Origin of the sequence: Streptomyces sp. AC558_RSS880, from assembly GCF_019049255.1 — a bacterium.
GTDB lineage: Bacteria > Actinomycetota > Actinomycetes > Streptomycetales > Streptomycetaceae > Streptomyces.
The window spans coordinates 54,982-110,464 of sequence record NZ_JAGMUJ010000007.1 but is presented as its reverse complement, the minus strand read 5'-3'; the positions used below and the strand labels follow the sequence as shown (position 1 = coordinate 110,464).

49 protein-coding genes, 3 tRNA genes and 1 pseudogene (1 of these 53 cut by a window edge) are annotated in these 55,483 nt (G+C 71.9%); 29 read left to right on the top strand and 24 right to left on the bottom strand.

Annotated elements, in window-relative coordinates; translation table 11 throughout:
* Nucleotides 1-40 precede the first annotated feature (40 nt).
* Entirely contained in the window at nt 41-1,096 is a 1,056-nt protein-coding gene (locus KUM38_RS02790) for a LacI family DNA-binding transcriptional regulator (RefSeq protein WP_217127645.1), read from the bottom strand.
* Nucleotides 1,097-1,439: 343 nt separating this feature from the next.
* On the opposite strand from KUM38_RS02790, the gene KUM38_RS02785 reads away from it, so the two are divergent.
* The 4 genes from KUM38_RS02785 (at nt 1,440) to KUM38_RS02770 (ending at nt 6,288) form a co-directional block, all read left to right on the top strand.
* Entirely contained in the window at nt 1,440-2,798 is a 1,359-nt protein-coding gene (locus tag KUM38_RS02785) for an ABC transporter substrate-binding protein (RefSeq protein ID WP_217127644.1), read from the top strand.
* 5 nt (nt 2,799-2,803) lie between these two features.
* Entirely contained in the window at nt 2,804-3,817 is a 1,014-nt protein-coding gene (locus KUM38_RS02780) for a carbohydrate ABC transporter permease (RefSeq protein WP_217127879.1), read from the top strand.
* 12 nt (nt 3,818-3,829) lie between these two features.
* Nucleotides 3,830-4,735 (top strand): carbohydrate ABC transporter permease, encoded by a 906-nt coding sequence (locus KUM38_RS02775; RefSeq protein ID WP_217127643.1) that lies wholly within the window; start codon nt 3,830-3,832, stop codon nt 4,733-4,735.
* A gap of 113 nt (nt 4,736-4,848) precedes the next feature.
* Nucleotides 4,849-6,288 (top strand): GH1 family beta-glucosidase, encoded by a 1,440-nt coding sequence (locus tag KUM38_RS02770; RefSeq protein WP_217127642.1) that lies wholly within the window; start codon nt 4,849-4,851, stop codon nt 6,286-6,288.
* Nucleotides 6,289-6,396: 108 nt separating this feature from the next.
* Here KUM38_RS02770 and KUM38_RS02765 read toward each other — a convergent pair whose 3' ends face one another.
* The 3 genes from KUM38_RS02765 to KUM38_RS02755 form a co-directional block, all read right to left on the bottom strand.
* Nucleotides 6,397-7,809, bottom strand: a complete 1,413-nt coding sequence (locus tag KUM38_RS02765; protein WP_217127641.1) for a cellulose binding domain-containing protein — start codon at nt 7,807-7,809, stop codon at nt 6,397-6,399.
* Between the two features lie 106 nt (nt 7,810-7,915).
* Nucleotides 7,916-9,328, bottom strand: a complete 1,413-nt coding sequence (locus KUM38_RS02760) for a HAMP domain-containing sensor histidine kinase (RefSeq protein WP_217127640.1) — start codon at nt 9,326-9,328, stop codon at nt 7,916-7,918.
* Nucleotides 9,325-10,053, bottom strand: coding sequence for a response regulator transcription factor (locus tag KUM38_RS02755; protein WP_217127639.1), 729 nt, complete (start codon nt 10,051-10,053; stop codon nt 9,325-9,327). The genes KUM38_RS02760 and KUM38_RS02755 overlap by 4 nt, the downstream gene beginning before the upstream one ends.
* 110 nt (nt 10,054-10,163) lie before the next feature.
* On the opposite strand from KUM38_RS02755, the gene KUM38_RS02750 reads away from it, so the two are divergent.
* Nucleotides 10,164-10,730: a hypothetical protein gene (locus KUM38_RS02750; protein WP_217127638.1), complete on the top strand. Its 567-nt coding sequence runs from the start codon at nt 10,164-10,166 to the stop codon at nt 10,728-10,730.
* Nucleotides 10,731-11,092: 362 nt separating this feature from the next.
* On the opposite strand, the gene KUM38_RS02745 is transcribed toward KUM38_RS02750, so the two are convergent.
* The 4 genes from KUM38_RS02745 to KUM38_RS02730 all read right to left on the bottom strand — a co-directional run bounded on the left by KUM38_RS02745 (nt 11,093) and on the right by KUM38_RS02730 (nt 14,523).
* Nucleotides 11,093-11,767 carry a response regulator transcription factor gene (locus KUM38_RS02745; RefSeq protein ID WP_217127637.1) on the bottom strand — a complete coding sequence of 225 codons (675 nt, stop codon included), beginning with the start codon at nt 11,765-11,767 and terminating at the stop codon, nt 11,093-11,095.
* On the bottom strand, nt 11,764-13,026 hold the full coding sequence (locus KUM38_RS02740; protein WP_217127636.1) for a sensor histidine kinase: 1,263 nt from the start codon (nt 13,024-13,026) through the stop codon (nt 11,764-11,766). The genes KUM38_RS02745 and KUM38_RS02740 overlap by 4 nt, the downstream gene beginning before the upstream one ends.
* A 99-nt stretch (nt 13,027-13,125) precedes the next feature.
* Nucleotides 13,126-13,995: a spermidine synthase gene (locus KUM38_RS02735; protein ID WP_217127635.1), complete on the bottom strand. Its 870-nt coding sequence runs from the start codon at nt 13,993-13,995 to the stop codon at nt 13,126-13,128.
* A 141-nt stretch (nt 13,996-14,136) separates the two neighbouring features.
* Nucleotides 14,137-14,523, bottom strand: a complete 387-nt coding sequence (locus KUM38_RS02730) for a hypothetical protein (protein ID WP_217127634.1) — start codon at nt 14,521-14,523, stop codon at nt 14,137-14,139.
* Between the two features lie 256 nt (nt 14,524-14,779).
* Here KUM38_RS02730 and KUM38_RS02725 point away from each other — a divergent pair, with 256 nt between their 5' ends.
* Entirely contained in the window at nt 14,780-16,228 is a 1,449-nt protein-coding gene (locus KUM38_RS02725) for a hypothetical protein (protein WP_217127633.1), read from the top strand.
* 209 nt (nt 16,229-16,437) lie between these two features.
* Here the strand turns inward: KUM38_RS02725 and KUM38_RS02720 are convergent, their stop codons facing one another.
* The gene (locus KUM38_RS02720) at nt 16,438-17,037 is read right to left on the bottom strand and encodes a histidine phosphatase family protein (protein WP_217127632.1); all 600 of its coding nucleotides are present in this window, start codon (nt 17,035-17,037) and stop codon (nt 16,438-16,440) included.
* 186 nt (nt 17,038-17,223) lie between these two features.
* Between KUM38_RS02720 and KUM38_RS02715 the strand changes: the two genes are divergently transcribed.
* The 4 genes from KUM38_RS02715 to KUM38_RS02700 are packed head-to-tail and all read left to right on the top strand — an operon-like array spanning nt 17,224 to nt 22,229.
* Nucleotides 17,224-18,183 carry a phosphatase PAP2 family protein gene (locus tag KUM38_RS02715; protein ID WP_217127631.1) on the top strand — a complete coding sequence of 320 codons (960 nt, stop codon included), beginning with the start codon at nt 17,224-17,226 and terminating at the stop codon, nt 18,181-18,183.
* Nucleotides 18,134-19,273 (top strand): hypothetical protein, encoded by a 1,140-nt coding sequence (locus tag KUM38_RS02710; protein WP_217127630.1) that lies wholly within the window; start codon nt 18,134-18,136, stop codon nt 19,271-19,273. Before KUM38_RS02715 ends, KUM38_RS02710 begins: the two co-directional genes overlap by 50 nt.
* A complete protein-coding gene (locus tag KUM38_RS02705; RefSeq protein ID WP_217127629.1) occupies nt 19,264-20,865 on the top strand; it encodes a hypothetical protein in 1,602 nt (533 codons plus the stop codon). Before KUM38_RS02710 ends, KUM38_RS02705 begins: the two co-directional genes overlap by 10 nt.
* Complete coding sequence (locus KUM38_RS02700) at nt 20,862-22,229, top strand: AAA domain-containing protein (protein WP_217127628.1); 1,368 nt, start codon at nt 20,862-20,864, stop codon at nt 22,227-22,229. Before KUM38_RS02705 ends, KUM38_RS02700 begins: the two co-directional genes overlap by 4 nt.
* Nucleotides 22,230-22,321: 92 nt before the next feature.
* Here the strand turns inward: KUM38_RS02700 and KUM38_RS02695 are convergent, their stop codons facing one another.
* Both KUM38_RS02695 and KUM38_RS02690 read right to left on the bottom strand, forming a co-directional pair.
* The gene (locus tag KUM38_RS02695; RefSeq protein WP_217127627.1) at nt 22,322-23,338 is read right to left on the bottom strand and encodes a hypothetical protein; all 1,017 of its coding nucleotides are present in this window, start codon (nt 23,336-23,338) and stop codon (nt 22,322-22,324) included.
* Nucleotides 23,339-23,350: 12 nt separating this feature from the next.
* Nucleotides 23,351-23,851 carry a hypothetical protein gene (locus KUM38_RS02690; RefSeq protein ID WP_254396565.1) on the bottom strand — a complete coding sequence of 167 codons (501 nt, stop codon included), beginning with the start codon at nt 23,849-23,851 and terminating at the stop codon, nt 23,351-23,353.
* A gap of 712 nt (nt 23,852-24,563) precedes the next feature.
* Here KUM38_RS02690 and KUM38_RS02685 point away from each other — a divergent pair.
* The 4 genes from KUM38_RS02685 (at nt 24,564) to KUM38_RS02670 (ending at nt 26,280) form a co-directional block, all read left to right on the top strand.
* On the top strand, nt 24,564-24,893 hold the full coding sequence (locus KUM38_RS02685; RefSeq protein WP_217127625.1) for a hypothetical protein: 330 nt from the start codon (nt 24,564-24,566) through the stop codon (nt 24,891-24,893).
* Between the two features lie 203 nt (nt 24,894-25,096).
* Nucleotides 25,097-25,462, top strand: coding sequence for a hypothetical protein (locus KUM38_RS02680; protein ID WP_217127624.1), 366 nt, complete (start codon nt 25,097-25,099; stop codon nt 25,460-25,462).
* Nucleotides 25,463-25,568: 106 nt separating this feature from the next.
* Nucleotides 25,569-26,216 carry a bifunctional DNA primase/polymerase gene (locus KUM38_RS02675; RefSeq protein WP_217127623.1) on the top strand — a complete coding sequence of 216 codons (648 nt, stop codon included), beginning with the start codon at nt 25,569-25,571 and terminating at the stop codon, nt 26,214-26,216.
* Nucleotides 26,207-26,280: transfer RNA gene (locus tag KUM38_RS02670), tRNA-Lys, on the top strand. The genes KUM38_RS02675 and KUM38_RS02670 overlap by 10 nt, the downstream gene beginning before the upstream one ends.
* A 57-nt stretch (nt 26,281-26,337) precedes the next feature.
* On the opposite strand, the gene KUM38_RS02665 is transcribed toward KUM38_RS02670, so the two are convergent.
* Entirely contained in the window at nt 26,338-27,555 is a 1,218-nt protein-coding gene (locus KUM38_RS02665; RefSeq protein ID WP_254396564.1) for a M6 family metalloprotease domain-containing protein, read from the bottom strand.
* A 431-nt stretch (nt 27,556-27,986) separates the two neighbouring features.
* On the opposite strand from KUM38_RS02665, the gene KUM38_RS02660 reads away from it, so the two are divergent.
* Entirely contained in the window at nt 27,987-29,852 is a 1,866-nt protein-coding gene (locus tag KUM38_RS02660) for a bifunctional diguanylate cyclase/phosphodiesterase (protein ID WP_217127621.1), read from the top strand.
* Here KUM38_RS02660 and KUM38_RS02655 read toward each other — a convergent pair.
* The 4 genes from KUM38_RS02655 to KUM38_RS02640 form a co-directional block, all read right to left on the bottom strand.
* Nucleotides 29,828-30,928, bottom strand: coding sequence for an LLM class flavin-dependent oxidoreductase (locus KUM38_RS02655; protein ID WP_217127620.1), 1,101 nt, complete (start codon nt 30,926-30,928; stop codon nt 29,828-29,830). The two genes, KUM38_RS02660 and KUM38_RS02655, sit on opposite strands and share 25 nt — an antisense overlap.
* A gap of 359 nt (nt 30,929-31,287) precedes the next feature.
* Nucleotides 31,288-32,091 carry a hypothetical protein gene (locus tag KUM38_RS02650; protein WP_217127619.1) on the bottom strand — a complete coding sequence of 268 codons (804 nt, stop codon included), beginning with the start codon at nt 32,089-32,091 and terminating at the stop codon, nt 31,288-31,290.
* A 100-nt stretch (nt 32,092-32,191) separates the two neighbouring features.
* On the bottom strand, nt 32,192-32,923 hold the full coding sequence (locus KUM38_RS02645) for an aspartate/glutamate racemase family protein (protein WP_217127618.1): 732 nt from the start codon (nt 32,921-32,923) through the stop codon (nt 32,192-32,194).
* Nucleotides 32,920-33,762 (bottom strand): aspartate/glutamate racemase family protein, encoded by an 843-nt coding sequence (locus tag KUM38_RS02640; RefSeq protein WP_217127878.1) that lies wholly within the window; start codon nt 33,760-33,762, stop codon nt 32,920-32,922. Before KUM38_RS02640 ends, KUM38_RS02645 begins: the two co-directional genes overlap by 4 nt.
* A 202-nt stretch (nt 33,763-33,964) precedes the next feature.
* Between KUM38_RS02640 and KUM38_RS02635 the strand changes: the two genes are divergently transcribed.
* Both KUM38_RS02635 and KUM38_RS02630 read left to right on the top strand, forming a co-directional pair.
* Complete coding sequence (locus KUM38_RS02635; RefSeq protein ID WP_217127617.1) at nt 33,965-34,912, top strand: D-2-hydroxyacid dehydrogenase; 948 nt, start codon at nt 33,965-33,967, stop codon at nt 34,910-34,912.
* Between the two features lie 17 nt (nt 34,913-34,929).
* Nucleotides 34,930-36,336: an amidase gene (locus KUM38_RS02630; protein ID WP_217127616.1), complete on the top strand. Its 1,407-nt coding sequence runs from the start codon at nt 34,930-34,932 to the stop codon at nt 36,334-36,336.
* On the opposite strand, the gene KUM38_RS02625 is transcribed toward KUM38_RS02630, so the two are convergent.
* Nucleotides 36,317-36,811, bottom strand: coding sequence for a DUF3830 family protein (locus tag KUM38_RS02625; protein ID WP_217127615.1), 495 nt, complete (start codon nt 36,809-36,811; stop codon nt 36,317-36,319). The genes KUM38_RS02630 and KUM38_RS02625 overlap by 20 nt on opposite strands.
* Before the next feature lie 97 nt (nt 36,812-36,908).
* Between KUM38_RS02625 and ehuB the strand changes: the two genes are divergently transcribed.
* From ehuB to KUM38_RS02595, 6 genes are all read left to right on the top strand, one after another.
* Nucleotides 36,909-37,823, top strand: coding sequence for an ectoine/hydroxyectoine ABC transporter substrate-binding protein EhuB (gene ehuB / locus KUM38_RS02620; RefSeq protein WP_217127614.1), 915 nt, complete (start codon nt 36,909-36,911; stop codon nt 37,821-37,823).
* On the top strand, nt 37,820-38,533 hold the full coding sequence (gene ehuC, locus KUM38_RS02615) for an ectoine/hydroxyectoine ABC transporter permease subunit EhuC (RefSeq protein ID WP_217127613.1): 714 nt from the start codon (nt 37,820-37,822) through the stop codon (nt 38,531-38,533). The genes ehuB and ehuC overlap by 4 nt, the downstream gene beginning before the upstream one ends.
* Nucleotides 38,533-39,183 carry an ectoine/hydroxyectoine ABC transporter permease subunit EhuD gene (gene ehuD, locus KUM38_RS02610; RefSeq protein ID WP_217127612.1) on the top strand — a complete coding sequence of 217 codons (651 nt, stop codon included), beginning with the start codon at nt 38,533-38,535 and terminating at the stop codon, nt 39,181-39,183. The genes ehuC and ehuD overlap by 1 nt, the downstream gene beginning before the upstream one ends.
* Nucleotides 39,173-39,973 carry an ectoine/hydroxyectoine ABC transporter ATP-binding protein EhuA gene (ehuA, locus tag KUM38_RS02605; protein WP_217127611.1) on the top strand — a complete coding sequence of 267 codons (801 nt, stop codon included), beginning with the start codon at nt 39,173-39,175 and terminating at the stop codon, nt 39,971-39,973. The genes ehuD and ehuA overlap by 11 nt, the downstream gene beginning before the upstream one ends.
* A gap of 195 nt (nt 39,974-40,168) precedes the next feature.
* Nucleotides 40,169-40,927: an IclR family transcriptional regulator gene (locus KUM38_RS02600; protein WP_217127610.1), complete on the top strand. Its 759-nt coding sequence runs from the start codon at nt 40,169-40,171 to the stop codon at nt 40,925-40,927.
* An 86-nt stretch (nt 40,928-41,013) separates the two neighbouring features.
* Nucleotides 41,014-41,087: transfer RNA gene (locus KUM38_RS02595), tRNA-Lys, on the top strand.
* Nucleotides 41,088-41,141: 54 nt separating this feature from the next.
* On the opposite strand, the gene KUM38_RS02590 is transcribed toward KUM38_RS02595, so the two are convergent.
* The 3 genes from KUM38_RS02590 to KUM38_RS02580 form a co-directional block, all read right to left on the bottom strand.
* Entirely contained in the window at nt 41,142-41,747 is a 606-nt protein-coding gene (locus tag KUM38_RS02590; RefSeq protein WP_217127609.1) for a lytic polysaccharide monooxygenase, read from the bottom strand.
* A gap of 125 nt (nt 41,748-41,872) precedes the next feature.
* Nucleotides 41,873-43,084: an SPFH domain-containing protein gene (locus tag KUM38_RS02585; protein WP_217127608.1), complete on the bottom strand. Its 1,212-nt coding sequence runs from the start codon at nt 43,082-43,084 to the stop codon at nt 41,873-41,875.
* An 87-nt stretch (nt 43,085-43,171) separates the two neighbouring features.
* The gene (locus KUM38_RS02580; protein WP_217127607.1) at nt 43,172-44,518 is read right to left on the bottom strand and encodes a peptidoglycan-binding protein; all 1,347 of its coding nucleotides are present in this window, start codon (nt 44,516-44,518) and stop codon (nt 43,172-43,174) included.
* Between the two features lie 207 nt (nt 44,519-44,725).
* On the opposite strand from KUM38_RS02580, the gene KUM38_RS02575 reads away from it, so the two are divergent.
* From KUM38_RS02575 to KUM38_RS02565, 3 genes are all read left to right on the top strand, one after another.
* Nucleotides 44,726-44,799: transfer RNA gene (locus tag KUM38_RS02575), tRNA-Lys, on the top strand.
* 465 nt (nt 44,800-45,264) lie between these two features.
* Complete coding sequence (locus KUM38_RS02570; RefSeq protein WP_217127606.1) at nt 45,265-47,268, top strand: glycosyltransferase family 2 protein; 2,004 nt, start codon at nt 45,265-45,267, stop codon at nt 47,266-47,268.
* Nucleotides 47,265-49,205: a kelch motif-containing protein gene (locus KUM38_RS02565; RefSeq protein ID WP_217127605.1), complete on the top strand. Its 1,941-nt coding sequence runs from the start codon at nt 47,265-47,267 to the stop codon at nt 49,203-49,205. Before KUM38_RS02570 ends, KUM38_RS02565 begins: the two co-directional genes overlap by 4 nt.
* Nucleotides 49,206-49,280: 75 nt before the next feature.
* Here KUM38_RS02565 and KUM38_RS02560 read toward each other — a convergent pair whose 3' ends face one another.
* From KUM38_RS02560 to KUM38_RS02550, 3 genes are all read right to left on the bottom strand, one after another.
* Nucleotides 49,281-50,312: a glycoside hydrolase family 6 protein gene (locus KUM38_RS02560; RefSeq protein ID WP_217127604.1), complete on the bottom strand. Its 1,032-nt coding sequence runs from the start codon at nt 50,310-50,312 to the stop codon at nt 49,281-49,283.
* Nucleotides 50,313-50,630: 318 nt separating this feature from the next.
* Complete coding sequence (locus KUM38_RS02555; RefSeq protein ID WP_217127603.1) at nt 50,631-51,260, bottom strand: sortase domain-bontaining protein; 630 nt, start codon at nt 51,258-51,260, stop codon at nt 50,631-50,633.
* 90 nt (nt 51,261-51,350) lie between these two features.
* Nucleotides 51,351-52,130 carry an HAD-IIA family hydrolase gene (locus tag KUM38_RS02550; protein WP_217127602.1) on the bottom strand — a complete coding sequence of 260 codons (780 nt, stop codon included), beginning with the start codon at nt 52,128-52,130 and terminating at the stop codon, nt 51,351-51,353.
* Between the two features lie 355 nt (nt 52,131-52,485).
* On the opposite strand from KUM38_RS02550, the gene KUM38_RS02545 reads away from it, so the two are divergent.
* On the top strand, nt 52,486-53,961 hold the full coding sequence (locus tag KUM38_RS02545; RefSeq protein ID WP_308408889.1) for a PQQ-dependent sugar dehydrogenase: 1,476 nt from the start codon (nt 52,486-52,488) through the stop codon (nt 53,959-53,961).
* Nucleotides 53,962-53,979: 18 nt separating this feature from the next.
* Nucleotides 53,980-54,180: pseudogene (locus KUM38_RS02540) on the top strand (lipase); the annotation flags it as partial.
* Nucleotides 54,181-54,242: 62 nt separating this feature from the next.
* On the opposite strand, the gene KUM38_RS02535 reads toward KUM38_RS02540, so the two are convergent.
* On the bottom strand, nt 54,243-55,316 hold the full coding sequence (locus tag KUM38_RS02535) for an ROK family transcriptional regulator (RefSeq protein ID WP_217127876.1): 1,074 nt from the start codon (nt 55,314-55,316) through the stop codon (nt 54,243-54,245).
* 119 nt (nt 55,317-55,435) lie between these two features.
* Here KUM38_RS02535 and KUM38_RS02530 point away from each other — a divergent pair, with 119 nt between their 5' ends.
* On the top strand, nt 55,436-55,483 hold the 5' end (the start) of the coding sequence (locus tag KUM38_RS02530) for a Gfo/Idh/MocA family oxidoreductase (protein ID WP_217127600.1). 1,020 nt of this gene lie beyond the right edge of the window; 48 of the gene's 1,068 nt are visible here — the first part of the coding sequence; its start codon is at nt 55,436-55,438; its stop codon lies beyond the right edge, outside the window.

Here is a 55,483-nt window from a genome sequence, read left to right as displayed (position 1 = left end):
GTCCTGAAGGACCCGGCCGCCGGAACGGAGCACCGCGGCGTCACGACGAGGCGCGGGCCACCAGCTCCGTCGCCAGCACCATCTGGCGCCGCTCCAGCTCCCGGGACGCCGACGGGCGGCGGTCGGCGACCTCGGCGAGGAGGAGGTCGATCATCGCGCGGCCCATCTCCTCTATCGGCTGGCGCACACTGGTCAGCGGCGGGTCCATGTGGCGGGCGATGGCGGAGTCGTCGTAGCCGACCAGGGCCACGTCGTCGGGGATGCGGCGGCCCGCGTCGCGCAGGGCGTGCCGGGCGCCGGCCGCGGTGACGTCCGAGGCGGCGAAGACGGCGTCCAGGTCGGGGCGGCGCTCCAGCAGGGCCGCCATCGCGTGCCGGCCGCCGTCCTCGGAGAAGTCGCCCGGCTCGATCAGCAGCTCGTCCACCTCGTGGCCCGCGTCGCGCAGGGCGTCGCGGTAGCCGTCGATGCGCCGCTGGGCGCCGTACACGTCGAGGCGGCCGGTGATGTGGGCTATGGTGCGCCGGCCCCCGCCGATGAGGTGTTCGACGGCCTGGCGGGCGCCGCCGTAGTTGTCCGAGTCCACGGAGGCGAGCGTCTCGGCGGCCGAGCGGGGGCCGCTGATCACGGCCGGGATCTCCAGCCGGGACAGCATGTCGGGCAGCGGGTCGTCGGCGTGCACCGAGACCAGCAGCACCCCGTCCACCCGGTGGGCGGCGAGGTACTCGGCGAGCCGCTGCCGTTCCCGGTCGCTGCCCGCGAAGATCAGCAGCAGCTGCATCTGGGTGTCGGAGAGCGCCGCGCCGACGCCCCGGAGCATGTCGGAGAAGTACGGTTCGGCGAAGAACCGGGTCTCCGGCTCGGGCACGACGAGGGCGATGGCGTCCGTGCGGTTGGCGGCCAGGGCACGGGCGGCCGTGTTCGGGACGTAACCGAGCTCGGCGACCGCGGCTTCCACGGCGGCGCGTGTGGCGTCGCTCACCCGGGGCGAACCGTTGATCACCCGGGAGACCGTGCCGCGGCCGACACCGGCGCGCGCGGCCACCTCTTCGAGGGTGGGCCGGCCGCCGCTCCGGCCCCGCGCTCCGTGGCTTGCCATCGGCTCCGCCTTCCGTCGTATGTCACGCTGGCCTGGAATGTAACAGCCCCGTCAGTGACGGTGGCCACCGCCGGGAGTGCCTCCGGCGGACTCCGGGCTTCCAAGGGCGGGCGTCCGGCGCCAAGTTAACAGGCAGATAACTGAAGGCACTTTGCCGCGTCTGTTCCCTTGACACCCCCGCTCCGACCCGCGACTCTTCAACACATCACTTGTGGGAGCGCTCCCACAGTACCTGACACATACACAACCCGCACGTTCCCCGCCCGAGCCGCAACGAGCAAGATACGGGCCCAACAATGCCGTTGGCCGGGGGGTCGGCACGTCAGGGCAACAGGAGGACGCAATGCGAGCACGTACCCTCCCCCTCTCTCGGCAGCGGTCGGGCGGGGGGAAGCCCATCGCCCGTAAGGCGCTGGCCGTCGCAGCGGCGGTGGCGCTGAGCACCGGGCTGCTGGCCGGCTGTGCCGACGACGGTAGCGACGGCGGTTCCGGATCCTCGTCCGACAGCGAGGGCAAGACCAAGATCACGCTGGGTCTGTTCGGCACCATGGGCTTCCAGGAGGCCGGCCTCTACGCCGAATACGAGAAGCTGAACCCGGACATCAAGATCGAGCAGAACGTCATCGAGCGGAACGAGAACTACTACCCTCCGCTGCTGAACCACCTCACCACCAACAGTGGTCTGATGGACATCCAGGCCATCGAGATCGCCAACATCGCCGAGATCGTCGGCACCCAGGCGGACAAGTTCACGGACATGTCCAAGGCCGAGGGCGTGGACAAGAACAACTGGCTCAGCTGGAAGTGGCAGCAGGCCACCACCAAGGACGGCCAGACCGTCGCTCTCGGCACCGACATCGGCCCGATGGCGATCTGTTACCGCAAGGACCTCTTCGAGAAGGCCGGTCTGCCGACCGACCGCGAGGAGGTCGGCAAGCTGTGGGCCGGCGACTGGAACAAGTTCGTCGAGACCGGTGAGAAGTACAAGAAGAAGGCCGGCAAGGACACCTTCTTCATGGACTCCCCCGGCGGTCTGCTCAACGCCGTCCTCAGCAGTGAGAAGGAGAAGTTCTACGACGCCTCCGGCGAGGTCATCTACAAGACCAACCCGGCCGTCAAGAAGGCCTTCGACCTGACCGCCGAGGCCGCCGAGAAGGGCCTGGTCCAGGCGCAGACGCAGTTCCAGCCGGCCTGGGACACGACCATCGCCAACAGCAAGTTCGCCACCGTCGCCTGCCCGCCGTGGATGCTCGGCACCATCAAGGGCAAGTCGCAGCCGGACGCCGCCGGCAAGTGGGACGTGGCCGTGGCGCCCAAGTCCGGCAACTGGGGCGGCTCCTTCCTCGGCGTGCCGAAGAGCGGCAAGAACGTCGAGGAGGCGCAGAAGCTGGTGGCCTGGCTGACCGCGCCCGAGCAGCAGACGAAGCTGTTCAAGGTGCAGGGCAGCTTCCCGAGCACCCCGGGCGCGTACGACAGCCCCGAGGTGACCGGCGCCAAGAACGAGATGACCGGTGACTCCCCGATCGGCGAGATCTTCTCCGCGGCCGCCAAGCAGATCCCGGACCAGGTCATCGGCCCGAAGGACCAGATCATCCAGCAGGGCCTGACGGACAACGGCGTCATCCTGGTGACCAAGGGCAAGTCCGCCAAGGAGGCCTGGGAAACGGCCACCAAGACCATCGACAACAGCCTGGACAAGTGACCGAAATGGCCACCCGCCACGACACCGCCGCGCTCCCCGTCAAGGGGGGCGCGGCCCCGGGCCGTCCGCCCGGGAACTCCGCACCCACGGACAAGGACCAGCGACGCCGGGCCAAGCTGTCCCGGCGCTGGCAGCGCGACATGCGCTGGAGCCCGTACGCGTTCGTCTCGCCGTTCTTCCTGCTCTTCATCGCCTTCGGCCTGTTCCCGCTGATCTACACCGGCTGGGCCTCGCTGCACCAGGTGGAGCTGACCGCCCCGACCGACATGAGCTGGGTCGGGCTGAAGAACTACACCCGGATCTTCGACGACGAGTTCTTCTGGAACGCCGCGCAGAACACCCTGACCATCGGCATCATCGCGACCGTTCCGCAGCTGCTGATCGCGATGGGCATCGCCCACATCCTCAACTACAAGCTGCGGGCCTCGACCTTCTACCGGGTCGCGATGCTCGCGCCGTACGCCACCTCGATCGCCTCCGCCTCCCTGGTGTTCGTGCTGCTCTTCGGTTACGACTACGGCATGATCAACTGGGCGCTCGACTTCGTCGGGATCGACCCGATCGACTGGCAGGGCGACAAGTGGCCCTCGCAGTTCGCCGTCTCGGCGATCATCATCTGGCGCTGGACCGGCTACAACGCGCTGATCTACCTCGCCGCGATGCAGGCCATCCCGCAGGACCTGTACGAGTCGGCGGCGCTGGACGGCGCCAGCCGCTGGAAGCAGTTCATCCACGTGACGCTGCCCTCGCTGCGTCCGACGATCCTGTTCACGGTGGTGGTCTCCACCATCGGTGCCAGCCAGGTCTTCGGCGAGCCGCTGCTGTTCGACGCCAACAAGGGCGCGTCCGGCGGCGCGGAGCACCAGTTCCAGACGCTCGGCCTGTACCTGTACGAGCAGGGCTGGGTGAACCAGCACCTGGGCCGTGCCTCGGCGATCGCCTGGACGATGTTCGCGATCCTGATCGTCATCGGCATCATCAACCAGCTCATCTCGCGCCGGCTGCGCGCCAGCAGTTAAGGAGTTGTGGCCGTGACGACGACGGTGACGCCCCCCGAGACCACACCCGCCAAGGAGCCCAAGCGCCCGCGTCTGCCGAAGTCGGCGCGGGCCGGCGGGACACTGCACGGCGGTCCGATCGCGTACGCGATCCTGATCGTGTTCACGATCGTGTCGCTGTTCCCACTGGTGTGGACCGCGATCGCCGCCTCCCGGGACAACCAGCGGCTGGCGCAGAACCCGCCGCCGTTCTGGTTCGGTTCCAACCTGTTCAAGAACCTGGAGATCGCCTGGAAGGACGCCAACCTCGGTGAAGCCTTCCTCAACACCACGATCGTGGCGGGCATCTCGGCGGCGACCATCGTCGTGCTGTCGACGATCGCCGGGTTCGCCTTCGCCAAGCTGCGCTTCAAGGGCCGCAACGCGCTGATGCTGATCGTGATCGGCACGATGATGGTGCCGCCGCAGCTCAGCATCATCCCGCTGTACATGATGGTCGCCAAGCTGGACTGGTCCGACCAGCTGCAGGCGGTCATCTTCCCGTCTCTGGTGAGCGCGTTCGGCGTGTTCTTCATGCGGCAGTACCTGCTCCAGGCGCTGCCGGACGAGGTCATCGAGGCCGCCAGGGTGGACGGCGCGAGCAGCTGGCGCGTGGTGTGGCACGTGGTGTTCCCGGCCGCGCGGCCGGCGATGGCCGTGCTCGGCATGCTCATGTTCGTGCAGACCTGGAACGACTTCCTGTGGCCGTTCCTGGTGCTGACCCAGACCGGCAGCCCGACCGTGCAGGTGGCGGTCGCGGGCCTCGGCCGCGGGTACACCCCGGACCAGTCCCTGATCATGGCGGGTGCGCTGCTGGGTACGCTGCCCCTGCTGCTGGTCTTCACGATCTTCGGCAAGCAGATCGTGGGCGGCATCATGCAGGGCGCCGTCAAGGGCTGACGCCCGCTTCACCTTCGTACCCCTGGGGGCCGGGTCACCGCCGCCTCGGCCCCTCTCCTCCCCCCTCTTTCCGTACTCGTCGGTCTTCCACGACCTCCTATGGGAGCGCTTCCATGTCTGACTCCGCAACGCCGGCGACCCCGGTGACCTTCCCCCCCGCCTTCCTCTGGGGCGCCGCGACCTCCGCGTACCAGATCGAGGGGGCGGTGCGGGAGGACGGGCGTACGCCTTCCATCTGGGACACCTTCAGCCACACGCCGGGCAAGACGGCCGGCGGCGAGACCGGTGACGTCGCCAACGACCACTACCACCGCTACCGCGACGACGTGGCGATGATGGCGGACCTGAACCTGAACGCCTACCGCTTCTCCGTCTCCTGGTCGCGGGTGCAGCCCACCGGCCGCGGCCCCGCCGTGCAGCGCGGCCTGGACTTCTACCGCCGGCTGGTCGACGAGCTGCTGGCGAAGGGCATCAAGCCCGCCGTCACCCTCTACCACTGGGATCTGCCGCAGGAGCTGGAGGACGCGGGCGGCTGGCCGGAGCGCGACACGGCCTACCGGTTCGCGGAGTACGCCCAGATCATGGGCGAGGCGCTCGGCGACCGGGTGGAGAACTGGATCACGCTCAACGAGCCGTGGTGCAGCGCCTTCCTGGGCTACGCCTCCGGCGTGCACGCCCCCGGCCGCACCGACCCGGCGGCCTCGCTGCGGGCCGCCCACCACCTCAACCTGGCGCACGGCCTGGGCGCCAAGGCGCTGCGTTCGGTGATGCCGGCCCGCAACACCGTCGCGCTCAGCCTCAACACCTCGGTGGTCCGGCCGCTCTCGCCGGGCGACCCGGCGGACGTGGCGGCGGCGCGCAAGATCGACGACCTGTCCGGCGGCATCTTCCACGGCCCGATCCTGCACGGCGCCTACCCGGAGACCCTGCTGGAGGCGACCTCGTCGCTCACCGACTGGTCGTGCATCGAGGACGGCGACCTGGACCTGATCCACCAGCCGCTGGACGCGCTCGGCCTCAACTACTACACGCCGACCCTGGTGTCGGCGGCGGACCCGGACGACAAGGGCCCGCGGGCCGACGGTCACGGGGCGAGCGAGCACTCGCCGTGGCCCGCCGCGGACGACGTCGCCTTCCACCAGTCGCCGGGCGAGCAGACCGAGATGGGCTGGTCCGTCGACCCGACCGGCCTGCACGAGCTGATCATGCGCTACCACCGTGAGGCGCCCGGTCTGCCGATCTACATCACCGAGAACGGCGCGGCCTTCGACGACAAGCCGGACGCCGACGGCAAGGTGCACGACCCGGAGCGCGTCGCCTACCTGCACGGCCACCTCTCGGCGGTGCGCCGGGCCATCGCCGACGGCGCGGACGTGCGCGGCTACTTCCTGTGGTCCCTGATGGACAACTTCGAGTGGGCGTACGGCTACGACAAGCGCTTCGGCGCGGTGTACGTCGACTACGCGACCCAGCAGCGGACCCCGAAGTCCAGCGCCCTGTGGTACGCGCGGGCCGCGAAGGCCGGAGCGCTTCCGGAGCCGGAGGGCATCTGACCGAACTCCGGGTCCGGGAGACGGGGGAGCGGAGAACGGGGGGCGGGGCGCGGCACCCTAGGGGAGTGCCGCGCCCCGTTTTTCCGCTTCTCCGCGCGGATCAGCGGATCACTTGTAGGCGGAGAACGCCTTCGTGAACGCGAACTTGTCCTGGAGGATCGAGCTGCAGGTGGGGTCGGCGGCCGGCTTGGTGCCGCCGGCGCACTGCTGGTCACGGGTGCCGGACCACATGGACAGCCAGCCGAGGCCCTTGGACTCGGCGAAGTTCACCAGCTGGGTGGCGTCGTCGACCTTGAAGACCTCGGTGACGACGTCGTTGACGCCGATCATCGGGGTGACGGCGACCGTCTTCCACGCGTCGGCGTCGCTCAGTCCGAGGACGCCCTTGATCTGGGCCTGGGTGGCGGTGGCGGCCTGCTCGGCGTAGGTGCCCATGTCGCCGCTGTAGGCGGGGCCGTAGTCCATCGCCATGATGTTGACGGCGTCGATCCGTACGCCGTTCTTCTTCGCGTCGGCGAGGAGGTCGACGCCGTCCTGGGTGAGGCCCTCCGGCATCACCGGGAGGGTGAAGGAGACGTCCAGGTCCGGGTGGGCCTTCTGGAGCTCGGCGATCGCCTGGGCGCGGCGGGTGTTGGCCGCCGTGTCGGGCAGGGCGCCGCCCTCGACGTCGAAGTCGACCTTGGTGAGGCCGTAGGCGTCCACGACCTTCTCGTACGCCGCCGCCAGCGCGTCCACCGAGGCGCAGGTGGTGCCCAGTTCGGAGCCGGCCGCGCCGCCGAAGGAGACCCGGACGTCGCCGCCCTCGGCGCGCAGCGCGCCGATCTGCCCGGCCACGGCGTTGTCGCCGAGGCCGCTGACGCCTCCCCACTTGGGGGTGCAGCCGCCGCCGTCGGTGATGAAGGCGAGGTTGTAGTTCTTCACTCCGGTCGCCTCGGCGCTCGCGACCAGGTCGAAGGCGGGGAAGAGGGAGGTGTCGACGTACGGGGCGAACCCGGCGTCGGCGGGGGTGCCGCTGCCGGTGGACTCGGTGGGGGTCGGCCGGGTGGTGGGGGTGGGGGCGTCGGTGGGACGGCCGCTGGGCTCCGGCGTCGGGCCGCTGTCCGCGGAGCACTTCGCGCCGTCGACCAGGCAGCCGGCCGGGTCGCCGGTGCCCTTGGCGACGAAGCCGACGGTGACGGACTCGCCGGCGGCCAGGCCGTCGGTGTCCCACGTGGCCGGCCGCACGGTGACGTGCCGGCCGCTCACCCCGGCCTCGGCGTTCCACAGCGAGCCGAGCTCGGTGCCGGCGGGCAGGTCGAACTCCAGCTTCCAGTCCTGGTTCCGCTCGCCGCTGTTGTTGGTCACCACGTACTGGGCGGTGTACCCGGTCGACCACTCGCTGGTCCTGGTGTACGCCGCGCCCACGCCGGCCGCCTGGGCGGTGCTGGTGAACAGGAACGCGCCGCCGCCGGCGACGGCCGCGGCGGTCACCGCGCCGATCGCCTTGTTCCTGCCGCTGATCCTGCGCCGGTGCGTGCTCATCGCGTGCCTGCCTTCGTTGCCGTTCGGGGGGTGCGGCAGCACGCTAGCGAGCCGGATTCGGACAAAGTTCCTGATCCGGGAGGCCGTTGAGGATCTTAGGGTGCGCTTAAGGAAGGGATCGGGGCCGGTTAAAGGACGCCACCAGCCGGCCCGGTCCGCGACGCCGGCGCACGCTCCCCCGGTGCCCGCGCCGCCGGGGTGCCCGTTCGCGTCCGTCGAGCTGGATCCAGATCCGCACCTCGGTCCCGCCGAGCACGGACGAGCCGATCCGTACGTCCCCGCCGGTGGACTCGGCGAGCCGGCGCACGATGTCCAGGCCGAGCCCGGTGGAGCCGTCGCTGCCGGAGCCCCGGCCGCGGGCCATCGCCGCCTCGGGGTCGGGTATGCCGGGGCCCGCGTCGGAGACCAGCACGATCACCGCGTCCTCGCCGTTGTGCACGTCGACCGCGAACGCGGTGCCCTCGGCGGTGTGCCGGAAGACGTTGCCGAGCAGCGCGTCGAGGGCGGCGGCCAGGTCGGTGCGGGCCACGGGGATGCGCACCGGCCGGTCGGCGCCGGCCACCCGCCATTTTCGGCCCTCGTCCTCGGCGAGCGCCGACCAGAACGCCATCCGCTCGCGCACCACTTCGGCCGCGTCGCAGCCGGCGCCGGGTCCGGCGGCCGCCGTCTGCGGCTTGGCGTCGCGGGCGGTGCGGATGATGGTGTCCACCTCCCGCTCCAGTTGCTCGACCGCCGCCCGGGTCTGCTCGGCGGCCGGACCGTCGCCGAGGGAGGCGGCGTTGAGCCGCAGCACGGTCAGCGGCGTACGCAGCCGGTGGGACAGGTCGGCGGCCAGTTCCCGCTCGTTGGCGAGCAGCTGGACGACCTGGTCGGCCATGGAGTTGAACGCCACGGCGGCCAGCCGCAGTTCGTTCGGCCCCTCCTCGGGCACCCGGGCGCCCAGCTTCCCCTCGCCCAGTTCGTGCGCCCCCTCCACCAGCCGCTGCGCGGGCCGCACCATCCGTACGCCCAGCCGGTCGGCGACCGCGACCGAGCCGAGGATCAGCGCGACACCGACCCCGGCGAGCACCGCCCAGGCCGTGCCGACGCCGTTGGTGACCTCGGACTCGGGCACGAACACCTCGACGACGGCGATCTCACCGCTGCTCAGCGCGACCGGCTGGAGCAGGGCCGAGCCGCCGGACACGGTGGAGGTGGAGGCCCGGCCCAGTTTCCGCACCGCCGCGATGTCCTTCTCGGCGGCCCGCCGCTGCCCTATGTCGAGGGCTTCGCTGCCGTCGCCGGCCGGGATGTGCACGGCCATCGCGGTGCCGGAACCGGTGGAGGCGACGACGCGTTCGAGCTGGTCGCGGTCGGTGGTGATGGACAGCGCGGGGGCGACCGCCGCCGCCTCCCGCTCGGCGCCCGCGAAGGCGCGGTCGCGGGCCATCTCCCGGATGACCAGACCGAGCGGCACCGCGAAGGCGACCACGACCATCGCGGTCACCGCCAGCGACACCTTCACCAGGGCCCATCTCATCGCGGCGGCTCCGCTCCGGGCGTGTGCGGCGTCTGCGCGACGGGGGGCTCCAGCTTCACGCCGACGCCCCGCAGGGTGTGCAGGTAGCGGGGCCGCGCGGCGGTCTCCCCCAGCTTCCGGCGCAGCCAGGACAGATGGACGTCGATGGTCTGGTCGTCGCCGTAGGACTGCTGCCACACCTCGGCGAGCAGTTCCTTGCGGGGGACGACCACACCGGGGCGTCCGGCGAGGAAGGCGAGCAGGTCGAACTCGCGCCGGGTCAGGTCGAGGCGTACGCCGTCCAGTTCGGCCTGGCGGCGCAGCGGGTCGACGGTCAGGCCGCCGACCCGGATGACCGGGGAGGGCACGGCCTCCCCTCCGCCGGCCCGGGCCCGGCGGAGCACGGCCGCCATCCGGGCCGAGAGGTGCTCCACCGAGAAGGGCTTGGTCAGATAGTCGTCCGCGCCGGCGTTGAGCAGCCGTACGATCTCGGTCTCGTCGTCCCGGGCGGTGGCGACTATCACCGGTACGTCGGTGATGCCGCGCAGCATCTTCAGGGCCTCGGAGCCGTCGAGATCGGGCAGTCCGAGGTCCAGGACGACCACGTCGAAACGGTGGTGGGCGACCTCGCGCAGCGCCTCCAGCGCCGTGCCCACACTGCGCACGGTGTGCGAGGCGTCGGTGAGCTGCCGGATGAGCGCCGAGCGGACGAACTGGTCGTCCTCCACCACGAGAACACTTGCCATGCGCCGCACCGTACGCCATGGCGGGCGGACCGGGTGCGGGCCTGTGGACAACTCCGGGCACCTCCGCGGGCGCGACACCCCTGAGGCCGATGGGGCAGTATGGACCGACGATGCGCAGAGGACTCGTACACGTACTGGCTTGGCTGCTCGCCACGGGCGCGGCGGTCACGTTGTCGTGGTGGGGTGTCAGCACGGTGATGAAGGGCACCGCCTACGACCCGCCCCGTGCCCTGCCCATCGCGGCGGCCGACGCGGCCGACGAGCAGTCGGAGCCGGTGTCGTCGTCGACACGGCGGCCCTCCGGGACGGCGGGTCCGCAGGACGCCGGGGAGACGCGGGAACCGTCGGCGAAACCCGACGCGGCGTCCCCCGAGCCGGATCCGGATCCGGATCCGAAGCCGTCCCGGACCACCACGCCCCCGCCCGCCCCCTCCCCCACCGCTCCGGCCGCCTCCGGCCAGGTGAAGGGCTACGACACCGAGGGCGGCCGGGCGGTGTTCGACCTCGGCGAGACCTCCGCGTCGCTGGTGTCGGCGACCCCGGGGGCCGGCTGGTCGATGCAGGTGTGGAAGACGGAGTCGTGGATCCGGGTGGAGTTCACCTCGGGCGCGGACCGGGTGTCGGTCTTCTGCACCTGGCACGACGGACCGCCGCGGGTGGAGATCGGAACGTACTGAGAGGTGTCCGGCCGTTCCGGGGTCAGTCCCCGACGGGTTCGGGCAGGACGAGGGCGGTGTGGGCCGGGCGCCCGGTCCGCGGTGGCGGGGAAGAGCGCCGCGCCGCCTTCACCGACCTGTGCCTGGTTCAGTTCGACGAATCCCGCGGACGTCGCGTTCGCAGGCGGCGAAGGCCGCGGTGTGGTCGCGGTGGGTGGGCGGCGAGCCGGCGAGCATGTAGGCGCCGACGAGACCGCGCCCCGCCCGACACGGCTCGGGGAGACCGGCACCGGCACCGTGCGAGCACCAGGGACCGCAGGCCCCTCCGCCTCGAACGGCGATGCGTTCGCGGTCCCGGGGCGCGGCCCCGGTCGGGGGCTGTCCTACTCGCCCGGGGCCACCAGCCCCGATTCGTAGGCGAAGACCACCGCCTGGGCGCGGTCGCGCAGGTCGAGCTTGGTCAGGACGCGGCTCACGTGTGTCTTCACCGTCTGCTCGGCCAGCACCAGCGTCTGCGCGATCTCCGTGTTGGACCGGCCGCGGGCCACCAGGGTGAGGACCTCGGTCTCGCGTTGCGTCAGGGCCTTGAGCCGCAGCGCGGGCCTGCCCCGGGTGGCGGGACGCTGCCGGGCGAAGTCCGCGATGAGGCGGCGCGTCACGGAGGGGGCGAGCAGCGCGTCGCCCGAGGCCACGACGCGTACCGCCGCGATGAGGTCGGCCGGCGGCGCGTCCTTCAGCAGGAAGCCGCTGGCGCCGGCCCGCAGCGCCTCGTAGACGTAGTCGTCCACGTCGAACGTGGTGAGCATCAGCACCCGCGGCCGGTGGGTCACGCCCGGCGGGGGCGCGAGGATGCGGCGCGCGGCCTCGAGGCCGTCCATCTCGGGCATGCGGACGTCCATCAGCACGACGTCGGGACGGGTGCGCCGGCTCAGCTCGACGCCCTGGACCCCGTCGGGGGCCTCGCCCACCACGTCGATGTCGCTCTGGGCGGCCAGCAGCGCGGCGAAGCCGGCCCGCACCATGGCCTGGTCGTCGACGATGATGACACGCGTGGTCACGTGAAGTCCTTTTCGGTCAGGGGAAATCGGGCGGCCACCCGGAAGCCGCCGTCCGGCAGCGGCCCCACGTCGAGGGTGCCGCCGGCCAGCCGCACCCGCTCGCGCATGCCGACGAGGCCGTGCCCGGTGCCGCCCACCTCGAGCGGCCCGGCGGGCGGCTCGGGCGGCGGCCCGTTGACGACCAGGACGGTGAGCCGCGCGCCGTCCTCCGCGACGGACTCCGCATCCGACACCGACAGCGGTTCCGACACCGACACCGACACCCGCGTCGGGGCACCCGGCGCGTGCCGCACGACGTTCGCGAGGGCCTCCTGGACGATCCGGTACGCGGAGAGACCCACCGCCTCGGGCACGTCGGCGTCGCAGGGGGTGAACTCCACCGGCATGCCCGCCCGCACCGTCGCCTCCACCAGCTGCCCGATCCGTGTCAGGCCCGGCTGGGGCGCGAGCTCGCCGTGCGCCTCCTCGTTGCGCAGCACGCCGAGGAGCCGTCGCATCTCGCCGAGCGACTCGCGCGCGGTCGCCGCGATGGACGTGAACTCCTCCCGCACATCCGGCGGCAGCTCGTCGAGGCGGTACTCCGCGGTGTCCGCCTGCACCGTGATGACGGACATGTGGTGCGCCACCACGTCGTGCAGCTCGCGCGCGATGCGGGCGCGTTCCTCCAGCAGCGTCCGCCGGTCACGCTCGGCCTCGCTGATCGTCTCCTGCTCGGCCAGCCTGCGCTGGACCTCGTACCGCTCGCGGAGCGCGGCGGCGAGCAGGAGCGTGACGCCGCCGAGGATGGTCATCAGCAGGGTCATGGCGGTGGTGCCGTGGGGCGCGACGAATCCCAGGCCGACGTTCGCGCCCGCCGTCGCCAGCCACACCAGCAGCAGCGTCCGGCGCGGCTCGCGCAGACCGAGCGCGAGGCAGAGGCCGACGTACCCGACGATCTCCATGGGCGGGAACGGCCACAGCAGCCGCTCCTCGAAGTCGACGGTGAGCAGGGCGAGCGCCCCGGCCACGTCCGCGACGAAGATCACGTACCACGCCCGCAGCGGACGGACGACGGCGAGCAGCAGCGGCGCCGCCTGCGCGACGGCCAGCGCGCTCGCGACGCCGCCGTTCAGGCCGTAGTCGGCGGTGAGCACCTGGATGGTGGTGGGCAGCAGAGCGACGCACAGCACGAACGCCACGCCCCACGGCAGCAGCCGCACCCACCGGCGCGACGCCCCCGCCAGCAGCGCGCGCGGGCGTTCCTCCTCCACTGACGTCATGGACCCCAGCCTATGCGCGGCGGGACGGGGTCAGGAGACGCGCGGTGGTCGGGCGGGCCCGGCGGATCCAGGTCGTGCGGGTCTCACCGGCCCGCCCGGTCACCGGAAGACGGACGCGGGTGGCGCCGGTGAGGCGACCGCCGCCCGGTCCGTCACGGGGGCGGCCCCGCCGGTGAAGTCGATGAGGTCCCTGCCGTGCTGGACGCGGCCCGGGTGCGGGTCGGAGGCGGCCCGGCGGGTCAGCTCGGCGATCGGCAGGGGCGCGTCGGAGGCGACCAGGACGGCGTTGCCGAAGCGTTTGCCGCGCAGCACCGCGGGGTCGGCGATCAGCGCGAGTTCGGCGAACCGGGCGGCGGCGGTGGCGATCTGGCCCCGCAGGTGCGCGAGGGGCGGCCCGTCGGCGAGGTTGGCGGCGTAGACCCCGCCGGGGGCGAGGGCCCTGCGGACGTCGTCGAGGAACTCGGCCGAGGTGAGGTGGGCGGGGGTGCGGGCCCCGCTGAAGACGTCGGCGACGACGAGACCGGCCCAGCCGTCCGGCACCTTGGCGAGCCCTTCGCGGGCGTCCGCCGAACGCACCCGGATGCGGGCCCTGGCGTCCAACGGCAGTTCGCGCCGGACCAGTCGCACCAGCGCCGCGTCCCGTTCGACGACCTGCTGGGTGGAGCGGGGGCGGGTGGCGGCGACGTACCGGGCGAGGGTGAAGGCGCCGCCGCCGAGGTGCACGGCCTGCAGGGGTTTGCCGGGCGGGGCGACGAGATCGACGACGTGGCCGAACCGGCGCTGGTACTCGAAGGACAGGTACGCCGGGTCGTCGAGGTCGACGTGCGACTGCGGCGCCCCGTCGATCAACAGCGTCCAGCCCCGCGCCCGCTCCCGGTCCGGAACGAGCCGGGCGAGCCCGCCGTCGACCCGCTCGACGACGGCCTCGACGGATGACTGGTGACGCCCGCTGCTCCTGGTCCTTCCCATCCCCCCATACTCTCAGCCCCTCCGGGGGCGCCCCCTCTGGGGGAGTTCGAGGGCAGAGCCCTCGGAGGACGGGAACGGGTCGGGAACGGGCAAGGGCGGCGGGGACGAAACCCCTCCCGAGCCCACACCCCACGCTCACGCTCACGCACACCCGTCCGCGGCCTCGATCGTCCGCTGGGCCTCGTCCAGCGCCTCCCGCAGCGCCGCGGGATCCGTCGCCGGCTCCGCCTCCCCCGGCGGCAGCAGCCAGTCCGCCCCCTCCCCCACCGGCTCCGGCACCGGTCCCAGCCCGCAGCCGTCCGTCTCCGTACAGACACTGCCCGGCACGTCCCAGGCCGCGGCCGTCCCCGGCGGCACCAGGAAGCCGAGCGTGTCGCACCCGTCGTCGTGCAGCACCGGCCCCACCGCGTCCCCGGCTCCGCGCCGCAGGATGTCGACCGCCTCCAGGCCCTGTCGCGCCGGAACCGTGACCACGTCACAGTCCGCACTCGGCAGCTCCAACGGATCCCTGCTCCGACTGGTCATCATCCCGGCCTCCAACGCGCACATCGGGCCCCCGGTCCACAGGGCTCAACGAGCCGGAACGTCAACGGCTACGACGAAAGTCCGCCGCAAAGGATGGCAGTTCATGGCAGATCGCGGATGACATATCCGGATTGTTGCCAAACTCCGCGTAGTGACTCCGTCACAGCAGGTACGTTCTTGCCCGCCGGAAACAGGGCAGCACACGGACAAATGTCCCTGATTCCGGCATGGTTCGACGGTTCGCAGAGAGGACCCGACCATGGCGTCGTCAACGGTGCCCTCGTCCCAGCCCCCTCGGCCCCCGCGGCCGAACCTCGTCTTCCGGCACCTGCGCGGACCGCGCTCGCCGGCCGAGTTCGCCGCGGCGGTCCGGCGGGCCGCCCGCGAGATCGGCGAGCGGGTCAGCTGTGACGCGCGGTACGTGCACCGGGTGGAGGCGGGCGAGATCCGCTGCCCGAACTACGCCTATGAACGGGTGTTCCTGCACATGTTCCCCGGCCGCACGCTGACCGACCTGGGCTTCGCGCCCCGCTCGTCGGTACGCGGGCGTGGGGCCCGGGCCGCCGGGGACACGCCTCCGGCCCCCACCGAGAACCCGGCGAACGCCACGAGTGAGACCAGCGGGGCGTACGAGCCGTATGAGACGCAGGACCGGTACGACACGTACGACACGCACGACCACGAGGAGAGCGACGTGCTGCGTCGCGCATTCATGACCGGCGGGGGCGCCACGGTGGCCGCCGCCTCACTGAGCCCGTACGGGTTCGCCTCGGACGCCTCGGCGGCGCAGCGCGCCGTGCGCCGCGCGGGGGCGAGCGACGCGGGCGCCCTGGAGGAAGCCGTCCGCCGCATCCGGCTGCTGGACGACCGGCACGGGGCGGACGGGCTCTACCGCCGCGCGGCGGCCCCCTTGCGTGCCGCCTACGCGCTGCTGGACGCGGGGACGACCCGGCAGCGGACGGCGGACCGGCTGTACTCGGGCGCCGGTGAGCTGGCCATCTCGGTGGGCTGGCTGGCGCACGACTCGGGCCGCTTCGACGACGCGCGTTCGCACTACGCGGAGGCGCTGGCGACCGCGCGGGTGACCGGGGATCCGGGTGTGGAGGCGCACGCCTTCTGCAACACGGCGTTCCTCGCGCGGGACGCGGGCCGGCCCCGGGAGGCGGTGCGGGCGGCGCAGGCCGCGCAGCGGGCCGCGCGTCCGCTCGGCTCCCCGCGGCTGATGTCGCTGCTGGCGCTGCGGGAGGCGGGCGGCTGGGCGGGGCTCGCCGACCGCGCGGGCTGCGAGCAGGCGCTGGCCCGGGCGCAGGCGTACTTCGAGCGCGGGACCTCGGAGGCGGACCCGGAGTGGATGAGCTTCTACGGGGAGGCGGAGCTGGAGGGGCTGGAGGCGCAGTGCTGGTCGACGCTGGGCGACTGGCCGCGCGCGGCGCGGCACGCACGGCGGGCGGCGGAGCTCCAGGACCCGCACTTCACCCGCAACATCGCGTTGTACACGGCGGAGCTGGCGGACGACCTGGCCCGCGGAGGGCGGCCGGACGAGGCGGCCGAGGCCGGGATGCGGGTACTGGACCTGCTGAACGAGGTCCAGTCGTCCCGGGTCCGGACGATGCTGGCAGGCACATCCCGCGTCCTGCTCCCCCACCGCCGGGCATCAGGCGTATCAGCCTTCCTGGACCGCCACGGAGCACTCCCCCGCGCGGTGTGACCCACCGGACGCGCCACCGCGGGCAGTCGTGCCTCCCCCAGTGCCTTAAGGGCCTGGGAGGTACCCCCAGGGCGGCACGGGTGGGCGCGACAGCACCCCGCAAGCGCCGGGCCGCGCGACCCACCCCCGGCCGGCACCCACGCGGGGCACCCCGCGAGCGCCGGATCGCGCAACCGGAGCCGGACGGCCACAGCCACGTGGCCCGTGCGTCAGACAGCCGCCAGATGCCCCGTCTCGTTCCAGGACTCCACGGCCGGCTCGCCGTACGCCCAGCCCAGCACCGACAGGGAGGTCGGGTTCAGACGGATGCGGGCCGCGAAGTCGAGCGGCAGCCCCAGCCACCGCGCACCGATCGACCGGAGCATGTGCCCGTGGGCGAAGACCAGCACGTCACGGTCGGCGGAGCGGGCCCAGGCCACCACCTCGTCCGCGCGGGCCGTCATCTCGGCCAGGGACTCCCCCTCGGGGACCCCGTCGCGCCAGATCAGCCACCCGGGCCGCACCGCCTGTATCTCCGCCGGGGTCATGCCCTCGTACGCCCCGTAGTCCCACTCCATGAGCGTGTCCCAGGTCTCCGCGCGGTCGCCGAAACCGGCGAGCTCGCAGGTCTCCCGCGCGCGGGACAGCGGGCTGGTGCGCACCTCGACGCCGGGCAGCCCGTCGTACGGCGCCCGGTGCAGGCGCTCGCCGAGCAGCTTGGCGCCCCGGCGGCCCTCCTCCAGGAGCGGCACATCGGTCCTGCCGGTGTGCTTGCCGGACAACGACCACTCGGTCTGTCCGTGCCGGGCCAGCAGGATGCGCGGTGCCATGGGAGACCTTCCGGGTGAAAATTCGCAGGCGGAACCCTCCCATCATCGCGCACCCTGGTCGCGGGCAACCCGGAGGGCGATCTCAACGTCTCTCAGGGCCGAGGACGTACCACGGGGGACGCGCGCACACCGTAGAGTGGCTGGCCGCCGACGGAGCGCCGCGCGAGAACAAGGGGGAGCGATCGGATGCCGCACACCGAGACACCGGGTACCGAGGCTGCCCCGGCGACCCGGCTGCGCTGGTGGACGGAGCTGCCGCTCATCCTCCTGGTGTACGCCTGCTACTCGGCGGGACGGCTGGTCGTCCGGGGCGACGTCTCCGACGCCGTCGACCACGGCCTGGCGATCCTGCGCATCGAGAAGGCGCTGTACCTCAACGCCGAGCACCCGCTGAACCGTCTCTTCACCCGCGAGCCGTGGATAGGCATACCCGCCGACTTCTGGTACGCGTCGCTGCACTACCTGGTGACCCCGGCGATCCTCGTCTGGCTGTTCCGCTCCCGCGCGGCGCACTTCCGCGCCGCCCGCACCTGGCTGATGACCTCGACCTTCATCGGCCTGATCGGCTTCACCCTGCTGCCCACCTGTCCGCCCCGGCTGCTCGACGCGAGCCACGGCTTCGTGGACACGATGGCCCACTACAGCGCGTACGGCTGGTGGGCCGGCGAGGCCAGCGCCCCACGGGGCCTCGGCGGGTTCACCAACCAGTACGCGGCGATGCCGAGCCTGCACGTGGGCTGGGCGCTGTGGTGCGGGGTGATCCTCTGGCGGTACGGCCGTACGCGCCTGACGAGGACGGCCGCCGTCGTCTACCCGCTGGTGACCGTGATCGTGGTGATGGGCACCGCGAACCACTACTTCCTCGACGCGGCCGCGGGCGCCGCCGTCATGGGCGCCGGTCTGCTGCTGGCCCCCGTCGTGACGCGCTCGGCGGACCGGGCGAAGGCCCGCTTCCTGTCCCGCCCCGCGGCCGCCCCGGCGGACTCCTCCGGCGTGAATTCCCCCATTGTCAGTGCCGGATGCCAGACTTCCGCGGGTGAGCGATTTCCACGGCAGCGGCACCCCGAGTCGCGGTACGGACCAGGAACCGAATCGGGTGCCTCCCCCTCGGACGCGGGAGAAGGCGCTCCGGCACCGGCTCGCTGAGCTGCGTGGCCCGGAGGTGCAGGCCAAGGCGCTGGACGCGCGCGCCCTGGCCGCCCTCGCCGCCAACCCGGGCTGCAGACGGCGCGCGATCCTCGACGGCGCCGGGGTGAACAAGGCGGTGCTGGCGGACGCGTTGGGCTCGCCGTCGGTCTTCGGCCAGTCCCAGTTCGCGTTCGTGCGGGGCAACGCGTTCGAGGCGAAGGTCAAGGCGGACGGCGGTACGGAACTGCTGCGCCTGGCCCACGAGAAGCTGGACCGCGCGGCCGAACCGCCCGCCGACGCGCGCGTGCCCGACCTCACCGCCCAGGGCCCGCAGGGCCGCACGGCCCGTACGGAGTTGGCGCTGCGCGAGGCCACCGAGGCGCCCGGCACGTGGACGCTGCTCGACCATCCGATGCTCGCGCTCGACGTCGCGGGCTCTCCCGCCTTCCTGGAGCCGGACGCGGTGGTGGTGCACCCGGACGGCAGCTGGACGGTCGTGGAGATCAAGTCCTTCCCGATGCTGGACGGTGCCGCGGACCCGGCGAAGGTCGGCGCGGCGGCGCGCCAGTCGGCGGTGTACGTGCTGGCCCTGGAGCGGGTCGCCGCGCGGCTGGACCCGGCCCCGCGCGTGCGGCACCGGATCCTGCTGGTGTGCCCGAAGGACTTCTCCAACCTGCCCACCGCGTCCGCCGTGGACGTGCGCAAGCAGCGTGCGGTGACCGCCCGTCAGCTGGACCGGCTCACCCGGATCGAGGAGATCGCCGACACGCTCCCCGAGGGCACGTGCTTCTCGCCGGAGCTGCCCGCCGAGCGGCTGGCCGAGGCCGTGGAGTCGGTCCCGGCGACCTACGCGCCGGAGTGCCTGTCCGCGTGCGAGCTGGCCTTCCACTGCCGGGACCGCTCCCGCGCGCAGGGCGCGGTGACCCGCCTGGGCCGTCCGGTACGGGCGGAGCTGGGCGGTCTGACGACGGTCGAGGACGTACTGGCGGCGGCCCGCGGGGAGGCCGGTGACCCCGACGACCCGGCGGTGGCGGCACTGCGCAGGGCGGCGGCCCTGCGCGCGGAGGCACTGGAAGCGGCCGCCCTGGAGGTGGCTCCTTGTCCCTGATCGCCACCCTCGCCCGCCTCGAGGCCGTCAGCACCGGCCGTGCCCAGCCCGCCGCCACCGTCCGGCACCGGCACCTCTCCGCGCGGCCCCTGGTGTTCGTACCGCTCATCACCGCCGGCGAGGCGGGCGCCCCGCTCGGCGCGCTGGTGGGCACCGACCGGGACGCGCCGCGGCTGCTGGTGGTGCCGCAGCCGCGCGACCGCGATCTGCGGTTCGCGTTCCTGGCCGAGCTGGCCGACGTGGTGCTGCCGTACGTCGACGGTTTCGCGGACGCCGTGGAGGCCGCCGAGCGCTCCGAGACCGACCCGGAGACCGGCAAGCGGGTCAAGGTCGAGGTCGAGCTGTGCGCGGACGCGCCCCAGCTGATCGTGCCGTCCCGGGCCGGTATCGACCTCGTACGGCTGCTGGGGCGCTCCATGCGGTTCCGGCGCACGGCGGAGCAGGACCCGGAGGCCCCGTTCCCGGCGCCACCCCGGGTGCCGCTGCTCGGGCGGTGGCTGACGCACTTCGGGGAGCGGGCCCGGGTGCCCGGCTCCTCCCTGCTGCTGGCCATGACCGACGTACTGGCCCGGCACTGGGCGACCGGGCAGTCCTCCCTGGAGGACCAGCACCTGGGGGCGCTGCTCGCCTGGATCGATCCGCCCGCGGGACGCTCGGGGGCACAGGCCGCGCAGGAGGCCGAGCTCGCGCGGGACGCCGACGGCCAGTTGGTGTGCCCGCCCGCGGGCCCGGCGACCGACCCGGCGTTCGACAACAAGCTGCTCGCCCCGGCGATCGAGCGCTACGACCGCGCCCGTACCGCGCTCGCGGCGGCGGAGGACGGCCTGGAGGCCGACGACCGCCTCGGCGCCCTGACCGCCGCCGAGCGGGAGATCCGCGCGCTGGTGGAGAGCCGCACCCGGCCCACCTGGGACGCGGTGTGGCGGGGGCTCGACCTGCTGGCGGGGCTTCCGGAGGGGGCGCGCGTCGAGGAGCGGTGGACGCGCGACCGCTGGTCGTTCACCGGTCACCGGGACCGGGTCCTGTCCGGTGAGCCGCCGCAGCCGCGCCGCGACGACGCGGTGACCGCGGCCAACAAGCTCGCCGCGCGCGAGCGGGAACAGGCCCGCCTTGAGGCGCAGGAGGCGCTCGACGACCCGCTGGTGATGGCGGCCCGGCGGCTGTCCGGGGAGGCGTTCGCGGGCGAGGTGGTCGACGTGGTGATGGCGTACAGCGAGAGCAAGCGGCCGAGCCCGCGCCCGCTGGTCACTGTCCGCACGGACGACCGCCCGCACCTCGGCGAGCGGGCGCGGGCGTACCGCTCGCTGGGCGGGAAGCCGCAGACGGTGGAGTTCGTGGGCTACGAGGACGGTCCGGAGGGCGGTCTCCTCGTCCTGCGCGTCATGGACAAGATGGGCCGCGGCAAGGAGCCGGAGGAGGGGTCGGTCCCGGAGAAGGGCGACCGCCTGTGCTTCACGCTGTTCGAACACGAACCGCGCGGCGGCGCGAAGCTGCCCGACCCGGAGGAGACCCCGTGGACCCATGGCGGTCCACCCGGTGAGGAGGCCGTACCGGAGCCCGCCGACCCGGTGACCGAGGAGGACGTGCTGTGACCGCTCCTGCCCAGCAGGCCGTGTTCGACCCCGGCGCGGCGGCCTCCCGCGCCACCGACGCGATCCTCCGCGACACCCTGCGCGGCGCCGCGCGCGGTGTCGTCGTCGACTCCCCGCCCGGCGCCGGCAAGTCCACGCTGGTGGTGCGGGCGGCGCTGGAACTGGCGGAGGCGGGCCGCCCCTTGATGGTCGTGGCGCAGACCAACGCCCAGGTCGACGACCTGGTCCTCCGCCTCGCCGAGAAGAACCCGGAACTGCCGGTGGGCCGGCTGCACAGCAGTGACACCGACCCGTACGACAAGGCGCTCGACGTGCTGGACAACGTCCGTACGTCGGCGAAGGCGGCCGATCTCGCCGGCCTGCCCGTGGTGATCTCCACGGCGGCGAAGTGGGCGCACGTCAAGGGCGTCGAGCCGTGGGAGCACGCGATCGTCGACGAGGCGTACCAGATGCGCTCGGACGCGCTGCTCGCCGTGGCCAACCTGTTCGAGCGGGCCCTGTTCGTGGGTGATCCGGGCCAGTTGGACCCGTTCTCCATCGTGGGCGGCGAGCAGTGGGCGGGCCTGTCGTACGACCCGTCGGCCTCGGCCGTGACCACTCTGCTCGCCCACAACCCGGAACTGCCGCAGCACCGCCTGCCGGTGTCCTGGCGCCTCCCGGCGTCGGCGGCTCCCCTGGTCTCCGACGCCTTCTACCCGTACACCCCGTTCCGCAGCGGCACGGACCACGGCGACCGCCGCCTCTCCTTCGGTGTCCCGTCGGACGGTTCGGCCCCGGACCGGGTGATCGACGAGGCGGCGGAAACCGGCTGGGGCCTCCTGGAACTCCCCGCCCGGCACACCCCGCGCACGGACCCGGAGGCGATCCGCGCGGTGGCGCTCGTCGTACGCCGCCTCCTGGACCGGGGCGGCGCGGCGACCTCCGAACGCTCCCCGGAGCCCACCCCCCTCACCGCCGACCGCATCGCCGTCGGCACCGCCCACCGCGACCAGGCCGCCGCCGTACGGGCGGCGCTCGCGGAACTGGGCGTGGCGGACGTCACCGTCGACACGGCGAACCGGCTCCAGGGCCGCGAGTACGACGTCACGGTGGTCCTCCACCCCCTCTCCGGCCGTCCCGACGCCACCGCCTTCCACCTGGAGACGGGACGCCTGTGCGTCCTGGCCTCCCGCCACCGCCACGCCTGCATCGTGGTCTGCCGCGAGGGAGTGACCGACCTCCTGGACGACTACCCGTCCACGGAGCCGGTCCAGCTGGGCACGCTGGTCAAGTTCCCGGACGGCTGGGAGGCGAACCACGCGGTCCTGGCGCACCTCGCGGAACACCGGGTGGGATGGCGGCCCTCGCCGTTCGCTTCCGCTTGAACGGACGCGTCATCGTCCGCGGGTCACCGAGCGGCGGACGACCGGGCACAGTGCCCGGACCGTGCGCGGTCCGGGCACCGCTGCCCCGGCACTCACTGGGCGGAAGCCGCCATCTGCTCGCGCGCGGCGGCGATTTCCTTGCCGTGCTGCTCCTTGATGCCGGTCAGCCGGCTCCTGTCATCGGCGATCTGCTCGTTCTGGATCGCGGACTCCACCTCGAACCAGATCTTCACCAGGTCCGTCTGTTCCTTGCAGTCGATGTCGTCGACCGCCAGCGCGATGGACTCCTGCGACGGCTTCCCGTCGTTCGTGACACCCTGGTCCATCGCCTTGTACGGGTCGGCGAGTCCCGGGTGTCCCTTGCCGTCCATGCACGAGGACCACGCTGCGGTGGCCTTGACGACCTTGTCGTCCTTCATCGACCGCACCAGGCTGTCCCCGGCGAGCTCCGCCACGACGACCGGGTCGGCTTCCTGCACGCCGAGCTGCTCCTTGGACCAGCCGATGCAGCCGCCCGTCCTCAGCTTCTTCCCGTTGTACTCCGCCCGCGCCGGCTTCACGCCCTGGCCGGGGGCGGCGAACGGCCCTGCCGCCCCGGCCCCCTCCGTGGCCTCGACCGGTTCGGGCTTGGTGTGGCCGGTCAGGACCTCGACCTCGACACCGGACAGCTCACGCATGGTCTGCCTGGTGTGCTCCTGCAGCGCCGGGGGGAGCTCGTAGCCGTACTTCTCCGCCTCGGCCCGGTCGGTGATGCCGTAACGCCGTTCGATGTTGGCGTCGTTGTCGCTGGGGGGCGGGTTGGCGCCCGCTCGCGGCAGCTCCAGGTCGATGCCGTAGTCCTTCATACAGGACTGCTGAAGATCGCTGGCGGCCTGTTCCACGGCGACCTGGTCCTCGTAGGAGGTCATGTACGCCTCCAGCGGAAGGGACAGGTTCTTGGCCAGACCACGGGTGGGAACCTTCTCGGGCCAGTTCTCCTTGTTCACGATCGGTTTGCCGTCGGCCGCGTTCTCCGTGGTGTCCGCGGTCGTGCCGGGGGAGCAGGCACCGACCAGGAGGGCTGAAGCAGCCAGGGCTATCGCGGTGGCGGTCCGCTTGATGTGCTTCACGACGGTTCCTTCTTAAGCGAAGTGGGAGGACGCGTTGTTGTTCTTCAGCGCGGAGATCAGGTTGGTGATGTTGCAGTCCCCGTAGGGGCCGTTCTTCGCGAAGTACTGGGATGTGCCGCCGTAGCCGGAGTTGTAGTACACGCGGTAGTTGTCGTCCCGGGCGCAGTTCTGCACGGACGCCGCGTTGTTCTTCATGTACTGGCCGTTGCCGTTGCCGCCGTTGCCGAAGACGTACCGGTAGGTCGTCAGCGACGACCCCTGGTACTGGCTCGTGCCCCAGTGGTCGGACACGTTGCTGTAGAACCTCGCGAACGCCGACTTGTAGTAGCCGTCCTGGACGGCGATCTCCTTCGAGTTGTAGAACAGCCACAGATCACCGTACGAGCAGGTGATCCACGGGACATTGCAGTTGTCGGAGGTCGTGTACTCGGCCGCATGCGCCGGGGCGGCGGTCGCCATCACGGCTGCCACCGCCGCGAATGACGCGGCGAAGGCGGTTGCCCTTTTCGTCAAGCGAATGCTCTTCATCACATCTCAATCGATAGTTCGTCCGCGTGAGGAGATCTTCACGCCATACGGTTTCCCTGGTAGTCATGCACAGGACAACGGCGGGAATGCGACGTGTGACGGCCGGCCTCGATCAGAGGCGCTTTCCGGTTTCCCGACCACCCACCGGACGGCCCGCTTCATGAAATCCCGGGGCCATCCGCCGCTTCGGCCTCCGTCAGGCCATCGGCGCCATCGACAGCGGGCTCCGCCGTGCTTCGCGACGATGCCGACACACCGGCCGGCACACACTCGACGGAATCCCAACAGGCCCGCCTGCGCCTTGACTTCGACTCCACATCCCCGTCACACCCCGCCCACACGGTTGCCTCCAGTAACCAAACCCCCGACGGAGCGTCAGGTCAACGGGCAGCAAACGGACCATGACGTCACAAGATCCACTTAGCACGCGTGATGATCGTTACGTTTGTCGAGTGTTATGCGCGACTTGCTGACGGTTCACCCGGGGGTGTCATGTGCCGTTCCCCGAGGAAGTGGCGTAGCGGCCGACAGCGAGACCGGGCGGTCGCGGCGGCCGTGTCGGGGAGGGGGCGGCGTCCCAGGCCGCGGCACGGAACCCGTGCCTCCTGGACGGCCACCCGTCCACGGAGCCGGTCCAGCCGGGCACGGCCGTTCACGCACAGGCCAGTTGTCCGACAGCACCACTAAGGTGGCCGCCATGTCCGTGAACCTTCGCATCGAAATCGACGTCCGTGGACTCGTCTCCCGTGAGCAGGCAGAGGAAGCGCGGCAAGCCGTCCATGAGGTGATCCGCGACGAGCGCATCGACGACGAGGTCTCGCTGTCGCTGCTGGAGCGCGACGGGGAGTTCATGGTGCTGGGGCGTACCGGTGACTACCCGGTAGGCATCTCGGGTGTCCGGCACTGGGAGCCGAAGTTCAAGAAGTGGCTCGAGTTGGCCGTCCGGGAGGTGGCCCCCGAGGCCGACGTCCGGTTGTTCTGCGCCGACGTCGACCTGGAGCGAGCCATCGAAGCCGGCACGATCTGACCTCGCGCGGTGCCGGGCCGCGTCGGCCTCGGGCCCAGCCCCCGGCAGGGGGCAGCGCGGCGCATGCATACCGCCCGGACGGCTGGGAAGCCATTCACGCGGTCCCGCGGGCGGCAGCGCTCAGGCCCTCTTGCGGCGGCGCGGGACAATGGACGGTGGCCCGCCCTCCAGGGGGGCCGACCGCGACGTACGAAGGAGAAGTCATGGCGGAGCACACGCCGCGCCGGGACCAGCCGCGGCTACGCCCCGCGCCCCTGCTGTTCGAGCCCGCGGAGGCGGCCTCCGACCCCGAGCACTTCTTCGACCTGGAGTCGATCGACGATCCGCGCGCGCTGCTGGAGCGGGCGACCGAGCTGACGCTCGCGTTCCGTGCCGCGGCGGACCGGGCGACGGAGTTCCAGGCGCTGGCGGCGGCCCAGCTCGCCGATCCCCGCCGCTTCGACCGGCTGACGCCGGCGGACATCGCCGAGCGCGCCGAGTGGACCGAGGACTACGCGAAGAAGATGGTCGAGTTCGGCCGGGACCTGATGCGGGGCGGAGAGGGGCCGGTGCACGCCGACCCCGTATGAGTCGGGCATATGCCGGACGGGCAAGATACCCCCTCCCCCGTCTCCGCGTCCCCGTTTTCCGCAACCCTGTGGAACCAAGCCCTCACGCCGAGTAGACGTATCCGTCATGAGCAGTCCACGGAATGCCTCCGACGTCAGCGGCGTCACCCCCGACGGTGCCACCTGGCTCGCCTCGGCGGGGACGTATCCGCGCAGCACGCTCTCGCACTGGGACGAGCGGCCGGACGCCCCGGTCGTGCTGCCCTGCGGCGTGGTCTTCGACGTGGTGAGCGCGCCGACGATCTTCGGGCGCCGGATGCTGGACCGGATGTGGGAGGAGGGTCCGGGCTCGGGTCCGGTGGCGGAGTTCCGGGGCCGGATGCTGCTGTTCGCCGCGCCCGGCACGGCACAGCGGCTCCCGGCCCTGATGGAGTGGGAGGAGTGGGGCGCACACGGCGCACACGGCACGCACGGCGCACACGACACGCACGACACACCCGGCACGTGCGGCGCGCGGACCGACGGCGTCCCGCCCCTGCTGTGCCACGGCACCGGCGACGCGGTGACCGTCCCCGCCCTCACCGGCGCGACCGCGCCCGCCCCCCGCTCGGACTCCCGCTGGCTCGTCGCCCCCGACACCCGCCACCCCTGGCTGCCGGGTCCGGAGGTCCTGCTGTGGGCGGCCGTGCGGGCGGCCCGCGCGGCCGTGCGGATATCGATTTTTCCTCCCGCCGGACGTGATGCTAATGTCTACGACGTCAGCAGGCGCCGCTAGCTCAGTTGGTTAGAGCAGCTGACTCTTAATCAGCGGGTCCGGGGTTCGAGTCCCTGGCGGCGCACGACACGGAGAAGGCCCCTCGCGCAAGCGGGGGGCCTTCTCCGTATCCGCCCGGCGTCTACCCGGCGCTGATCCGCACCGTCCACGCCCCCGACGCCGTACGCCCCTCCACCGCCACCCGTACGGACTCCCCGGGCACCGTGAAGCTCTCGCCGAGGGCGACCGGGGCGTCGGCGAGCGGCGGGTAGACCGAGTCCTCCCGGCACGCCTCGGTGTGCGGGTGGGCGTCGACGACCTCGATGGGGCCGCGCCCCGACCGGGTGCCGCTGCTCACCCGGTACACCAGCACCCCCTGCCGGCAGACCGCGTGATCGTTGCCGGCCGGCCCGCGGGCCTCGAAGGCGAGCACGCTGTCGGGCCCGGTGCGCACGACCGCGAGCTTGGTGCCCCGCCCCAGCCCGAAGGACGGCGCCCCGGCGGCGCCCGTCACCGGCGTCCCCGGCCCCGCCCCGAGCGGCTCCAGCGTCAGCCGTACCGGCCCCGCGTCCTGCACGCACCGCACCTGCCGGGACTCCAGCCAGCCCAGCTTCCACTTGTGCCAGCCGAAGAGGTCCGGTGCGAGGGCGAACTGGCTGCCCATCAGGTCCCAGTCGCCGACGTGGGTGTCCCAGTCGCCCTTGCCGTCCACGGGCCGGTGGTAGAGGTCGGGCAGGTCGAAGACGTGCCCGGTCTCGTGGGCGAGGACGAGCCGGTCCGGGGGGTGGTTCTCGAACACGGTGACGATCCGCCGGATGTCGGCGCCGTCGACGCGCAGCGGACGGTCCAGGTTGACGACCTTGGTGGCGTCGGAGTCCACGCCCGGCGCGTCCGGGTCGGCGACGAAGTACACGATGTCGTAGCGCGAGAAGTCGACGTGCCGGTTGGCCACCGAGAACGCGTCGCGCAGGTAGGCGGCCCGGTGGGTGACGGTCCAGTCGCGTCGTATGGCGTACGCCGTGGAGGGGCGCGGCATGCGGAGCCACTGCCGCAGGGCGTGCGGGCGGAGGGTGAACCTGCCGTAGGAGGCCTGCTCGAAGTAGCGGCTGGTGGCGGGGAAGTGGTCGGCGGAGAGTTCGGCGGGCGTGGTCAGGGGGTGGGAGTCGGGGAAGGACAGGAACACCATCACCGCGTCCAGGTTGCGGGTGGGGCGGGGGTAGGCCGCGTTCCAGGTGTCCAGGCCCTCGGAGTGGTGGGCGGCGGTGCGGGCGAGGACGCAGGGCGCCACGGAGAAGGGCTCGGCGACGGAGGGGACGTTCACCATCGAGGTCGCCGCGAGCGCCGACATCGTGGTGCACATCGCGGCGGTGCTGCGCAGCCGGGGCCGTACGCCCGAGGCACCCGATCGGCTCAGTCGTTCCCGGAGAGTCTCACGGCCGAGGCCTCTCGGGGTGAGCTGACGCGGCACGGGGACCTCCGGGAGACGGTTCACGGGACACCGCACCCAGATTGTGGGGACTTGTCGTACTGCGTCATGTCCGGCTGCACCGGACGAGTGAGAAACGCGGGTATCCGGGCGGGACCGACGCCCCGGGCACTCACGGAACGTCACAACTGGTCGGAGGCCCGCAGAACCCGTCCCTCCATGAGCAGAAACGATCGGCCAGAGATGCGGATCCGTCCTGGAAACCGGACAGTGACTGGAAGGCCCCGACGTGGGCCTCTATGATCGGCACACTTTCCTGAGACTTTCTGCACGGACAGCGATCGAGTGCACTGCGGGAGCGAGCGGTGAGCGGAACGTCCGAAGGGCCGGCGCCCGCGACGGAAATCGACCGGCCGAACGTCACAGAGAGTGAGATCACTACGTCTCCGCGTGCGGAATCCCCGCCCCCGTCGTCCCCCTCCTCCCCGCCGTCCCCGTCGTACCGCTCCGTCTTCACGGCCGCGCCGCTCGCCATGGCCGTGGTCGACCGCGGGGGCACGGTGACCGGCGCCAACACGGCCCTCGCCACCCTGCTGGGCCGCGACCCGGAGACCCTGGCCGGTGCCGTCGCCGCCGACCTGGTGGACCTGGCCTCCGACGCCCGCGTCTGGCACGCCTACCGGGAGCTGCTGCGCGGACGGCGGGCCGGGCTGCACTGCACGCGCCGGCTGAAGCACCCGGAGGGGCACACGCTGTGGGTGCGGGTGACGGTCACCCCGCTGCCCGCCGACGACGAGGGGGTGCTGCTGTCGGTCGCCGACATCGGCGACCACCGCGAACTCCAGGCCCAGCTACGGCACCTGCGGATGCACGACCCGGTGACCCGGCTGCCCAACCGCACCCTGTTCCTCGAACGGCTGACGGCCGCGCTGGAGGCGGAGTCGTACGAGGAGAGCGGCACCGGCCGGATCGGGCTGTGCTACCTCGACCTGGACGGGTTCAAGGCCGTCAACGACACCCTGGGCCACCGCGTCGGCGACCAACTGCTGGCCGCCGTCGCCGAGCGGCTGACGCGCTGCGCGGAGGAGGCGGGCCGGGCCAGGACCGGCACCCCGCTGGTCGCCCGGCTCGGCGGGGACGAGTTCGCGCTGCTGGTCGAGGACTCCACCGGCACCGAGCAGCTCGCCGACCTCGCCGAGTCGCTGCTCGACGCGGTCCAGGCCCCCTTCGACCTCTCCGGACGCCGGCTGTCGGTCTCCGCGTCGATCGGGGTGGTCGAGCGGCACGCCGCCGGGACCACGCCCACCGCGCTGATGCAGGCCGCCGACACCACGCTGTACTGGGCGAAGGCCGACGGCAAGGCCCGCTGGACGCTGTTCGACCCGGAGCGCAACGCCTCCCGCGTGACCCGGCAGGCCCTCGCCTCCACGCTCCGCCCGGCCATCGACCGGGGCGAGTTCGCGCTGGAGTACCAGCCGCTGGTGGGCATGGAGGACGACCGGGTGCACGGGGTGGAGGCGCTGGTCCGCTGGCACCACCCCCGGTTCGGCACGCTGACGCCGAATCGGTTCATCTCACTGGCGGAGGAGGACGGCTCGATCGTGCCGCTCGGCCGCTGGGTGCTGCGCACCGCCTGCCGGCAGGCCCGCGACTGGCAGGTGGAGCACCCGGACGAACCGCCGATCTTCGTCAGCGTGAACGTGGCGGTCCGTCAGGTCTGGGACTCCGACCTGGTGGCGGACGTCGCCGACACCTTGGAGGAGACGGGCCTCGCGCCGCATCTGCTCCAGCTGGAGCTGACCGAGTCGGCGGTGATGGGCTCCTCCGGCCGGCCGATCGAGGCCCTGAAGGCGCTCAGCGACATGGGCGTGCGCATCGCCATCGACGACTTCGGCACCGGCTACTCGAACCTGGCCTACCTCAGCCGGCTGCCGGTGTCGGTGCTGAAGCTGGACGGCTCCTTCGTCCGGGGCTTCCAGTACGAGGAACGCGCCGCCGCCCCGCCGAACCCGGCGGACGAGGTCATCGTCGAGGCGATGGTGCAGCTCGCCCACCGGCTCGGCCTGACGGTCACCGCGGAGTGCGTGGAGACCTCGGCGCAGGCCACCCGGCTGCGCCGGATCGGGTGCGACACCGGTCAGGGGTGGCTCTACTCCCGTCCGGTGTCGCCGGACCGCATCTCCGAACTGCTGGGCACGCCCGGGGTTCAGGCGGGCGTGGGCAATCCGTAGACGTCGGCGATCAGTTCGTAGGAGCGCAGGCGTACGTCGCCACCGTGGGCGTTGGCGGTGAGCATCAGCTCGTCGGCGCCGGTGCGCTTCTGCAGGTCGTCCAGGCCGGCACGGACCTCGTCGGGGGTGCCGTGGACGACGTTGGCGTTCCAGGAGTCGACGAACTCCCGCTCCATGGGGCTGAAGTCGTACGCCTCCGCCTCCTGAGGGGTCGGGACCAGGCCGGGGCGGCCGGTGCGCAGCCGGACCATGTTGAGCGCGGCGGCCAGCACCTGACGGCGGGCCTCCTTCTCGTCGTCCGTCGCGAGCGCGGAGACGCCGATGAGGGCGTAGGGCGCGTCGAGGACCTCGCTCGGGCGGAAGGTCTCGCGGTACAGGTCCAGCGCGGGGACGGTGTTCTGCGCCGAGAAGTGGTGGGCGAAGGCGAACGGCAGGCCGAGCATGCCGGCCAGCCGGGCGCTGAAGCCGGAGGAGCCGAGCAGCCAGATCGGCGGCCGGTGCGGGGACTGCACACCGCCGGGTGACGTCGCCTGCACCGGGCCGGGAACGGCGTGGATGCGGCGGTAGGGGTGCCCGTCGGGGAAGTCGTCGTCCAGGAAGCGGGTGAGCTCGGCGAGCTGCTGGGGGAAGTCGTCGGCACCCTCGTTCAGCCGGTCGCTGCGGCGCAGGGCGGCCGCCGTGGCCCCGTCGGTGCCGGGGGCGCGCCCGAGCCCGAGGTCGATCCGTCCCGGCGCCATGGCCTCCAGGGTGCCGAACTGCTCGGCGATGACCAGCGGCGCGTGGTTGGGCAGCATCACCCCGCCGGAGCCGAGGCGGATGCGCCCGGTGTGGGCGGCGAGGTGGGCCAGGATCACGGCGGGCGAGGAGGAGGCCACACCGGGCATGGAGTGGTGCTCGGCGACCCAGTAGCGGTGGAAACCGCGGGACTCGGCGAGACGGGCGATGTCCACGCTGGTCCGCAGGGCGTCGCTCGCGGTCCGGCCCGCGCCGACGGTCACCAGGTCCAGCACGGAGAGCGGGACGGGTGCGGTGCCGTGGGCGGTGCCCCGGATCTCCTCTGCGGCGTCTGCGGCCATGGTGGGGTGCCTCCTGTGGGGTGTGACGGTCGCTGCGCGACGTAACAGGGGACGGTCCCCGGTTATTCCCTCCCCCTTCTCCGGCACTCCGCGATGTGCGTGCCCGGCGATCATGCGATACGATCATCTTGCTCGCTGAGGGGGTCGCCCCCCGACAGTGATCACGCGTTGGTGGTCCAAGGAAAGACGCCCCGCTTCCTGCGGGGAGATGCAGGTGCAAGGCCTGCCCGGCGCTCGACGAGAACCCCGGCCCCGCTCCAGCGGGACCGGGGTTCTTCCGTGTGCGCCGCACGGCGCCGTCTCCGCGGATCCCGCGGACCGGGAGGGAAGCGTCACCCCGGTCCGCGGCGGGACCCGGATCAGCCGAGCTTGGCCTCCTGCGCCTCGATGACGGCGGTCGGCTGCTCGAACGCCTCGCCCCGGCTGACCGCCGCGATGTTGAAGGACGAGAATCCGGCGAGCGTGGTGCCCTGGCGGAAGACGACGACCTTCGTGTCGGCGGAGGTGCCGTCCAGCTCGGTGCCCACCGTCCAGGCGACCGCGTCCTCGCCGGCCGCGAGCTTCTCCTCGGTGACCTTGGTGACCTGCTGCTTCTCACCGTCGATCGACATGCTGAAGCCCCCGGCGCACTTCTTGCCGGCCTCCCGCAGCGCGGCGAGGGCCCGCTCCGCGCCGTCGGCGTCGTAGGACCGGAGGGAGGTCATCGTCTTGGTGATGTCGAGGGAGTCGAGCATCGCCTCCTCGGCCTCCTCCTCCGTCAGCTCCGCGAGGTCCGGCATGCCCTTCTTCGCCGCATCGGACTCCTGGGTGACGAGCCGCTGGGCGCTCGCCGCCGGCTTGCCCACCGGCACGGACGACAGCGCCTGGGCGACGGGCTCGCACTCGGCCCGCTCGACCGAGAGGGTGCCGGGGTCGAAGACGTCGTCCTTGCCCGGCTCGGCGACCTTGTGGTCCTTGAGGTCGGCCGAGGCGATCACGAGCTTCTCCAGTTCGGCGGCGGTCAGCGCCTCGGCGGCCGGAGCGCTCGACGCGGCGTCGCCCTTCGCCGCCCCGTCCCCGCCGTTCCCGCCCTTCTCGTCACCGCCGCCGCACGCGGTGGCCAGAAGGGCGAGGGCGGCCGCGGAAGCGGTCAGGACGGTACGGCGGACGACGGTGGCTCTCATGGTGCTCACTCCCTGGTTCCGACGCCCCGCGCCCAGGCGCGGCACAGGGCTCACGGGAGTGAGACCGCCGCGAGTCGATCAAGGTTGTACCGCGTCGCCCTCAGACCTGGACGATCGGCTCCCGGGTGAACAGGACGCCGAGTTCAGGGGCGTTCACCCGGCGGTCGGCCAGGCGCAGGCCCTCCCAGGCGGTGACCTGGTTGGCGGTGAGGACCGGCTTGCCGAGTTCCTTCTCCAGGGCGGGGATGTGGGCGATCGTGTGCAGGGCCGTGTCCGGCAGGAGCAGCGCGTCCGCGTCCGGGGTGTCGGCCGCGCGGGCCAGGGCGAACAACTCCTCCTCACCCCAGGTGCCGACCTCCGCCGCCGTGACGATCCCGGAGCCGCGCACCCCGGTCACCTCCGCGCCGCCGGCCCGCAGGAACTCGGCGAAGAGCACGGCCACGTCGTCCGGATAGGTCGCGCCGACGGCGACCCGCCGCGCCCCGATCTCCCGCACCGCGTGCACGAAGGCGAACGACGTCGACGACGCCGGCATGCCCGCCGCCCGGGCGAGGCTGCGCACCTGCTCGTGGGCGCCGTCCCAGCCGTGCACGAAGCTGCCGCTGGTGCAGGCCCACACCACCGCCTCGGCACCCGACAGGCGCAACTGCTGCAGGCCGGCCGCCAGCCGTTCGGGCGCGCCCATCTGGCGCAGCGCGTCCACCCGGTGCACGTCCTCACCGATGTCGGTGTGCACCAGGTCCACCCGGATGTCGCTGCCCAGCAACTGCTCGATACGCGGATAGTCGTCCTCTGCGGAGTGGCCCGGGTAGAGGAATCCCAGTGCGGTCATGTCCAGCCTTCCTGCTGCTTCTCTTCCGGCGCGTCCGGCACATCCGGCAGTACGGGGCCGGGCGCCCGGCCCGGCGGTACGGTCCCGGAGCGCGCCGACGCGTCGATCAGCGCCTGATACGGTCCCACCGCCCGGGTACCCAATCGGCGCAACGCCGCCCACATGGTCACCTGGTTGGCCGAGATGACCGGTATGCGCAGTTCGGCTTCGAGCTGCGGGATGACGTCGTAGGTCGGCAGATCGGTGCAGGAGAGGAACAGCGCGTCCGCCGCGCCGAGCCGGCCGCGCACCGCCGCCCGCCGCGCCATGTCCACCACCTCGCGGTAGGCGACCTTCCAGATCCGCCGGGTCAGCCCCGTGTACGCGCACCCGGTGACCGTGACGCCGGCCCGCGCGACGTAGCTCTCCAGCGCCCGGGTGACCGACACGGTGTACGGCGTGACCAGGGCGACCCGGCGCACGTCCAGCTCCACCAGGGCCTCCAGGAGCGCGCCGGAGGTGGTGATCGCCGGGACCGCGCCGGCCCGGCTCATCGCCTCGCACATCGCGCGCTCGCCGACGATCCCGCCGACGAAACTGCCCGACGTACAGGCGTAGGCGACGACCTCGGGCGCGACCGCGGTGAGGGTGCGCACCGCGTCGCCGAGGGTCTCGTGCTCGCTGATCAGCCGGGCCAGGTCGAGGCTCACCTCGACCGGCACGTACGGCGTGCGGGTCAGGTACGGGGACACCGCGTCCGGCACCCAGCGCCACAGCTCGCGGTCCAGCGCGAAGCCGAAGGGGGCGACGACACCGACACCGCGCTGCGGGCCGGGGCCGCCGAGGAAGGAGACGTCCATGTCAGCACCGGCCTCACGCGGGGAGACGAGCACACAACGGATCGCGGGAACGCCCGTGTTGACGACGGTGGGTTGGGGTGCGAGCGTGGTCAATCCACACATCTCAGACTCCGGCCACTCCGTTCCCCAGCACCCGGCCGGCTCCCGGACACCCCGCCACCCCGCTCCTCGCGCCCCGGCCAGCCCGGAGAAACGACGGCTCATGACCACGCCCACGCTGCTCGTGCTCGACGCCGACCCGCTCCCCCGCCTCGGCCGGCTCACCGGCCGGGTGCGGGTGGAGCACGCGGACGACTCGACGCTCGCCGAGCGCCTGCCCTCCGCCGACGTGCTGCTGGTGTGGGACTTCACCTCGCGCGCGGTGCGCGCCGCCTGGCCGGGCGAGGGACCCCGGCCGCGCTGGGTGCACACGGCGAGCGCGGGCGTGGACCACCTGCTCTGTCCGGAACTCGCCGCCTCCGACACGGTCGTCACCAACGCGCGCGGCGTCTTCGACCGGCCGATCGCCGAGTACGTCGCCGCCCTCGTCCTCGCCTTCGCCAAGGACCTGCCGCGGACGCTGGAGTTCCAGCGGGAGCGGACCTGGCGGCACCGGGAGTCCCGCAAGGTCGCCGGGACCCGTGCCGTCGTGGTCGGCTCCGGGCCGATCGGCCGGGCGGTCGCCAGCACGCTCACCGCGCTCGGCGTCAAAACCGCCCTGGTCGGGCGCGCCCCGCGGGCCGGTGTGCACGGTCCGGACGATCTCGACCGGCTGCTGGCCCGCGCGGACTGGGTGATCGCCGCCGCGCCGCTGACGGAGTCGACGCGCGGCATGTTCGACGCCCGCCGCTTCGGCGTGATGCAGCCCTCCGCGCACTTCGTGAACGTCGGCCGGGGACAGCTGGTCGTGGAGGAGGCGCTGGCCGAGGCGCTGCGGCGGCGCTGGATCGCGGGCGCCGCGCTGGACGTCTTCGCCACCGAGCCGCTCCCCCCGGACAGTCCCCTGTGGCACCTCCCGGATCTGATCGTGTCGCCGCACATGAGCGGGGACACGGTCGGCTGGCGGGACGAACTCGGCGAGCAGTTCGTCGAGTTGTTCGAGTTGTGGGCGGCGGGCAGGCCGCTGGTGAACGTGGTCGACAAGCAGCGCGGGTATGTACCGGGTCACTGACGTTCCTGGGAGGATGGATGAACGCGCTCACCGAGCTGACCGCCGTACGGCTCCTCGACGGCTACCGCAGCGGCGAGTTCGGCCCGGTGGAGGTGGTCCGGGCGGCGCTGGAGCGGGCGGAGGAGATCCAGCCGGAGGTGAACGCGTTCGTCCGGCTGTTCGCCGAGGAGGCGCTGGAGCGGGCCGCCGCGTCCGAGGAGCGGTGGCGGCGCGGTGAGCCGTGCGGGCTCCTTGACGGGGTGCCGGTCACGGTGAAGGACATCCTGCTGCTGCGCGGCGCGCCCACCCTGAAGGGCTCGCGGACCATCGACCCGGCGGCGGGCCGCTGGGACGAGGACGCGCCGTCGGTGGCCCGGCTGCGCGAGCACGGCGCGGTCTTCCTCGGCAAGACGACGACCCCCGAGTTCGGCTGGAAGGGGGTGACGGACTCCCCGCTGACCGGTGTCACGCGCAACCCGCACGATCCGACGCGTACGGCGGGCGGTTCCAGCGGGGGCGCGGCGGCGGCCGTGGCGCTGGGCGCGGGACCGCTGGCCCTGGGCACGGACGGCGGGGGCAGTGTCCGGATCCCGGCGGCGTTCTGCGGGATCTTCGCGCTGAAGCCGACGTACGGGAGGGTGCCGCTGTATCCGGCGAGCGCGTTCGGCACGCTGGCGCACGTCGGCCCGATGACCCGGGACGCGGCGGACGCGGCGCTGCTGATGGAGGTGATCGGCGGCCCGGACTCCCGTGACTGGTCGGCGCTCGGACCGGCGCCCGGCTCGTTCCCGGAGGGGCTCGCGGGCGGGGTGCGCGGGCTGCGGGTGGCGTACTCGCCGTCGCTGGGCGGACAGGTGCGGGTGGAGCCGGAGGTCGCGGCGGCGGTGCGGCGGGCGGTGGAGCGGCTGGCCGGGCTCGGCGCGTACGTCGAGGAGGCCGATCCCGACTTCAGCGAGCCGGTGGAGGCGTTCCACACCCTGTGGTTCGCCGGCGCCGCGCGGGTGACCCAGCACCTCGGCCGGGAGCAGCGGGAGGCGCTCGATCCGGGGCTGCGGGAGATCTGCGGCGCCGGGGCCCGGTACTCGGCGCTGGAGTACCTGGCCGCGATGGACGTGCGGATGGACCTGGGCCGCCGGATGGGCCGCTTCCACGACACCTACGACCTGCTGGTCACCCCGACCGTGCCGATCACCGCGTTCGAGGCGGGCGCGGAGGTGCCGAAGGGGTCCGGGCACCGCCGCTGGACGGGGTGGACCCCGTTCACCTACCCCTTCAACATGACCCAGCAGCCCGCCGCGACCGTGCCCGTGGGCACCGACGCCGACGGGCTGCCCGTCGGGCTGCAGCTGGTGGCCGCACGCCACCGGGACGACCTCGTCCTGCGGGCGGCCCACACCCTGTACGAGGCGGGAGCGGCCTCGAGGATCACGCCCGCCGGAAGCTGAGCGTCTCCCCGGCCGCGCCCGTGCGCCACAGGTCGTTGCAGCCGTCGGCCATGGTGTCCAGCCCTTCCACCACCTGGCCCCAGACGGTGCCGGGGACCCAGCCCACGTCACCGTTGAGGAGCAGGTTGTTGCGCTCGTAGAACAGGGCCAGGTCCACGACCGTGGTGCCGGGGCGGACCTCGCGGTCGTAGCCGTAGGACGTGGTGCCCGACTCGGCGCCCGCGAAGGAGAAATAGCACAGGTCACCCGGAATGGGGGTGACGGTCGGGTTCTCCAGGGGTGGTCCCGTTTCCGCGAAGGGCGGGAAAAGGGCGTAGATCTCGTTGCGGGCGTATTTGGCGTGGTAGACGTCGCCGGACAGCGGGAGGGATTTCCAGACGGCTTCGCAGGTGATCGGCGCCCGGTCGTCGAGCAGTCGGGCCGTGCAGCTGATCCCGCGCTCGACCAGGGAGATCTCGAGAAATCGGTCTGCCATGCCCCTCATCGTTCCGCGCCGGTCAAGGCCGCCCGACCGCCGAACGGGGCCGAAACCGGCCGGAATAACTCGCATCGCTTCGGGTAGCCGCGCCGCCATGGCTCCACCACTGCAACCACTGAGACGATTCCGAGAGACCTCCGGGCCCTCACGTCGATCGCTGCTCGCGGGGGTCGCGGCGCTCGGCGCGCTGGGTGCCGCGGGCTGCTCCCGCGTGCCGACGGCGGCGGCCACGGGCGGCGGTGACCTGCTGGACCGGATGAGGGCGGCGGGGGTCGTCCGCCTGGGCATAGCCGGTGAGATCCCGTTCGGTTACATCGACAGGAACGGCGATCTGACCGGCGAGGCACCGGAGCTGGCCAAGGTCATCTTCAAACGGCTCGGGGTGGACCGGGTGCAGCCCGTGCCCACCGAGTTCGGCTCGCTGATACCCGGGCTGAACTCCCAGCAGTTCGACGTCGTGGCCGCCGGGATGTACGTCAATCCCGAGCGCTGCGAACAGGTCATCTTCTCCGACCCCGACTACCAGATGCTCGACTCGTTCATCGTGCGCAAGGGCAACCCGAAGGGCCTGCACGACTACCGGGACGTCGTCGAGAAGAAGGCGAAGTTCGCCACCGGCACCGGGTACGCGGAGATCGCGTACGCCGTCGAGGCCGGGTACGAGGAGAGCGACATCCTGATCGTCCCCGACCAGGTCGCCGGCCTGAACGCCGTCGAGGCCGGACGCGCCGACGTCTTCGCCGGGACCGCCCTCACCACCCGCGAGGTGGTGAAGAAGTCGAACAAGGCGGAGGTCACGGAGGCCTTCAAACCGATCGTCGACGGGAAGCCGCACGTCGACGGCGGCGCCTTCGCCTTCCGGCCGACCGAGACCAAGCTGCGGGACGCCTTCAACGTCGAGCTGGCCAAGCTCAAGGAGAGCGGCGAGCTGCTCCGCATCCTCAGGCCCTTCGGGTTCACCGAGGACGAGATGACGGATCTGACCGCGAAGGAGTTGTGCGGCGGATGACCTCGGGACTCTGGGAACTCGTACTCAAGGGCGTCTGGGTCACGATCCAGCTGCTCGTCCTCAGCTCGCTGCTGGCGACGGCGGTCTCCTTCGTCGTCGGCGTCGCGCGCACCCACCGGCTGTGGATCGTCCGCTTCCTGGCCGGCTTCTACACCGAGGTGTTCCGCGGGACCTCGGCACTGGTGATGATCTTCTGGGTGTTCTTCGTGCTGCCCCCGGCCTTCGGCTGGCAGCTGGTGCCGCTGTGGGCGGGCACGCTGGCACTCGGCCTGACCTACGGGGCGTACGGCTCGGAGATCGTGCGCGGCGCCCTCGCCGCGGTCGACCCGGCCCAGCGTGAGGGCGGTATCGCGCTCAGCTTCACGCCCTGGCAGCGGATGAGGCTGATCCTGCTGCCGCAGGCGGTGCCGGAGATGATCCCGCCGTTCTCCAACCTGCTGGTCGAGCTGCTCAAGGGCACCGCCCTGGTGTCGATCATGGGCATGGGCGACCTGGCGTTCAGCGGCAACCTGGTGCGGCTGGCGCTGCAGGAGAGCGCGGAGATCTACACGTACATCCTGGTCATCTACTTCGTGATCGCCTTCCTGCTCACCCGGCTCATGCGCGGGCTGGAGAGGAAGCTGAAGGCGGGGGTCGGCAAGGCACCGGTCCGCAAGCCGGACCTGGAGCTGAAGCGGCCCGAGACCACCAACGTGGGAGGTGCGGTCTGATGAAGTGGGACTGGAGCGCGGTCTCCGACTTCATGCCGCACTTCTGGGACGGTCTGCTGGTCACCCTGCAGATCCTGGTCCTGGGTTCGCTGATCTCGTTCGCGCTGGGTCTGGTGTGGGCGCTGCTGATGCGGGTGCCGACGCGCTGGGTGACCTGGCCGGTGGGCGCGGTGACGGAGTTCGTCCGCAACACCCCGCTGCTGGTGCAGCTGTTCTTCCTGTTCTACGTGCTGCCCGAGTGGGGGGTCACCTTCTCGGCGCTGACCACCGGCGTCTTCGCCATCGGGCTGCACTACTCGACGTACACGATGCAGGTCTACCGCGCGGGCATCGAGGCCGTGCCGGTGGGCCAGTGGGAGGCGGCGACGGCGCTGAACCTGCCGCTGCGCCGGACGTGGACCGCGGTGATCCTGCCGCAGGCCGTGCGCAGGGTGGTGCCCGCGCTCGGCAACTACGTCATCTCGATGCTGAAGGACACGCCGCTGCTGATGGCCGTCACCGTGCTGGAGATGCTCGGTGAGGCGCGGCTGTTCTCCCAGGAGAACTTCCAGTTCACCGAGCCCCTGACGGTGATCGGCTTCGCCTTCGTCGTCATCTCCTACCTGGCCTCCCTTGCCCTGCGAGCCCTGGAGCGACGCCTTGTCCACTGACACCCACGCCCCGTTCGACAAGAAGCCCGAGGAGCCCGGGAAGCCGGGGAGCAACGGCGAGCTGATCCGGCTGGAGCAGGTCACCAAGCGGTTCGGGGACCACACGGTCCTGGACCACCTGGACTTCTCCGTGGACGCCGGCAAGCACGTCACGCTGATCGGTCCGTCCGGTTCGGGCAAGACCACGATCCTGCGGCTGCTGATGACACTGCTGAAGCCGGACGAGGGGACGGTCACCGTCGACGGGGAGCGGCTGTTCCCGGCGCCGGAGAAGCAGGTCCGCGAGGTCCGCAAGAAGATCGGGATGGTGTTCCAGCAGTTCAACCTGTTCCCGAACATGACGGTGCTGCGGAACATCACCGAGGCCCCGGTCACCGTGCTCGGCCTGTCCAAGGACGCGGCCGAGGAGCGGGCGCGGGAGCTGCTGGAGCTGGTCGGGCTGACCGACCACCTCGACAAGCACCCCGCGCAGCTGTCCGGTGGTCAGCAGCAGCGGGTGGCGATCGCGCGGGCGCTGGCGATGCGGCCGCGGGTGCTGCTCCTCGACGAGGTGACCTCGGCGCTCGACCCGGAGCTGGTCGCGGGCGTCCTGGACGTGCTGCGGGACATCGCCCGCTCCACCGACATCACCATGCTCTGCGTCACCCACGAGATGAACTTCGCCCGGGACATCTCCGACCAGGTGCTGATGTTCGACTCGGGCCGGATCATCGAGGCCGGTTCGCCGGAGAAGATCTTCAGTGAGCCGGAGCACGACCGGACACGGGAATTCCTCAGCGCGGTGCTGTAGCTACGGACCGTGAACGGGACAATGCCCGAGGTCCACGCCGTGGAGCATCCCTCTGGCATATGCCAGAGGGTCGGCGCCGCAGTTGAGGGGGCCGCGATCTCGTCAACACCCGCTTCCCCGGAGCCGTTTGAGGGCTATCGTGGAGGGGATTCGCTGACCGGATTACGGCCCCAAGAGCGAGCGCAGGGGGAAACCGTGGCGCTGAGGCACGAGCCGACCGCGCCGTACCACTCGGTCCAGGACGCGCTGCGCGTCCTGGAGACGGTGGCGCGGCACACCACAGGAGTCACCGACACCGAAATCGCCCGCGAGACCGGCCTCACCGCGGAGCGGCTGACCACGCTCCTGCGGATGCTGCGCCGCGAGGCCTACGTCGCGCAGATCGCCGACGGCGCGTACGTCACCGGGGCGGCCTTCGCCCGCCTGGGCGCCGCCGAGGGGCACGAGGAGGCGCTGCGCGAGAAGCTCCAGCGCACCCTGGACCGGCTCCGCGACCGCGTGGGCGCCGCCGTCTACCTCAGCCGGTACGTCGACGGCGAGGTCAGGGTCACCCAGTACGCCGACGGCCCGGCCACCCCGAAGGTCAACGAGTGGGTGGACTTCCGTCACTCCGCGCACGCCACCGCGATCGGCAAGAGCCTGCTCACCCAGCTCGACCACAACGGCCGGCGCGACCACCTCGCCCGGCACCGGATGGCCCGGCTCACCTCGCGCACCATCACCAGCGACACGCTGCTGCTCTCCCGGCTGGCGGCGCAGCCGCCCAGCGTGCCCGTGCTGGACCTCCAGGAGTACGCGGTCGGCACGGTCTGCGCGGCCGTCCCGATCACGGCCGGCTCCTCGGCGGGCTGTCTGGCGCTGTCCCTGCCGGTCGCGCACGCCCACCGCCTGCGCCAGGCCGCCGACACCCTCAACCGGAACGCGGCCCCGGTGCTGCTGTCGCTGACGATCTAGGCGAGCCGGCGGTGGTGCGGACCACCCCCGGGGACCGGGTATTATTTTTCTTGTCGCCGACCGCGAGAGCGGACGGCGGGAGTCATGCGCCGCTAGCTCAGTTGGTTAGAGCAGCTGACTCTTAATCAGCGGGTCCGGGGTTCGAGTCCCTGGCGGCGCACCGAGAAGGGCCTCTCGTGGGAGCGAGAGGCCCTTTGACGTGTCCGGACGGGGATCAGAACGTGACGTCGGAGCAGGCGTAGAACGCGTTGCCCGTGTCGTGGACCGTCCACACCGCGAGGATCACGTGGTGTCCGCTGAGCCCGGACGGCAGCCGGCCGCTGTGGGACAGGGTCGCCGGCGGACGCTGGCCGTTGTAGGGCACGGTCAGGAACGGCGTGAGGTTGAGGTCGGAGCGGGCCAGGTTGTGGTTCTGGTTCCAGCCCGGCTTGGTGACGTAGTACTTGAAGTCCGTGGTGGCGTGGCCGACCGTGAACTGCCACCGGAAGGTGTAGTTCTGGCCGCCGGACACCCGGGTCGTGGGCCAGGCGCCGCCCGAGGGGGTCTTCGGGCTGTCGAGCTGGGCGAACCGCGTGTTGTTGGCGGAACAGAGCTGCCCGTCGGCGGGACCCGAGGCGGGGAAGCCCTTCGGGCCCTCGACGCTCTGCGGCTCCCACTGGATGGATCCGCAGTTGGTCACCGAGCCGTTCTGGCAGAGCTTCTGCCGGCTGACCGGCAGATCGGTGTAGCCGTGGCCGCTGGCACCACCGGAGGAGAGCACAAGCGCTCCGGTCGTGGCCAGTCCCACCGCGGCTGCGTACATCGTGGTCCTTGTGCGCATGCTGCCGCTCCTGGTGAACGTGGGGGAGTTTCCGTGAGCCGTGCAGGTAGGTCTAGACCAAGTCTGAGATTATGGGCACGGACTGAGCATGTCCATACCAATCGCAGGGTCCGTTCCCCCGGCGTTCACGGGCCCGCCTCCCCCCGTCCCGCGCAGAACGCCACCGTCAGGTCCTTCACCAGCGCCTTGCGTTCGTAGTCGTCCAGCTCCACCAGTCCCCGCACGGTCAGCCGGGTCACCGTGTCCTCCACCGAGTCCACGACCGCACCGAGCACGCTCGCCCGGTGCTGGGCGTCCAGCGCGGCGATCCGGCGCCGGTGCATCGCGGCGGCCACCTCGGGCGCGTACTCCACCCGGACCGGCCGCACCGCGAACACCTCCACCCCCACCGGCGCGGTGTCCGCCGCCACCAGCCGGGTCAGCGCGTCCTGCGCCGCCTCCACCGCGCCCCTGCCCGCACCCGGCGCCGCCACCGGCACCCGCACCAGCGCCGCCTCGACGCACGCGCGCAGATACGCCTCGTGGTCCTCGACACCCAGCGTCGCCCGCGCGGTGTCCCGCACCCGCCACACCACCAGGACGGCCACCCGCAGCGCGACCCCGCTGCGGTCGGCCGCCCGCATCGGCTCACCGCGCCAGTGCCGCAGCCGCACGTCGACCCGGCGGCGCAGCAGCAGCGGGTTGACCCACATCAGCCCGGTCCGCCGGACGGTCCCCCGGTAGCGGCCGAACAGGCCGAGCACCCAGGCCCGCCCGGTCCGCCCGCGGGCCAGCCCGCCGAACCCGAACAGGCCGAGCGCCCCGGCCCCCGCGTACGCCGCCCACTGCGCGGGGCCGAGCCCCGCCGCACCGGCGCGCGCCGCCGGCCCGAGCGCCTCCGCCACCGGCGGCGGCAGCACGCCCGCCCACCACGAGGTGACCGCGCAGCCGGCCGCCCCGCACATCCCGGCGAACACCCCCACGACCCCGGGCAGCACCCGGGCGGGCCGCTCCACCAGCTCGGGGTCGATCCGCGGGACGGCGGGTTCGGACCGCCCGCCGGCCGGACCGCGCGGACGGGGTCGCTCTCCCGTGCCGCGCCCGCCCTCGTCCGCCCGGCGGGCGACGACCACCGGGCGCAGCCGCACCGGCGCCGGCTCGGGGGCGTCGCGGAACAGCAGGTGGACGGGGATCTCGGTGGTGGACTCGGTGTGGATGAGCCGGGCCGGCCGGGCGACCGCCGTGCCGCCCGCCGGACCGCAGTCCACCGGGCCGCCGGACTCGGGGAGGTGTCCGGAGACGTGTTCGGGGACGTGTTCGGGGGTGCTCTCGGGGACGGGGGATGCCGTCGTGGTCATGCGTGCCTCCAGCCTCCGCGCCAGATGCGTCACATCGGTCACTTCGAGGGACGTGGACGCCGAGGAGCACCTCGCGCCCGGGGTGGGTCATGCGAAGAGCCGCCGCCAGGTCTCCGGGCCCGGGTAGCCGTCCGCCGCCCCGCCGCGCCAGCCCTGGGACCGCTGGAAGTCCTCCACATTGCGGCGGTCGGCCTCGCTCCAGCGCGGTCCCGGCCCCTTCGCGTAGTACCGGCCGAACCCCTTCTTCACCAGCTGCCTCCCGAGCCGCGTGACGTGGTCGTTGACGGCGCCCGGCCGGAACGGCGCCCGGCCCGGATAACCCGGCACCCCGTGCGAGGCGGGGGCGGGTGGCGGGGCGGACGAGGCGAACGATCCGGAAGCGGAATCTCCGCTTGGGATCTCCCGACCCCCGCCGGTCACCAGCAGCTCCCAGGTCAGCGGCCCCGGCAGCCCGTCCGCCGCCGCACCCCGCCACCCCTGGGCCTCCTGGAACGCCCGGGTCGCCCTGCGGTCCGCGTCCGTCCAGCGCGGTCCGGGAGGGGCGGGGTAGAAGCGCCCGGCACCGCGGGCGACGAGCATCCGGCCGAGCTCGGCGACGTACTCGTTCTCCGCGCCGGGGCCGAAATACGCCGCTCCGGGGAACGGCGTCCGGACCGCCGGGAGGGACGCCCCCGCCCCCGCCGCGCCGTCGCTCACCCCCTTGTAGCGGTACGGGACGTAGCGCGCGGAGTTCCTCCAGTAGGCGTACGGGGTGGCCCTCCGGAGGGTGTGCGGTGCGGTCTGCTCATAGGCGACGTATTGGGACCGGGCGCTGTTCGTCCAACCGCCGAAAAGGACCACATGTGATCCGCCGTAGGGGTTGGCCGCATTGTGGAACAGGAGCATGTCGCCCGGCTGGAGTTCGTCCTTGGTGATTCTCTCGGCGTATTTCCCGAGGCTTCCGGTCCATTCGTTCCCGGGAAGTCGCCAGGCCATCGAGACATAACCCGAACAGTCCTGCCGGTAACCGTCGGACCAGTACGAGGCCACACCGTACGGAACCTTCCGGGTGACCCAGCTCCGGGCCCGCTCGACGATGTCCGCGCGGGTGATCGCGGGCACCCGCGCGGGGCGCGCGAGGCCCGCGAGCGGGGCCGCCTGACCGCCGGGGCCGTACAGCGGGGCTCGTCTCCCCTGCGGGGTTCCCGGCTCGTCACCTGCGGGAACGTCCGGATCGGCGGGACGCTGGGGCTGGGGGGCGGCGACCGCGGGGGCGGCGGGCGCGGCGATCGCGGCGGAGGTCACGGCGGCCACGACGAGAGCGGTCCGGTGCGCCGCCGGATGGCCGGGAAAACGGCCGGTCCGGGAATGCGGAAGCACCCGCCGCCAGTGCGCGCAGCCGGGACAGTCGCAGTCGTCCGCCGGATCGATCTCCTCGAACACCGGAGACTCCATGCGATTCCCCTCACACTCCCGCTCGTTTTCGCCACGTCCGTGCACGACGGTCATTTTCGCAACCGTCTTCCACGCGCGCATGTTGACGGTCCGAATGATGTACGGGCGGTGGACCGGGCCCGTACCGGCCGTGGACCGCGGGTGGCGGCCGGGCGGCCTCCGGTCGGAAGCACCTGCCGGGTTCCTGTAGAGTGACGACGTCAGCGCGCGCCGCTAGCTCAGTTGGTTAGAGCAGCTGACTCTTAATCAGCGGGTCCGGGGTTCGAGTCCCTGGCGGCGCACCGACCCGACGGGCTCCTCGTGCATACGAGGGGCCCGTCGGTTTTTGGCCGGATACCTCCTCGCGGCCGTTGAACGCAACCCACTCGGCGCACGTATGCAACATCGGCCCCATGAGTCTCCCTCAGCGTTCACAATGGACCCGTATGACCGGTGAACACCGTGTTTCGCATCTTGCGATCATGATGGGCACCGTAGAACCTGGGTTCTTCACGTTGCTGCGGGTTCGCGGCGGTTGGGGGGCAAGAAACCGGTTGCCGGTGATGCGGGACAAGGATCCCGCATCATGAAGCGGTGCCGAGGGGGGCATCATGCAACCGGAACAACGCTGCACCGTGTCTATAAGGTGTGGGTGACGTGGTGACAGCGGTCAATCACTGAGACGCCCGTGACGGTCGAGGGGGCCGGAGCGGACGTGAGGAAGCGACGAAGCACGCGGTGACCGCCGCGTGTTGGGGGGATGACTCATGACGTCGACGCCGACGGGCGCCGGTAGGGACGACGACCCGTCCCAGACCACCCAGCTCAGGGTGCCTTCGCATCGGAACTGGAACACGGGCGCGTTCCGCCGGATCAGGAAGACGCTGCCGAGATACGACTACGAGCACTACAGCCGGCTCGCGGGCCCCCTCACCCAGCCCGATCCGAACAGACCGTACAAGGTGCAGTACCGCTCGCTGATCTCGCAGGAGCCGCACCGCATCCGGATCGCGCTGATGCTGGCCGCGGCCCCGGTGCTGTCGCTGGTGCTGCTGGTATGGCTGCTGCAGCCCTCGCACTGGACCGAGCGGGACTACGTGGAGTTCGAGTGGCTGCCGGCCCTCGACATCGTCATGCTCGTCTCGATCGGCCTGATCGAGTTCTTCCGCTGCATGAACGTGCTGTCGAACGCGCACGCCACGCTGGTCGCCCGCGACCCGATCCCGGTGGTGCCCGAGACCGGCACCCGGGTCGCCTTCCTCACCTCCTTCGTCCCCGGCAAGGAGCCGCTGGAGATGGTGACGAAGACCCTGGAGGCGGCCGTCAAGATCCGCCACCGGGGCCTGATGCACGTCTGGCTGCTCGACGAGGGCGACGACCCCGAGGTGAAGGAGGTCTGCGCGCGGCTCGGCGTGCACCACTTCTCCCGCAAGGGCGTCGCGAAGTGGAACCAGGCGAAGGGCGCGCACCGCGCCAAGACCAAGCACGGCAACTACAACGCCTGGCTGGACGCGCACGGCGACGACTACGACTACTTCGCCTCGGTCGACACCGACCACGTGCCGCTGCCGAACTACCTGGAGCGGATGCTCGGCTTCTTCCGCGACCCGGACGTCGGCTTCGTCATCGGCCCCCAGGTGTACGGCAACTACGACAACTTCGTCACCAAGGCCGCCGAGTCCCAGCAGTTCCTCTTCCACGCGCTGATCCAGCGCGCCGGCAACCGCTACGGCTCGCCGATGTTCGTCGGCACCTCCAACGCCGTGCGCATCAAGGCGCTGAAGCAGATCGGCGGTCTGTACGACTCGATCACCGAGGACATGGCGACCGGCTTCGAGATGCACCGCCACAAGAACCCGGCGACGGGGAGGAAGTGGCGCTCGGTCTACACCCCGGACGTGCTCGCGGTCGGTGAGGGCCCCAACGCCTGGACCGACTTCTTCACCCAGCAGATGCGCTGGTCGCGCGGTACGTACGAGACGATCCTCAAGCAGTACTGGAAGGGCTGGTACTCGCTCCCGCCGAGCAAGCTCTTCAACTACACGATGATGATCATCTTCTACCCGATGTCGGCCCTGAACTGGATCCTGGCGGCGATCAGCTGTGCGCTGTTCCTGGGCCTGGGCGCCTCGGGTGTGAACATCGACCCCACGGTCTGGCTGATGCTCTACGGCAACGCCTCCGCCCTGCAGATCGGCCTGTACGTCTGGAACCGCCGGCACAACGTCTCGCCGCACGAGCCGGAGGGCTCCGGCGGTGTGGCCGGCATGGTGATGTCCGCGCTGTCGGCGCCGCTGTACGCGAAGGCGCTGATCGACTCCGTGCTGCGCAAGAAGAGCAAGTTCGTGGTCACCCCCAAGGGTGACTCGGCCAGCCCGGACACCTGGTTCGGAACCTTCCGGTACCACTGGTACTTCATCCTGATCTTCGCCGGTTCCATCGCCGCGGGCTACGTCTACGGGCACGCGCACCCGGCGATGGTGATCTGGGCGACCTTCGCCCTGCTGATCACCGCCGCGCCGATGTTCGCCTGGCGGCACGGCATGCGGCAGGACCGGAAGAAGCCCGGCGCCCACGCCGCCGGCGGGCAGCCGGACCCCGCCGGGGTACCCCGCACGCAGCAACTGCCGCAGATGCCGCAGCAGCACACCCCGCAGGACCGGCCCACCTGGGCCGCCTCGCACGGCGGCCCCGGGAGCACCGGGGAGACCCCCGGAAACGACCAGACCATGCAGATCGCCCTTGGTGGACTTGGGGGACGTAAGGAATGAAGGACCGTGCAGGCCGCCGTCGGGCCCGTCGGATCGCGATAGGCACGGCGGTGGTGCTGGCGCTGGCCGGGATGAACGGGCCGTGGCTGTACCGCTTCGGCACCGAGAAGTACCACCAGTACAAGATCAACCAGCCCGAGTACAAGGCCGCGAACGGCAAGTGGGAGATCGTCGAGTTCCCCGAGGAGTACCGGCAGAACACCATTCACGCGGCGCTGCTGCGCACCGGCAAGGTGCTGCTCGTCGCGGGGTCCGGCAACAACCAGGACAACTTCGACGCGAAGAAGTACGACACCCGGATCTGGGACCCCGTCAAGGGGACCATCAAGAAGGTGCCGACGCCCACCGACCTGTTCTGCACCGGCCACACCCAGCTCGCCAACGGCAACCTGCTGATCGCGGGCGGCACCAAGCGGTACGAGAAGCTCAAGGGTGACGTGAAGAAGGCCGGCGGCCTGATGATCGTCAACAACGAGAACCCCGACAAGCCGATCACCCTGCCCGCCGGCACGAAGTTCACCGGCAAGGAGAACGGCAAGACCTTCGTCTCCAAGGACCCGGTGCTCGTCCCGCGCGCCAAGAAGAACTTCGACCCGGCGACCGGCGAGTTCCTGGGCAACACCCCGGGCGTCGGCCGCATCTACGTCGAGGCGCAGAAGGAAGGCGCCAAGTACGAGACCGGCACCCAGGACAACTACAGGGTGCAGGGCCTGACCGGCGCCGACGCCCGCAACACGTACGGCATCGCGGAGAAACTCGCCCTGGACAAGAAGGACTTCCAGGGCATCGACGACGCCTTCGAGTTCGACCCGGTCGCCGAGAAGTACATCAAGGTCGACCCGATGAAGGAGTCCCGCTGGTACCCGACGCTCACCACCCTGAGCGACGGGAAGATCCTCAGCGTCTCCGGCCTCGACGACATCGGCCAGCTGGTCCCGGGCAAGAACGAGGTCTACGACCCGGAGACCAAGGAGTGGACCTACACCGACGAGGTCCGCCAGTTCCCGACGTACCCGGCGCTGTTCCTGATGCAGAACGGCAAGGTCTTCTACTCGGGCTCCAACGCCGGCTACGGACCGGACGACGTGGGCCGCGACCCGGGCGTCTGGGACGTGGAGACCAACAAGTTCACCAAGGTCCCCGGGCTGAGCGACCCGAACATGATGGAGACGTCCGGCACGGTGCTGCTGCCGCCCGCGCAGGACGAGAAGTACATGGTGATCGGCGGCGGCGGGGTCGGCGAGTCCCAGCTGTCCAGTGAGAAGACCCGGATCGTCGACCTCAAGGCCGACGACCCGAAGTTCGTCGACGGCCCCTCGCTGGACAAGGGCACCCGCTACCCGCAGGCGTCGGTCCTGCCGAACGACGAGGTGCTGGTCACGGGCGGCTCGGAGGACTACCGGGGCCGCAGCGACTCCAACATCCTCGAGGCGCGGCTCTACGACACGGAGAAGAACGAGTTCAGGCGGGTCGCCGACCCGCTGGTGGGCCGCAACTACCACTCGGGCTCGATCCTGTTGCCCGACGGCCGCGTGATGGTCTTCGGCTCCGACTCGCTCTACGCCGACAAGGCCAACACCAAGCCGGGCAAGTTCGAGCAGCGCATCGAGATCTACACGCCGCCGTACCTGTACGGCGACAACGAGCAGCCCGAGCTGTCGGGCGGGCCGAAGAGCATCGCCCGCGGCGAGTCCGGCACGTTCACCTCCGCGGACGCGGCGTCGGTCAAGAGCGTGCGGCTGATCCGGCCGAGTGCGTCCACGCACGTCACGGACGTGGACCAGCGGTCGATCGCGCTGGACTTCGAGGCCGACGGGGACAAGATCACCGTGACGGTGCCGGAGAACAGGAACCTGGTCCAGTCCGGGTGGTACATGCTGTTCGTCAACGACGGGGACGGGACGCCCAGTAAGGCGCGGTGGGTGCGGGTTCCGTAGCGCTCCCGCGGGTCGTGCTCATGGGCGCGGGAACGCTGTGCTCTCCCGCGCCCACGCGGCGACAGCCCCGCGCCCCTAGGGAGTTGACCCCTCCGCCAGTTTCAGGGCGTACTCCGGCCACCACTCGCCCGCCTTCGGGCCGCCCTTGCACTCGCCGTCCGACTCTCCCGGGCGCTTGACCCACAGGTAGGCGTCGACCAGGGGGTCGGACGTCTTCGTCGTCGGGGTCTCGCCGAGGGCGCGGCCGGGCGGGTTGCACCAGCGTTCGTCCGCGGCGCCCTCGGTGTAGGGGCCGTTGCCGTTGCGGCTGGTGTCGATGACGAAGGGCTTGCCGCCGATCTTGGCGGAGAGCTGCTTGCCGTAGGCGATGGAGTCCTCGGTGGAGTAGAAGTTGGAGACGTTCACCGAGAAACCGTCGGCCTGGTCGATGCCCGCCCGCTTCAGCGGCTCGTGGATCTGGTCGGGGTTGCCCCAGCCGGCGTTGCCCGCGTCCAGGTAGACCTTGGTGTTCTTCAGGCCCTTCAGCTTGGCGACGGCGCCCTTGAGGAGGTCGTAGCGCTCCTCGTGGAACTCGCCCGGGGTGCAGCCGTCCACCAGGTGCAGCACCGCGTCGGGTTCCAGGATCACGGTCGCCGGACGGTCCCCGATGCCCTTGGCGACACCGTCGACGAAGGCGCGGTAGGCGTTGCCGTCGGCGGCGCCGCCCTGCGAGTACTGGCCGCAGTCGCGGTGCGGGATGTTGTAGAGGACCAGCAGCGCGGTGCGGCCCGCCTTGTCCGCGCCCTCGGTGAAGCCGCGCGCCTGCTCCTCGGGGTTCTCCGGGCTGATCCACTCGCCGACGGGCTGCTGTGCGATCTTGCGGATCTGGTCGGCCTCCGACTTCCTGCCGTCCTCCACCAGTTGGGCGACCTGCCGTGCGGCGGTGCCGTCCGGGTTGACCCAGAACGGGTCGGACTCCTTCGGCTGCTGTGTGATCCCCGCGCCGGCGTCCGGCTCGTCCCCCTTGTCGTCCGAGGAGGAACATCCTGTGATCAGCAGTGCCGCCCCCAGCACCACTGCGGACGCCCGCCTCCCGGCGAACGCCCCGACCCCCCTGCTGCCGTACATCAAGCCCCCCTTGGGTGCACTTGTTCCATGTGCTCCGAGCCCCAATCCTGACATACGTCCCGCGACGCCCACGAGGCCGAACCCAACCTTGTCCGCCGTCTGTTACAGCCCGGTGGCACGGGCGCGCCCGGTCGTGCCGTACCGCCCGGTGGACGGGGCCACCTGCGGGGATCACGGACCGCGACCGGTCCGTGACGTGACGCCGGTCGACCCCTGGGCCCGGCCGGTGCTCCCGTGTACCGAGTGCCCTCGCGGCCTCCGGGGAGCGGGGCGCCGACCGGGTCAGGTGGTGTGCGGAACAGTCGCGGTGTACGGAGTTCAGGTGCCGGTTCCGGTCAGGTACGCCGAGACGATCGCGTCGGCCGTGCACCTGCCGGTGACCCGGTCGGGGGCCTCGCCGCAGGCGACCAGAAGGAGTTCGGCCCGTCCCTCGTGGCGCGGCTCGTGGGCCCGCCGGGCGTCGAACCGTTCACCGGAGAGGACCTGGACGTCCTCCACGGTGAACTCGGCGGTCCCGGCGTCCGCGCGGGCCACCCGGATCGTCCGGCCCGGCTCCAGGGCGTCCACGCGCCGGAGGCCGGCCGACCCCACCATCAGCGCGGTGCCGGGCTCGCCCGGCGTCACCCCGTCCGTGTACCAGCGGACCGCGCCCGGCCGGCCGTTCCCGCCGGCCGCCACCGGTACGCGGACGCCGAGGGCCGGGATGTCGAGGCGCTGCGGCACCGCGGCGGCCAAGGGGCGGTGCGGGGGCGGCGGTTCGACCCCGGGCGGCCGTCCGGCCGCCGCCATGTCGCCGGTGGCGGTCCCGGACATCCCGGCGGGTACGTCGCTCCGCCCGCTGCCCCACAGCCACAGCCCGAGCAGCAGCACCACCCAGGCCACACCGGCGAGCAGCCGCCCGGTGCCGGACGGGAGGCCCGTACGGAGAGTGTTGCGCGGGGAACCCATCGTGCACCTCCAGACATGTGGAGGGTCCCGCGCGGATCCCGGCGCCGCATCCCCGTGGACACGGCGACTACTCCGTACGGGTGAACGACGTCAGATCAGGTCGACGAGGTCCGCGATGGAGTCCACGACCTTGGACGGCCGGTACGGCCAGTTCTCCACCTGCTCGGTCCGGGTCAGCCCGGTGAGCACCAGGAACGTCTGCATCCCGGCCTCGATGCCGGCCAGCACGTCGGTGTCCATCCGGTCGCCGATCATCGCGCTGCTCTCGGAGTGGGCCCCGATGGTGTTGAGCCCGGTGCGCATCATCAGCGGGTTCGGCTTGCCCGCGAAGTACGGCTGCTTGCCGGTCGCCTTGGTGATGAGCGCGGCCACCGCGCCGGTCGCCGGGAGCGGGCCCTCGGTGGAGGGGCCGGTCTCGTCGGGGTTGGTGCAGATGAAGCGGGCGCCGTCGTTGATCAGGCGGACCGCCTTCGTCATCGCCTCGAACGAGTACGTCCGCGTCTCCCCCAGCACCACGTAATCGGGCTCGTGGTCGGTGAGGATGTAGCCGATGTCGTGCAGCGCGGTGGTCAGACCGGCCTCGCCGATGACGTACGCCGAGCCGTTCGGGCGCTGGTCGTCCAGGAACTTGGCGGTGGCGAGGGCGGAGGTCCAGATGTTCTCGATCGGCACCTCCAGGCCCATGCGGCGCAGCCGGGCGTGCAGGTCGCGCGGGGTGTAGATCGAGTTGTTGGTGAGGACCAGGAAGGGCTTCCCCGACTCACGCAACTTCTTGATGAAGGCGTCGGCGCCGGGGATCGGTACGCCCTCGTGGATCAGCACCCCGTCCATGTCGGTGAGCCACGATTCGATCGGCTTGCGGTCTGCCATGTGCGGGATCTCCTGCCGTACGCGGTCCTGCGTGCGTCTCAGCCTAAACAGACCCGGATCTTGCGGGGAATGCCGGATGCGGCTCGGCTCTCGGGCGGGCGGGTGGGCGGTCCGGCGGCGGGGTGGGAGCGATGTGTGTGTCGGGCGGCGCGAAAGTGGCGCAATCACGTGTTGCCGCTGTGCCGTGTGCGTCGCAGCCTGAGGAGGGCGGGAGCGCTCCCATGCCCGTCGACTCCCCCACAGCCCCTTTCATCGGCCGCCGACGACACCGGGAAAGCAGGAGATCGTGTTTTGTCATATGCATGTCCATAGGGTGCGATTCCGTCTGACATTCGTTCTGGGCACCCTGCTCGCGGTGCTGCCGGCCCTCCTGCTGACCGCCCTCGCCCCGTCACCCGCCGCGGCGGCGGAGGACGCGTCGTCCGTCCCCCTGCCGTCGATCAGCGCGACCACCACCCAGGTCGCCTCCGGGCTGAGACGGCCCACCGCCATCGTCGCCCCCGACGACGGCACGGACCGGCTGTTCATCACCGAGAAGCGCGGCACCGTCCGCGTCTACCACCCGGACACCGGCCTGGCCTCCGCCCCACTGCTCGACATCACCCCGGCCGTCGACGAGTCGGGCAACGAGCGCGGTCTGCTCGGCATCGCGCTCCCGGCCGACTTCGCCGACAGCCAGGACCTGTACCTGGCGTACACGGCGCTGCCCGACGGCGCGGTCACCCTCGCCCGCTACCGGCTCGACGACTCCCGCCTGGAACCCCTGCTCTCCCAGGAGCACGCCGAGTACAGCAACCACAACGGCGGCCAGCTCGCCTTCGGCCCCGACGGCCACCTGTACTGGAGCATCGGCGACGGCGGCGGCTCCGGGGACCCCTTCACGTCCGGGCAGCGGCTGGACACCCTGCTGGGCAAGATCATGCGGATCGACGTGAGCCGCGCGTGCGCCCCGCTCGCGTACTGCGTCCCCGCCGACAACCCCTTCGTGGACACCCCCGGCGCCCGCGCGGAGATCTGGCTGTACGGGCTGCGCAACCCGTGGCGGTTCTCCTTCGACGCGGCCGACGGCTCGATGTGGATCGGCGACGTCGGCCAGGGCCACTGGGAGGAAATCAACCACCTCGCCCCCGGGCGGGGCGGACTGAACCTCGGCTGGTCCTGCTACGAGGGCCTGGAGAAGTTCGCGGGCGGGGACTGCGCGCCCGGTGAGACGTACACCGAGCCGGTCTTCACGTACTCCCCGTACACCGGCGGCTGCTCGGTCATCGGCGGCCACGTCTACCGGGGCCGGGAGCACGCCGACCTGGTCGGCGGCACGTACATCGCCACCGACTACTGCTCGTCCACGGTCTGGGCCCTGCGCCCCGACGGCAGCGGCGGCTACGAGCAGGCCGAGATCGGTGTGACGCCCACCCAGGTGACGTCGGTCGGCACGACCGTGGACGGGGAGTTCTACATGGTCAACGACCTGCCCGGCGGCCTCCACAAGGTGTCCTTCACGCGGGAGGAACCGACCTGCCGGGTGGACCGCACGGTGACGGCCTGGGGCACCGGGATGACGGTCGACCTCACCGTCACCAACACCGGCGGCACTCCGGTGAACGGCTGGACGCTGGAGTTCCCGCTGGCTACCGGACAGACGGTCGTCTCCGACTGGAACACGGACCTGACCCAGTTGAGCAATGTGGTCAGGGCGTCCGACGCCACGCACAACGCCACGATCGCACCGGGCGCGAGCATCACGTTGGGGTACCTCGCGGAACACACGGGCGACACGACGACACCCCCACGGTTCACGCTGAACGGCGACGCCTGCGCGGTGGGCCGCTGACGCGCCGGCACCACGGTCGTCATCAGCGGCAGCGGCTTCACCGGCGACAGTGGCGTGGACTTCGGCCGTGTCGCGGCCCCGCTCTCCGACGTCGTCGTCGAGTCCTCGAACCGGATCAGCGTGACGGCGCCCCCCGGGAGCGGCGACGCGCAGGTCCGTGTCACCGACATGATCGGCACCTCGCCCGCCGTTCCCGGGTCCGTCTTCTCCTACGGCTGACCGGCGTTCGTGGCGGGCGGCGGGGCTCCCGGAGTGCGCCCGGCCGTCCGGACGGGGCCGCCCTACCCGTCCCCCCGCCCGAACACCGGCGCCAGCACCAACTGCGCCGCCCCCTCGGCGACCTCGCCGCCGACCACCCGTACCGGCACCGCCGCGTCCCCCGTCCGCCGGGCCCGCGCGTCCAGCACGGCCCGTACGCCCCGTGCGAACACCTCCGGATCCCCCTCGATCGTCCGCCCCCCGAGCAACACCCGGTCGATGTCCAGCAGCCCCACCAGATTCGCCGCCCCCGCCCCCAGCACCCGCGCCGCCTCCTCGGTCTCCCCCCGGCCCACGGCACCGAGGCACAGCGCCTCCACGCACCCCCGGTCACCGCACCCGCACCGCGGCCCGTCCAGCTGGATCACCTGGTGCCCGAACTCCCCCGCCCCGGTCCTCGCCCCCCGGTGCACGCTCCCGCCGATCACCAGCCCCGCCCCCAGCCCCGTACCGAGGTGCAGGTAGGCGAAGGAGCCGCCCTCGCCGCCGACCGCCAGTCCCAGCGCCGCCGCGTTGGTGTCCTTGTCGACGACCACCGGCACGCCGAGCCGCCGCGCCAGCGCGTCCCGGAGCGGGAAGCCGTCCCACTCGGGGAAGCCGGTGACCCGGTGCAGCACGCCCCTCTCGTGGTCGAGCGGCCCGGGCAGCGCGACCCCGACGCCGAGCGGAGGCCGGTCCGTCCCGGCCGCCCCCGGCGTCCGCAGCGCCCCGGCCGTCCCGGCCACCCGTGCCAGGACCGCCTCCTCCCCCGCGCCCAGGTCCAGCGGGGCCCTGCGCCGGTCCACCACCGTCCCGTCGAGGTCGACCAGCACCGCCCGCACCTCGTCCCGGTCCAGGTGGACGCCCACCGCGTGCCCCGCCTCCGGGACCAGCCGCAGCACCGTGCGCGGTTTGCCGCCCGTGGACGCCCGGTGCCCCGCCTCGGCCGCGAGCCCGTCCGCCCGCAGCCGGGCGGTGATCTTGCTGACCGCCTGCGGGGTGAGTCCGGTCCGTTCGGCGAGTTCCAGCCGGCTGATCCCCTCCGCTCCCGCGGTCCGCAGCAGGTCGAGCACGAGCGCGGTGTTGTGGCTGCGCAGGGCGAGCAGGTTCGCTCCCAGCGGGGCCCCGTGCGTGCCGTGCGACCCGTACGCCCCGCCGATGCCGTCGTTCGTCCTCTTCACCCGCTCATTCTCCCCGCTGCTTGCACTTTGGCAACAGCGTTGCGAAAGTAGGGGGCATGACTGGCACCCCCCTCCGCGTCGGCCTCGTCGGCTACGGCCTCGCG

What these genes read in the sequence shown, in the direction of transcription:
- KUM38_RS02630 (WP_217127616.1), top strand. Translation starts at nt 34,930, where the DNA reads ATGAACGCGCTCACCGAGCTGACCGCCGTACGGCTCCTCGACGGCTAC.
- KUM38_RS02580 (WP_217127607.1), bottom strand. Translation starts at nt 44,518, where the DNA reads ATGGAGTCTCCGGTGTTCGAGGAGATCGATCCGGCGGACGACTGCGAC.
- KUM38_RS02755 (WP_217127639.1), bottom strand. Translation starts at nt 10,053, where the DNA reads ATGGCAAGTGTTCTCGTGGTGGAGGACGACCAGTTCGTCCGCTCGGCG.
- KUM38_RS02765 (WP_217127641.1), bottom strand. Translation starts at nt 7,809, where the DNA reads ATGAGCACGCACCGGCGCAGGATCAGCGGCAGGAACAAGGCGATCGGC.
- KUM38_RS02735 (WP_217127635.1), bottom strand. Translation starts at nt 13,995, where the DNA reads ATGGGAAGGACCAGGAGCAGCGGGCGTCACCAGTCATCCGTCGAGGCC.
- ehuD (WP_217127612.1), top strand. Translation starts at nt 38,533, where the DNA reads ATGAAGTGGGACTGGAGCGCGGTCTCCGACTTCATGCCGCACTTCTGG.
- KUM38_RS02560 (WP_217127604.1), bottom strand. Translation starts at nt 50,312, where the DNA reads ATGTACGGCAGCAGGGGGGTCGGGGCGTTCGCCGGGAGGCGGGCGTCC.
- KUM38_RS02655 (WP_217127620.1), bottom strand. Translation starts at nt 30,928, where the DNA reads ATGGCCGCAGACGCCGCAGAGGAGATCCGGGGCACCGCCCACGGCACC.
- KUM38_RS02730 (WP_217127634.1), bottom strand. Translation starts at nt 14,523, where the DNA reads ATGATGACCAGTCGGAGCAGGGATCCGTTGGAGCTGCCGAGTGCGGAC.
- KUM38_RS02770 (WP_217127642.1), top strand. Translation starts at nt 4,849, where the DNA reads ATGTCTGACTCCGCAACGCCGGCGACCCCGGTGACCTTCCCCCCCGCC.
- KUM38_RS02625 (WP_217127615.1), bottom strand. Translation starts at nt 36,811, where the DNA reads ATGGCAGACCGATTTCTCGAGATCTCCCTGGTCGAGCGCGGGATCAGC.
- KUM38_RS02740 (WP_217127636.1), bottom strand. Translation starts at nt 13,026, where the DNA reads ATGACGTCAGTGGAGGAGGAACGCCCGCGCGCGCTGCTGGCGGGGGCG.
- KUM38_RS02715 (WP_217127631.1), top strand. Translation starts at nt 17,224, where the DNA reads ATGCCGCACACCGAGACACCGGGTACCGAGGCTGCCCCGGCGACCCGG.
- ehuC (WP_217127613.1), top strand. Translation starts at nt 37,820, where the DNA reads ATGACCTCGGGACTCTGGGAACTCGTACTCAAGGGCGTCTGGGTCACG.
- KUM38_RS02790 (WP_217127645.1), bottom strand. Translation starts at nt 1,096, where the DNA reads ATGGCAAGCCACGGAGCGCGGGGCCGGAGCGGCGGCCGGCCCACCCTC.
- KUM38_RS02635 (WP_217127617.1), top strand. Translation starts at nt 33,965, where the DNA reads ATGACCACGCCCACGCTGCTCGTGCTCGACGCCGACCCGCTCCCCCGC.
- KUM38_RS02550 (WP_217127602.1), bottom strand. Translation starts at nt 52,130, where the DNA reads ATGGCAGACCGCAAGCCGATCGAATCGTGGCTCACCGACATGGACGGG.
- KUM38_RS02585 (WP_217127608.1), bottom strand. Translation starts at nt 43,084, where the DNA reads ATGACCACGACGGCATCCCCCGTCCCCGAGAGCACCCCCGAACACGTC.
- KUM38_RS02725 (WP_217127633.1), top strand. Translation starts at nt 14,780, where the DNA reads ATGGCGTCGTCAACGGTGCCCTCGTCCCAGCCCCCTCGGCCCCCGCGG.
- KUM38_RS02645 (WP_217127618.1), bottom strand. Translation starts at nt 32,923, where the DNA reads ATGACCGCACTGGGATTCCTCTACCCGGGCCACTCCGCAGAGGACGAC.
- KUM38_RS02565 (WP_217127605.1), top strand. Translation starts at nt 47,265, where the DNA reads ATGAAGGACCGTGCAGGCCGCCGTCGGGCCCGTCGGATCGCGATAGGC.
- KUM38_RS02780 (WP_217127879.1), top strand. Translation starts at nt 2,804, where the DNA reads ATGGCCACCCGCCACGACACCGCCGCGCTCCCCGTCAAGGGGGGCGCG.
- KUM38_RS02750 (WP_217127638.1), top strand. Translation starts at nt 10,164, where the DNA reads ATGCGCAGAGGACTCGTACACGTACTGGCTTGGCTGCTCGCCACGGGC.
- KUM38_RS02570 (WP_217127606.1), top strand. Translation starts at nt 45,265, where the DNA reads ATGACGTCGACGCCGACGGGCGCCGGTAGGGACGACGACCCGTCCCAG.
- KUM38_RS02555 (WP_217127603.1), bottom strand. Translation starts at nt 51,260, where the DNA reads ATGGGTTCCCCGCGCAACACTCTCCGTACGGGCCTCCCGTCCGGCACC.
- KUM38_RS02640 (WP_217127878.1), bottom strand. Translation starts at nt 33,762, where the DNA reads ATGGACGTCTCCTTCCTCGGCGGCCCCGGCCCGCAGCGCGGTGTCGGT.
- KUM38_RS02785 (WP_217127644.1), top strand. Translation starts at nt 1,440, where the DNA reads ATGCGAGCACGTACCCTCCCCCTCTCTCGGCAGCGGTCGGGCGGGGGG.
- KUM38_RS02685 (WP_217127625.1), top strand. Translation starts at nt 24,564, where the DNA reads ATGTCCGTGAACCTTCGCATCGAAATCGACGTCCGTGGACTCGTCTCC.
- ehuB (WP_217127614.1), top strand. Translation starts at nt 36,909, where the DNA reads ATGGCTCCACCACTGCAACCACTGAGACGATTCCGAGAGACCTCCGGG.
- KUM38_RS02680 (WP_217127624.1), top strand. Translation starts at nt 25,097, where the DNA reads ATGGCGGAGCACACGCCGCGCCGGGACCAGCCGCGGCTACGCCCCGCG.
- KUM38_RS02760 (WP_217127640.1), bottom strand. Translation starts at nt 9,328, where the DNA reads ATGAGATGGGCCCTGGTGAAGGTGTCGCTGGCGGTGACCGCGATGGTC.
- KUM38_RS02650 (WP_217127619.1), bottom strand. Translation starts at nt 32,091, where the DNA reads ATGAGAGCCACCGTCGTCCGCCGTACCGTCCTGACCGCTTCCGCGGCC.
- KUM38_RS02675 (WP_217127623.1), top strand. Translation starts at nt 25,569, where the DNA reads ATGAGCAGTCCACGGAATGCCTCCGACGTCAGCGGCGTCACCCCCGAC.
- KUM38_RS02590 (WP_217127609.1), bottom strand. Translation starts at nt 41,747, where the DNA reads ATGCGCACAAGGACCACGATGTACGCAGCCGCGGTGGGACTGGCCACG.
- KUM38_RS02720 (WP_217127632.1), bottom strand. Translation starts at nt 17,037, where the DNA reads ATGGCACCGCGCATCCTGCTGGCCCGGCACGGACAGACCGAGTGGTCG.
- KUM38_RS02665 (WP_254396564.1), bottom strand. Translation starts at nt 27,555, where the DNA reads ATGTGCACCACGATGTCGGCGCTCGCGGCGACCTCGATGGTGAACGTC.